Raw genomic sequence first — 57,671 nt, 5'->3', positions numbered from 1 at the left:
CATAGCGGGCTGTGTGGGAACAGGGTATAATTGCATTACATATATGAAAGAGGGTGGTTATGTACCAGCAAACCCAAGCTTATTTAAATCAGCTCACAGCTCTTTTAAAAAAGCATCAACTTTGGCAAGCTCAGCCAGTAGCCCCTGAGGCATTAAATTCCAGTGTTCCATTTTGTCACGACACGATGGCGTTTGAACAATGGTTACAATTTGTATTTATAGAAAAAGTTCAGCATTTAGTGACTCATCAGCAACCATTGCCTCGTAATTTTGCAATTGCGCCTATGGCACAAATGACCCTTGTGAGTAAAAATGGTAGTAACGAGATTATTGAATTACTAATTCAGCTTGATGCCTTTTTAGGAGAGCCCAATGAGTGAGCGCCCAGAGCCTATTGAATATGGCGAATTGGCTATTTTGTATCAAGATGAGAACTACGTAGCCATAAATAAACCCTCGGGTTTACTAGTGCACCGCTCTTTTTTAGATAAGCACGAAACTCAGTTTGCCATGCAAATGTTACGTGATCAGTTAGGGCAACATGTGTTTCCAGTACATAGGTTAGATAGACCTACGTCGGGTGTGCTGCTATTTGCTTTAAGCTCTGAAGCCGCGCGCGATATGAATCAGTTATTCATTGAAGGTACTATCGCTAAGCGATATTTAGCGCTAGTGCGCGGGTTTGCCCCTGAATCAGTTTTTTTAGACAAACCGCTAAAAGAAGAGCTGGATAAAATAGCTGACAAGTTTGCAGATCAAGATAAAGCGCCACAAGAGGCGCAAACTCAGTTTAATTGTTTGCACCAAGCTGCATTGCCTATTCCTATTGGTAAATACCCAACAGTGCGCTACTCGTTAGTTGAGTGTTTTCCTAAAACGGGGCGTAAGCATCAAATTCGCAGACACTTAAAGCATTTATCGTTACCGATTATAGGTGATGTAAATCACGGCGATAACCAGCACAATCAATTTTTTAGAGAGCATTTTGAGCTAAGACGACTAATGTTATTTGCAACAGAGCTTAGTTTTGTGCACCCTTACACGCATAAACCCATCACAATAAAAGCGCCACTAGGTGAAGACATGCTTAAAATATGTCAGCAACTAGGTTGGCCTGATCAAGAAAAGGATTATTAATGTCACATATTAGTATTTTTGTAGGCAGTGTTAATGGCGGCGCAGAGCGTTTGAGCGATGAAGTGGCCAATACTATTGAGCAAGCAGGCCATACTGCAAGCGTTATTAATGAGGCATCTCTTGATGATATTAAAAATGCATCACATATTTTAATTGTTACTTCAACCACAGGCCAAGGCGATATACCAAGCAATTTAGCGGGGCTGTACTTTGCTATGAATAGCACGTTTCCTATGCTTACCGATAAACCTTTTGGGGTCATTGCTATGGGTGATAGATGCTATGGTGACACCTTTTGTGGTGCTGGTCGCAGCTTTGATGAGCTATTACGCGACTTACAAGCAAAGCCAGTTGGTAATCGCCTAGAAATAGATGCCTGTGAAGATTTTGAGCCATGGCCCGTTACAGAGCCTTGGTTAAAAGCATGGCTAGAAAAACTACCAGCTTAATTTAACCAGAACTCTGGATAATAGACCTATCCCTAGCAGCTATTGACGAGAGAATTAGCCTTGTTTTCACTGAAAATCTCTGGCTAAAGAAAGATAAGTTTAAATATCACATATGATTCAATATGTTAGTAAATGTCTTAACAAGGGCGTGTTGATCTTTGTGGATTGAAATTTGTTCAATCTAGGGGCGATTAAATCGCGGCGCGAGGTTTGTAACCTAGTGGGCTAAGTAAAAACCGAGCAAAGCTTCCGCGTCCTGCTCACGCCCCTTACCTACATCCATGTAGGCAACAAAGAGTTGACCGTCCCTAGAAAGAACCCAGAGGGCAGTGCATGTTTGGCATTTATGCTGCGTTATCGCCTATTTATGGGGAACAACCACACTACATAGGCTCTGCCTTGCCTAAAAACCAAACATACTGCTGCAAATTCGCCCACCAAAGATCAACACGCCCTAGAGTTCAGATTAATTTATTAAATTAAAGTATTAAAAAAGGAGCGCATACGCTCCTTTTTGCTTTTATAGCTCTATAAATTAGCTACTTCTTACGTCTACTTTAAGCTTTAACTTTTGGCCCGGTTGTAAATACTTTTGGCCGGCTAAGTTATTCCACTTAATAATCTCATTAACCGTTAAATTAAACTTAGAAGCAATACGCGCAAGCGAGTCACCACGGCGTACTTTGTAGGTAATGGTACGATTAGTACTTGCGGTTGCTTGTGGTTTACTTGCTGATTTATAGACAGTTAGCTTTTGATTTAATCGCAGTACTGAGTTTTTCTTCAGTTTATTCCACGACGCAAGTTCGTCCATTGTTACATCATACTCGCGGCTTATATCCCAAAGTGTATCGCCACTTTTAACCGTGTGCGATAACTTAGTGCGAGTTGCTTTATTTGCTGCTAAACGCATTTGTTTAGGTAAATGTTCGCTATTAATTGCACCATCGGTAAGCGGTACTAACAGTTCCTGGCCTACGCGAATAGTGTTTGATTTTAATTTGTTAAGCGAGCGAATTGCACTGCTACTGGTGGTAAACTTTTTAGCAATAACAGAAAGGCTATCGCCACGAGCGACAGTGTACTGTTGCCAGCGTAAGCGATCTTTTACATCAGTAAGTGCAAGTTTTTGGCTAAACTGCTCTGCTTTATCGGTAGGTAATAATAAAAAGTGCGGCCCATTAGGATCCGTTGCCCAGCGGTTAAAGCCAGGGTTTAACCTGTAAAGCTCAGTAAGCGTCATATCAGCCATATCAGCAGCAAGCGCTAAATCAATCTGTGAGCCTACATCAACCACTTCGACTACTTGTGCATTGATCACCGGTTGCCACTTAACGTTAAAGTCGTCAGCACGCTTTAATAAATCGGCAAGTGCTAATAGCTTAGGTACGTATGCTGTGGTTTCACTTGGTAAATCTAGTGACCAAAAATCGGTTGGTAAATGTTTTTTACGATTCTTTTTAATCGCGCGCATCAAACGCCCTTCGCCCGAGTTATACGCCGCAATAGCGTTTAACCAATCGCCTTCAAGGGTTTTATGCAAATATGATAAGTAATCAAGTGCAGCACGTGTCGATTGAACAATGTCGCGACGACCGTCATACCACCAGTTTTGCTTTAAATCAAAACGCTCACCTGTTGCTGGCATAAACTGCCAAATACCTGAAGCGCTTCTATTAGAGTAACCAAATGGGTCAAAAGCACTTTCTACAATAGGGAGTAATGCAATTTCTATTGGCATTTCGCGTTTTTCTACTTCTTCAACAATAAAGTGAAGGTAAGGCTCTGCACGTTTAGAAATACGATCTAAATAAGCTTGATGGCGAGCGTAGTAATTTCGCTCGGTAACAACAGGGCGGTTTTGTGGTACGTCAATAGAAAGCTGGTAACGAATACGTTCCCACACGTCATCAAAAACGGGAGCTTCTTCGTCTTCACTATTAACTTGTTGATATTGTGCGTTTACCATCAATGCATTGTTGATATCGTTAGGGCTTGCGCCTTCAAGCTTTTGGTTTGTTTGAGTAGCGACTTGAGAGTCAGAGTCTAAGGTTGTAACCGTTTGACAACCACTTAGCGCAAGCGCCAAGGTAATTAAAAGAGGAGATTTATTCATAAATACCAATACATCGGGTAAAAAACTCGGCGAATACTACCCGTTATGAGTCAACATTGCCACTTAGTGACCACTTTAAACGCGAAGAGAAAATCATGCCCCAATGATAAAGGCATGATTTTAATATAAAATATAGCTAGCTATTAGATTATGCGTTAAAAATTGTCTTTGAACTTTCTCAGACTAGCAAAGTTTTCCCAAGGTTCATTGTTTTTTGTAACCAAAAGGAATTCTTTTGGTAATAATTCAGTAATAGTAGGTAAGTCACTGCGCATAAACGGGTTTATTTTAAGCTCTTGGTCAATATTACTTGGTAACGTTATTTCATCTTTACTACGAAGTTCATCTACTTTTTTGCTATATTCGAGTAGCTCAGGGTTACGAGGCTCTACTGCTTTTGCAAACGCTAAGTTAGCCTGAGTATATTCATGAGTGCAATACACCTTACAGCTTTTTGGTAATTCACGCAGTTTATTGAACGAGTTCCACATTTGCTCGCTTGTCCCTTCAAATAATCTACCACAGCCACCGCTAAATAAAGTATCGCCAGTAAAAGCGAGTTCGTCGTGGGTATAACAAATATGATCAAGCGTATGCCCAGGCGTGGCTACAATATTAAATGGCACATTAAGTACTTCGATATTATCGCCATCAATTAGAGTATGAGTAATACCATCAAAAGGACTATTGGCGGGGCCGTAAACAGGGATATTTGCAAATTGCTTAACTAGATCAGCTACGCCTCCGGTGTGGTCGCTATGATGATGGGTTATTAAAATGCCAGCTAATGATAAGTTATGTTCAGCTAAATGCGTAATTACAGGCCTTGCGTCACCTGGGTCTACTACCCATGCTTGGTTACTATTATGAGTGGTTAAACACCAAATATAATTATCAGAAAAGGCTTTAATTGCTTTGACTTGCACCATGTTACAATGCTCTATAAAGTGACAGTTAACACATAGTATAACGAGCTCATAAAATGAAACCAGCCCTTAGTTTTCAAGAAGGACCTAAACCGCTGTCATGGCAGCAGTTCCCTCATGGTGACTATTTACGATCTGACATTGAACGCAAAATGGATCAATGGTTACCGCGTATGTTTGGTTATCACATGCTAAAACTAGGTAATTTAAGTGGTGAAATTAATACAAGTGTTAGCACCATTAAGCATCAAGTGTGCGTTGCAGAGCCCGGCCCCTATACAGGTGTTGTGGCCGATATCGACGAATTACCTTTTTACGAGCACAGTGTTGATGCGTGTATTTTAAGCCATTGCTTAGAGTACCATTCAGATCCGCACCATATTTTACGCGAGGCACACCGCACGCTAATACCTGGTGGTTATATTGTTATTACCGGTTTTAACCCATTTAGCTTATGTGGGCTTGCGCAAATGCTGCCGTTTAGTGGTCAAAAACTTCCATGGACAGGGCGGTTTTTTACACCTGCCCGTGTTAAAGATTGGCTTAACTTATTAGGATTTGAAATAGTGAGTGATGAGCGATTTATTTACTCATCGCTAGCAAGAGGTAACAGGTTGTCGCGTTTTGAATTTTGGCGCAGTTTTGCCAAACAATATTTAAAACCTATGGGGAGTGTGTATATGCTGGTGGCACGTAAGCGAGTGGCCCCGCTTACACCTATAAAGCCTAAGTGGCATGCAAGGCCGCAGTTTGCGCCAGTAAAAGGGGCAGGGCTTAGGCAAACCTCAAAGCAGCACTTTAAGCGCTGCGATGAAAAAAATAACAATTAAGGCTGATAACCTACATCTTCAAGTAAATCTTTACTGCCTGCGGCATCGCGAGCTAAATCGTCAACTATTTCGTTGTACTTATGGCCACTATGCCCTTTAACCCACTTCCATGTAACATTATGTTCGCTACAGGCTTTATCTAGACGTTTCCATAAATCTACGTTTTTAACCGGTTTTTTCGCAGAGGTTAACCAACCGCGCTTTTTCCAATTAGCTATCCACGATTCAATGCCTTGCTTAACATATTGGCTATCGGTTGTGAGATTTACCTCGCATTCACGCGTAAGTGATTCTAAGGCTACAATCGCTGCGAGCATTTCCATGCGGTTATTAGTTGTTAATTTATAACCTTGGCTTAATTTTTTTTCGTGACCGTTATAAATCATAAAAATACCATAACCACCAGGGCCCGGATTACCTAAACATGAGCCATCGGTATAAATCTCTACGGTTTTTTGCACTGTTTTACCTTGATATTATGTACAATAAAGTGATTATAGAAAGATACCAGAGTCAGGCTAAATTCGATATGGCACGTAGACAAATAGTTTTAGATACAGAAACCACCGGCATCGACCCTAAACAGGGTCACCGCATTATAGAAATTGGTTGTGTAGAGTTAGTAAACAGGCGCTTAACCGGCAACAATTTTCACGTTTATATAAATCCACAACGTAGTATTGAAGAAGAAGCGATAGATGTTCATGGTATTACCAACGAATTTTTACGTGATAAACCCCTTTACCGTGACATAGCGCAAGAGTTTTTTGACTATATAAAAGGGGCAGAGCTGGTTATTCATAACGCACCGTTCGATGTGGGCCATATGGATAATGAATTTGCGCTGCTTAATCAGGGTTACCCTAATACCCACGATTACTGCCAAGTTCTCGACACCCTTAAAATGGCGCGTGACTTGCATCCTGGTCAAAAGAATAATCTTGATGCTTTGTGTCGTCGCTACGATATAGATAACGCAAAACGAACATTGCACGGCGCTTTACTGGATTCTGAAATTTTAGCCGATGTTTACCTTGCCATGACAGGTGGGCAAACAAAGCTAAACTTAAATCAAAATAAAGACGATGGCAGCGAGCAACAAAAAGGCGGCATAAGACGTTTAAACCCAAATAGGGCGCCTTTAGTTGTTTTACGTGCAAACGACGCTGAGCAAAGCGCACACGAAGCACGACTCGATCTTGTCAATAAAGAAGGCGGCCAATGTTTATGGCGCGCTGAATAAGGCTAACCAATGAAAACGATGTATTTTGTTAGTGCGTTATGCGCCGCCAGTTTATTTGCTGGAAGTGCTTATGGCGTTAAGCAAGTAGAAGTGCTCAAACGTGACGGGCATCAAAATGAAATCCCCTTATTAGAAAATCGTTTTCGTATAGATAGTAAAATTGAAGAAATAACCCTGCTGTTTTTTAGAAAGCCAGGCGCACCGGCTGTTATTTTAGTTAGGCCAGATGGCAGTAAATACTTTGCAACTGAAGCCGTAAGAAACCCCGACCTCGATTGGTTTGACGAGTTAACCTACGATTTGGTTACAATAAAAAATCCTATGGCCGGTCCATGGCAGGTTATTGGCAGTATTTTACCAAACAGCCGAATTGTAGTGCTTGGTGAAGTATCTTTAGAGGCGCAGCCACTCCCTCCTATGTTATTTAGAGGGGAGACAATTAAAATTACCGGTAAAATTCTTAATGACGGTGAGCCAATAGATGCTGAGCTATTTAGGGATGTAGTAAGCCTTAATGTAGATTTTGTAAGTACCAATAACGAAAACTTTGCTAATTTTGGTTCAGGGGTACAAGAAGTCGCCGAATTTAAAGATGACGGGCGCGGATTTGACGAACGCGCTAAAGACGGCATTTTTACCGGAGAGTTTACGTTAGACTTTCCTGCTGGTGAATGGACGCCAGAGCTTTACGTTGCAACGCCTCTATTACAGCGCCGTATTGTACAAGACACGATAGAAGTGCACGAACCTCCCTTTTCAACAAACGTTACCCTAGCAGAGCAAGACACTGACGAGCATAAACTGACAATAACGATAGACCCAAGCGTCGTTAAGCCAGAAACCGTCATTATTCAGGGTAAAATTTATTACCCTAATAACGAAGAGCAAATGTTTACCATAGATGCTGCTCCTAATGACTCGCGCCAACTTAACGTTAAAAATTATGATTGGGGTCGATACAGTGTTGAGTTATCTGTTTTTGGCACAAATATAAACGAGCGTGAGTTTATGGCGACGCTACCAACCTATAAATTTGAAATAGAACGTCCTATAGTTGCGGTGCCTGAAATTGATCCGGCAACGATAATTGCGCCTGAGCAAATGAAAGCAAGTGAGCCTGTAGATGAAAAAATAGCCACTTCAACAATTGTTAGCTTAATAATAGGGTGTAATATTCTTATTTTATTACTTGGCTGGTTAGCAATTCGTGTATTTGTTCAGAAAAAACCAATCAAATTTAAAGTTAAGCTGCCTTTTTTAAATAAAAAGAAAGCAGCTGATGGTGAAGTTACCAACACAGAAAAAAATCAAGTTGGCAAAAATGGTTCAAAAAATGACAAATCAGGTGAAATTTTAAACCTTTCGATGTCAGATGACTAAAAAACCTATAAAAAAACAAAAAAGCCCTTGACGAAATAGGGGCTGGTTCGTATTATTCACGCCGCTGTCAGGGGAGACTCAGACAGCAACGAAAATGCGGAGTGGTAGTTCAGTTGGTTAGAATACCGGCCTGTCACGCCGGGGGTCGCGGGTTCGAGTCCCGTCCACTCCGCCAACTCTTACACAACATATGGTTGTAAAACATATTCTTATTATGGAGTGGTAGTTCAGTTGGTTAGAATACCGGCCTGTCACGCCGGGGGTCGCGGGTTCGAGTCCCGTCCACTCCGCCAATAAGAAAAATAACAGTTTAAATATGCGCTGGAGTGGTAGTTCAGTTGGTTAGAATACCGGCCTGTCACGCCGGGGGTCGCGGGTTCGAGTCCCGTCCACTCCGCCACTATTTAAACACTGTTATGTTACAAAAATTTGTATGCTGGAGTGGTAGTTCAGTTGGTTAGAATACCGGCCTGTCACGCCGGGGGTCGCGGGTTCGAGTCCCGTCCACTCCGCCAACAAATTTAGTAATGACAAGTAATATGATATCTCTGCGGAGTGGTAGTTCAGTTGGTTAGAATACCGGCCTGTCACGCCGGGGGTCGCGGGTTCGAGTCCCGTCCACTCCGCCATTTGATATCGTAACAAAATTAGTAAGTGCATTACCCCATGCACATACCACTGCGGAGTGGTAGTTCAGTTGGTTAGAATACCGGCCTGTCACGCCGGGGGTCGCGGGTTCGAGTCCCGTCCACTCCGCCACTTGTTATTTCCTCAATAACAAGATTATGAAATTATTTCATATTTCTTTTAATAAAACATACTTTGGCTATCAGCTATCAGCTATCAGCTATCAGCTATCAGCTATCAGATCGACTCTTTTATACTAACCTGCTAATATTTCTTGTTATTCTTCATTATTCAGCTTCATATATCTGCATGAATTACCAAGAATCTAACCTCACTTTTAAAAAGGAAGCATTAAGATGAGCACATTAGGTCAACAATTAAAGCAGCTACGAAATAATAAAAAACTGAGCCAGCCAGAGTTCGCTCAGCAAGTGGGGATAGAGCAGAGCTATTTATCAAAACTTGAAAACGATAAATCAATTCCCTCGAATGAAATATTTAGATTTTTATTGATTGCATTAGATCTTTCAATTGATGAGTTTATGAAGCCGCTTGTATCGAGCCATGATAAAGCTAGGCTGATGCAAATACCCGATGTAGAAGTGTGGTTTAAAAGTAAAGCTGTAAAGAGTTCTGCTGCACAGCGAAAAATTATATACCTCGCTATGTTTTTGATTGCTTTTGGCTGTGCATTATTTTATGCAGGACATAAAAACTATCTGTTCAATGAACGCTTTTACGAATACAAATCACTGGGTGTGATCAAAAAAGATGAACCTCTGAATATTTATACTCATTGGAGCAATTATATTATTGAATCAAACCGCGAGAAAAGAGAAGAAAAAGGGCGGGAAATACTAGCCAGAAGAGTACAAAGTTTTAAGTTAATGGATAAGTATGTTGGTGAGTCATTTGTCGAAGCCGTTGAGGGAGGTAAACGTGTTTATAGTGCAGATGAAATCTCGCGAACAATGCCACATGCAGGCAATAGCTGGCTCGAATTTATCGGCATATTTGCCGCTGTATTTGGTTTGGTGTTTGCTTTACTGGAACCTAGATTAACCAAACAGTAAAAAGCCTGCGTACAAGAAAACGCAGCAGGCTTTAATATAAATTGGTCTACAATTACCCTTGTGGGCCAAATGACTCTTTTAAGTAAGTATCTAAAAAGTTTAAATAAGCGTTAGAAGCGCTGATACGGTTTTCTTTTTTAGTAAAACCATGGCCTTCATCTTCAAACAATACATATTCTACTGGTACGCCATTGGCTTTGACTGCGGCAACGAGTTCATCGCTTTCAACTTGTAAAACGCGCGGATCGTTAGCGCCTTGTATTACCATTAAAGGTTTTGTAATGTTTTTAGCATGAAATAATGGCGATATAGCACGATGACGCTCACCGTCTGTCGCAGGATCGCCCATTTCATCGTATAAGGCTTTTTTAAAACTCTCCCACCATGGTGGAATTGAGTTAAGTGTTCTTACCCAGTTAGTCACCCCAAAAATATTAATACCTACTTTGAATTCTTCTGGTTCAAAGGCAAGTGCAGCTGCGGTCATAAACCCGCCGTAACTACCTCCCATGATGCCAATTTTTTCGCTATCGACCCAATCTAAACTTTGAAGATGCTTTTTACCGTACACAATATCTTGTAAGTCATCTGTGCCGTGCTTTTTATCATCCAAATGAAAAAATGTTTTACCGTATCCTGAACTACCACGGTTGTTAACGGCAAAAATAGCATAGCCATGATTAATTAAGTGCTGCTGTGTCGCGCTGTAACCAGTACGGCTTTGTCCACCAGGGCCACCATGCACCCAAATTAGTGCTGGCACTTTATTAGTGCTACTTGCTTGTTTGGGCTTGTACAAAACACCAGGTACCTCTAGCCCATCAAAACTTTTAAAGCGTACAATTGTGCTTTGTACTAAATTACTTTGATTTATTTCTTTGCTAAGTGAATTAGTTAGTTGTTTGGCGCTAATACCACCGACTTGCCATACAAATAAATTACTTGGGGATGTGTCAGAGTTCAAATAAAACGCCATGGTTTTCTCGTCACTTGAGAAATTTACACTGCGTAAATTACCATTGGGTAGGGTGGGCATAGCGACTTGTTTACCTGTACGAGTATCTAAAATAGTTACTTTAGTACTGGCATCGGCATTTACTCCACTTACTTGGTAGCGTCCAGATTTAGAAAAATAAATAAAGTTTACGTCCCATTCGTCTTCTAAAGCCGGGCTATGTTTCTCTGTCGCTAACTCATAGCGCCACACTTGTGAAAATTCACCTTTTGCGTCTGTAGAGTAGTATAAATATTTACCGTCAGTAGAGAAGGTTTCAGGTGTATATTGTGCGGGATCATCATGCTTAGATATAAGTTGTGGTTTAAGGGATTTTTTATAAGTGTCGAGAATGTATGTATCACTGTCTTTATTGGTATTATTTTTAGATAAAGCAATAAAGCGTCCATCAGGGCTAATGGCGCCAACATCTAATCCGAGTTCATTTTGATAAACAGGAGACATTTCATAGGTTTCACTATCTACGCGATATAAATCCATAAATTTGGCATCGCGCTGATTACTGGTGATAAAAAATTGGTTAGCATCTTTGGTAAAGCCTGCAAAGCTCGCGCGGGTTTCTTCCCCTGGGGTTAAATCCTTTATTGACCCATCAACTTCACGCACGTAGACATGATATCGCTCGTTACCGCCTGAGTCTTTGGTAAATAATACGCGCTCATCATTAGGGAAGTAGCGTACAGGGTAGGTACTGTCTTCAAAATTGGTTAAGCGTTCTTTACTGCCTGTTTTAACATCGACCTCATATAAACTATAAATACCGCTTTCATCGCTACTAACGAGAATTTTTTCACCAGAAGGTGAAAAACTACTACCTATAAAGGATGTAGTATCAAAAAAAGTGTTTGCACTGTATGTCTGTATCGCTTGTGCTGCTGAGGTTTGTTCAGCAATAACATGTGTTGTATCGCTCGATTGGCTACAGCCAGCGAGTGCAATTGCACATGCTAGTGCGCCAAACTTAAGTGTTTTGTTCATTAATACAGTCCTTGAATTATTATTAGCGTATTTGAGTGTTGCTCGTACATTTTTTAAACGCAAGCTTTGGAGCTTATTCAAGGCTTAATAAAGTGTTACAAAGCGTGTATTAGATGAGTGATTAGTAAGCTTTATAATGTATTGGTAGGTTTTATATTTTTTGATACTGATCGAGCTTAAAGTTATTGCTTTAAGCTAATTAAAATTGAGTACAAAAAAGCCAGCGCTAGAGCGCTGGCTTTTGCTATTCAGATGCTTAGCTTGGTTGATTAAGCTGCATCTGCCTTTTTGTCTTCGCTTTTACGTGCGGCTTTGCCTGCCAATAAATCAGCTGGCTCAAAGTCGTCAACGTTAATTACGTCTAGACGGGCTTTTTCTACAGCAGCTAATTTGTCAGCTTCTGCTTGACTTAATATGCCAGCTTCAAGACCCATTTGCGCTACTTTATCAAGTTGGAAGAATGGCAGTTTAAGGCCTTTCTCTTTACATACTCGCTCAAATAACGGCTCTACAGCCAGTACGTCTTTAAGTGTTTGCTCTTGACGGCCTACTAAATTAAGAGGTTCGTCAGTTAAGTAAACATAGCTTGCTAAACGGTTACGCGTTTCGCTAGGTACTTGTAGTAGTTGTGCTAATTTATGCTCAAGTTTGTCTGTAGGTTTACGAACCGGGCGACCAAATGGGAATAACAATACTTTTAGTACGCCACGTAGTGGGGCAGATGGCATGTTATTGATTAAATCAGCAAGGGCACGTTGGCAGTGGTAAAGATGATCCTGACAACTCCATTGTACAAGTGCAAAATCTTCTTTTTTACGGCCTTCATCGTTGTAACGTTTAAGCGTTGCAGACACTAAGTAAAGGTAGCTTAGTAAGTCACCTAAACGTGCAGAAATACGTTCTTTACGTTTAAGAGAGCCACCAAATACTGCCATGCTGATGTCAGACATAAGTGCTAAAGAGGCACTAAAGCGAGACGCGATTCGGTAAAACTCAGCCGTTTCATCTTTATAAGGTACGCTTGTAAAACGTGCACCTGTAAGTGCAAGCCACTTAGTACGTACAAGGTTCGACATAGTAAAGCCAATGTGGCCCATTAGCGCTTTATCAAATACGTTAAGCGCTTCTTCGCGGTCTTCAATTTCACATGCACCAAGCTCTGTTAGTACAAATGGGTGACAGCGAATTGCACCTTGACCATAAATAATCATATTACGGGTCAAGATGTTTGCACCTTCAACGGTAATGGCAATAGGTGCGCCTTGATAGCCACGACCTAAATAGTTATTTGGCCCAAGCATGATGCCCTTACCGCCAAGTACATCCATTGCATGAATGGTTGAGTCGCGCATTTGCTCAGTAAGGTGGTATTTAATAATAGCTGAAACAACCGATGGCTTTTCACCTAAATCAACTGCGCCGGTAGACATGCTAACCGCTGCATCAGAGCTGTAAGCGTAACCTGCAAGTTTAGCCAAAGACTCTTCAACACCTTCCATTTTACCAATAGGTAAACGGAACTGACGACGAATACGGCTATAAGCACCTGTAGCTAAAGCGATAGTTTTAATGCCACCGGTTGAATTTGACGGCAATGTGATTGCACGGCCAACCGATAAACACTCAACCAGCATACGCCAGCCTTGGCCTGCCATTTCTGGTCCGCCAATAATGTAATCAAGTGGTACAAATATGTCTTTACCGCGAGTTGGGCCATTTTGAAATGGTACGTTAAGCGGAAAGTGACGACGTCCAATTTCTACTCCAGGAGTATCTGTTGGAATAAGTGCACAGGTAATACCCGGCTCTTTAACATCGCTTAATAAACCGTCTGGATCTTGTAGTTTAAATGCAAGACCAAGCACTGTAGCTACTGGTGCAAGTGTAATGTAACGCTTATTCCACGTAAGGCTTACACCTACAACTTCTTCGCCGTTCCATTGTCCTTTACACACAACACCGTAATCAGGAATTGAGCTTGCATCAGAGCCAGCCTCTGGCGAGGTTAGTGCGAAACAAGGGATTTCTTTACCGCTCGCTAAGCGCGGTAAGTAATGATCTTTTTGCTCTTTTGTACCATAGTGCTGTAATAATTCACCCGGGCCTAAAGAGTTTGGTACACCAACAATTGACGAAAGCAGTGTTGATTTACTCGTTAACTTTTGAAGCACACAAGATTGTGCAAACGCAGAGAACTCTAAACCGCCGTATTCCTTTTTGATGATCATGGCAAAAAATTGATTATCTTTTAGGTATTGCCATACATCTTGAGGAAGGTCAGTAAGCTCGTGCGTTGCTTCCCAATCATCTAGCATGCTACAAACTACTTCTACAGGGCCATCAATAAAGGCTTGTTCTTCAATAGTAAGTTTAGGGATTGGGTATTGGTGTAGCTTTTTCCAATCTGGGTTACCACAAAATAAATCAGCTTCCCACCACGTAGTACCGGCATCGATTGCTGACTTTTCTGTGTCAGACATGCTTGGCGTTACTTTTTTAAAGGTAGAAAAAATAGGCTTGATTATATATTGCTGACGAATGCCAGTAACAGAAAGAGGAACCGCGATGATCAAAAAGATCAACCAGCTAATTAAACCAAAAGCACCCGCAAAGGTACCAATTAATAAAGTTGCGGCAGAAACACCAAGTGCTGTGTTCCAACTCGCTCTGTGGTAAATCGCGATGCTGAGCAATACGATTAAACCGAGTGTAAATATGAGTGTCATTGCTTATTCCTTAATAGAGGTCAGACCACCTCAGTTAGAGTAGCGCTAGTGAGCCTAAGTTTCAAGTACATTACAGTGATAAATTATAGTCGAAATAGCCATAATTAATTCACAGCTTCCCTTAAAGAGGAACGAGCATGCATTGCCACTGCATTTAATTCACCGATTAGTTATATTAATGAGCTAAAAATCAGTAAATCAGCTAGCCAAAAAAGGTTTTTTAAGTAAATATGTCTGCTGTAGCGCAATGTAAAGCACAGCGTTATTTATACGTATTTTTTAAGGGTTAGTTTATTAATGTGTGAATTACTTGGCATGTCAGCCAACGTACCTACCGATATTTGTTTTAGTTTTTCAGGGCTTTTAGAGCGCGGTGGCAATACCGGCCCGCATAAAGATGGTTGGGGGATTACCTTTTACGAAGGTAAAGGTTGTAGAACGTTTAAAGATCCTGAGCCAAGCTATCAATCAGAAATTGCAAAGCTCGTTAAAGCGTACCCAATTAAAAGCGTGTCGGTTATTAGCCATATTCGCCAAGGTAATCGTGGGCGAGTGTGCCTTGAGAACACCCATCCGTTTACACGCGAGCTTTGGGGCCGCGAAATCACCTATGCACACAATGGGCAGCTTTCTAATTATCACGACTTAAAACCACAGTATTATCGCCCTGTAGGAAATACCGATAGCGAACTGGCATTTTGTTGGTTGCTTGATAAAATTCGTGAAAAATACCCAAAACGCCCATCTAATATGGCGTCTGTTTTTAGGTATGCTGCTAAGCTTTCGCACACGTTGCGTGAAAAGGGCGTATTTAATATGTTGCTTACAGATGGCGTGTTTGTATTAGCGTATTGTACTAATAACTTACATTACATAACGCGCCGAGCGCCATTTGGTAAAGCAACCTTGATTGATGCTGATATGGTGGTTGATTTTAACGAAGAAACCACACCAAACGATGTAGTAACCGTAATAACCACACGCCCACTCACTAATGATGAGCGTTGGCAAAAAATGCAGCCGGGTGAGTTTGCTTTATTTAAAATGGGCGAGTTAATTTAGCGCTAAATTAAAAACATAAAAAAACGCGATGTAAAATCGCGTTTTTTTATTCAATATACACTTTTACCAGTTTGCATAATTAATTATTGCAAATATGTGTTATAGCGCCTCTACGCTAGCATCGCTTTTGTCTGCTACAGCTGCAGGAGCCGCGACAGGTTGAGTAACGGTAAACGAGTTCATTTGTACTTCAAACTGCTCCATCCCTTTTTCACCTTTCCACATACGTACTAGCATGTAATCCATTTCAGGAGCAAACCATGCAAGCGCTTGGCGTTTGTCATTATCGTATAAGCGTTTAACTTTAATGGCTTCTACATTGCCAATAGGCAACGAAATCATTTCAGTGCCTGTTACTTCAAAGTTGTAGTCGCGGCGATTACCTTTTTTATCAATAAGCGGAAACGAGAAATTAGTTTCGCCTTTTTTTAGGCCTTCACGTACTTGTACTTGGTACGAAATAGCGTCCTGAAATTCGTCAGTCCACTCGCATTTTAGCGGGTATTCGCTAGTGCTACTTGTGACCACTTTATTTTGCGTATCAAAGTCTATTTTGTAATCTTTATCTGGGCCTGTGCCTGTACGCACCATGTTGTAATGATGTGGGGTAACTTTGCCATCTTTGTATGTAAACTTTGAGGTTTCTTCGCGCGAGTCAGAAAAAATCATCCACTCTATATTGCTGTGATAAGTAAGCTCGTAGTTATTATCGCTTAATTTTTTAAGCTCACGTACGGCTTCACCATGATTTTTACCTTTGCGTAAAATATCATAGCTTGCTTGATACTGTGTTAGTTCGCCTGCAATAAGGCTAGTAGGAAGTAAAGCGCCCGCACATAATAGCAAGGCACTTATTTTTTTATTGTGGGTAGTGCGCGCCGTGTGCAGGAAGTTGTTTTTCGTCAAGAACTGCATAATCTGCTTCCATAGTAAGTCTTTGTTCACTGAACCATTTGACCACCAAAGGATAAATTATATGCTCTTGCTCGTGCACGCGCTTTGCTAATGTCTCTGCTGTATCATCCTTGAGTACAGGTATTTGCGCCTGAAGAATAACCGGACCGCCGTCTAATTCTTCAGTAACAAAGTGAACACTTACGCCATGAACATCGTCTTTTGCATCAATTGCTCTTTGGTGGGTATTCAGCCCCTGATACTTAGGCAACAAAGATGGATGAATGTTCAACATTTTTCCAACATATTTTTGCACTAAGCTAGGAGTAAGAATACGCATAAACCCAGCTAATACAACTAGATTCGGCATAAAAGAGTCGATAACGTTCATTAATTGCGCATCATAGGCTTCGCGCGAGTCAAAATCTTTATGACTCAGCACTTTTGTAGCAATACCTGCTTGTTTAGCACGCTCTAGGCCATAAGCGTCTGCTTTATTGCTAATAACAGCCGCTATATGCCCATTTATCTCGCCACGTTCGCAGGCATCAATGATGGCTTGTAAATTAGAGCCACTACCTGAGATCAAAACTACCAGACGAGTGGGTGCCATTACTTAGCACCACCTACAATTTCTACTTGCTCTTCGCCTGGCGCTGCATCATGAATTTCACCAAGGTGCCATGCATTTTCGCCTAAGTCTTTTAAAATAGTTAAGCTTTGTTCAAGTTTGTCTGCAGGGACTACTAATACCATGCCAACGCCACAGTTAAATGTACGGTACATTTCGTGAGTAGCAATGTTACCGTTTTCTTGTAGCCAGTTAAAAATACTTGGCCACTGCCAGCTATCGCCTTTAACCACTGCCTTTGCAGAGCCTGGTAACACGCGAGGAATATTTTCCCAAAAGCCACCGCCAGTAATGTGCGAAAGGGCATGCACGTCAACTTGCTTAAATAACTCAAGTAAAGGTTTTACGTAAATACGTGTAGGCTCTAATAAATGCTCGCCTAATGTTTTACCGTCAATTACTTGGTTTGTATCAGCGTTTGATACTTCAAGTACTTTACGAATTAAAGAAAAACCGTTTGAGTGAGGACCGCTAGATGCAAGCGCAATAAGCTGATCGCCTGCTGCTACTTTAGTGCCATCAATAATTTTAGATTTTTCTACTACACCGGTACAAAAGCCTGCCATGTCGTAGTCTTCACCATCATACATACCTGGCATTTCTGCTGTTTCGCCACCAATTAGGGCACAACCAGAAATCTCACAACCTTTACCAATACCGGTTACTACATCGGCTGCTGTGTCTATATCTAGTTTACCCGTTGCGTAGTAATCTAGAAAAAACAGGGGTTCAGCGCCTTGTACTATTAAATCGTTTACACACATCGCAACTAAATCAATACCAACAGTGTCGTGCTTTTTTAAATCGATAGCTAAACGAAGTTTAGTACCAACACCATCAGTACCAGCAACTAATACAGGTTGCTTATAACCTTCAGGAATTTCGCAAAGTGCGCCAAAACCACCAATTCCGCCCATAACTTCAGGACGACGAGTTTTTTTCACTACGCCTTTAATACGCTCAACAAGTGCATTACCAGCGTCGATATCTACGCCCGCGTCTTTATAGCTTAGAGACTGTTTTTGTTCGCTCACAGGTTTTCCTCAAAATAGTTGTTTTGGGTTGCTTAGAAACGCGCGTATTTTACAACAATTGCAACTGCGCGGCTAGCGCAAATGTAATTTTGAAATAATAAACAAGGACACTTGTCCGCTGCTTGTTGTTTAAATAAACAAAAAAACGCCCGCAGGCGTTTTTTTAGTAAATAAAGACGTTAAATTAACCGTTATGCTTTTGCGGTTAATATAGCTCTAAGTGGAGCGGGATAACCTTCAATGGTTTTACTTGTATCGTTTGGATCTAAAAAGTCTATTAACGACTCGTTTTCCATCCAATCGGTTTTACGTTGTTCTTCAAGCGTAGTAATTGCACAATCTTTTATTTGCACATCTTTAAAGCCAACACGCTCCATCCACAGTTTTAATGCAGCAGTACTTGGAATAAACCACACATTGCGCATTTTTGCATAGCGGTCGGTAGGCACGAGTACTGTGTTTTCATCGCCTTCAATAACTAAGGTTTCTAGCACTAACTCGCCACCCGGGCGAAGCTGCGCTTTTAACTGCGCTAAAAAATCAATTGGCGAGCGACGATGATAAAGTACCCCCATCGAAAAAACCGTATCAAAGGCTTTAAGTTCCGGTAGGGCTTCTACACCTAGTGGCAATAAATGAACGTTTTCGTCTGGGTTGTAGTGTTTAATAGCCTGAAACTGACATAAAAATAAATCAGACGGGTCAATACCCACTACAAACTCGGCGCCTTCGCCGCGCATACGCCATAAATGATAGCCAGAGCCACAACCAATATCTAACACTGTGCGGCCTTTTAATGGCTCAATATGAGGCAGGAGGCGATCCCACTTCCAATCACTGCGCCATTCGGTGTTTATTTCAATACCGTGCACACTAAAAGGGCCTTTGCGCCAAGGCATCATTCGTTTTAATAAATGCGTTGCTTGTTTTTGCTCGCCTTCGCTCATTTCTCCTAGCGCGCCAATTTCTACTTTAGTGGCGATATCAACATGAGTTGTTTTTACTTCAGGCAAATTTTTAAGTACTTTTTGCCATTTAGGTAAATCACCATGGCTTGCCTCTAACTGCCAATGTTTTAATTGAGCGGGTAGGGTTTCTAGCCAGTGGCTAAGTGGGCTTTGTGCAATTGCAGCGTAAAATTGGTTAAACCATTGAGACATAAATTACTCTTTTTATTTAATTGCTACCATTGAGCAAAAATTAAAACATTGATACCACACCTGTGTTTGGCTAAAGCCAATATCGCTTAAACGATTAAAGTGAGTGCTGAGTGTATCGGGGCGCATTACGTTTTCAATAGCAGTGCGTTTTTGGCTTATTTCAAGCTCAGAGTAGCCATTGTGACGTTTAAAGTCGTGGTGCAAATCAATTAATAAGTTATCGCATTGCTCGTTTTCGGCTTTAATTTTTTCGCTAAGTAGCAGCACGCCACCGGGCTTTAAGTTAGCGTATATTTTTTCAAGCACGGCTTGGCGCTGTGCATGGGGTATAAATTGCAGCGTAAAGTTCATTGCCACAACCGATGCGTTTTGAATTTCAAGCTCGTTAATATCGCCAAGGGTAACAGTAACCGGTACGTCCGATTTAAAACCTTGTAAATGCATTTTACAACGCTCAACCATGGCCTGTGAGTTATCAACAGCAATAATGTGGCAGTTATCAGTGCGAATATTACGGCGCATACTTAGTGTTACTGCACCTAGCGAGCAGCCTAAGTCGTACAGGTTTGAATTACTTTGTGCGTATTCGCCTGCTAATTTACCCATAGTGCTTACAATGGTGGCATAACCAGGCACAGAGCGCTGGATCATATCAGGAAATACTTCAACCACATTTTGGTCGAAGCTAAAATCTTTTACTTGTTGCTCAGAGGCGTAAATACTGTCTTTTGTGGTCACGAAGGCAGTCTCTTTAAAAATAATGGCACTATTTTAACATTTTATGCTGGATAGTCAGTGATAAATTCAGTAGCTTGGCTAGAATTATGAATAATAAGTATAAAAGAGAACGTTAAATGAGCAAAAGTAAGATCATCAGCACCGACGATATTTTAGCAACCCTATGTCATTCGGTAACAGGTGTACTCACATCAGCCAGCGGTAACAGCATTAGTTACTCTGCAATGGTACAAAAAATAACCCGCACTTGCATGCGCCCAGACATAGGCTGCTTTGTATTATTTGATGGCGGCTTTACAGGTTTAGTCGTTACCAACTTTACCTCACAAGCAGCGATGGAAATATACGGCGACTACATGCGTAACATGGGTATGCCGGAGGAAGAAATTGCCCACAGCCATTTATCAGACGACGTATCTAATGTATTAGGTGAGCTGATGAACCAAATTGTTGGTGACTTTACTTCTAAAGTGCGCGAGCAACTACATACCTCTATTACGCAAAACCAGCCAAAAATGATGGCGATTAATAAACAAGTGCAAATATCGGTAGATACCACTATGGATCGGCCACAAGCACGCCGCGTAACCTTTACAACCAGCAAACAAAATATTTTCTACCTTGAGCTGGCAATGGATAAAACAGAGTTTATTAAACTTCACGACTTTGACATTGTAGATGCAATAGACCCAGACGATATTATTGAAAACGAAGCTAAGCAAAAAGCCGAAAAAGCAAAAGCAAAGTCAAAAGAAGCAGAACAAGATGATGCCGATGATGACTTTATGGCAGGCTTAGGGCTTTAATGTTATGTAGGTTGGGTAGAGCGAAGCGAAACCCAATACGCTTTTGAGCTGTCAGTTTAAAGCTTTCAGTGATCAGTAGAAAAGTTACCAAAGAGAACGCGATGTTAAATCGCGTTTTTTATTATTGAGAACTTTGATTACGAGTTAGGTTGTATTTATATTTTCGCTGACCGCTGACCGCTGACCGCTGACCGCTGACCGCTGACCGCTGACCGCTGACCGCTGACCGCTGACCGCTGACCGCTGTTCAATACGGATTCTCTCCCATCGCTACCACTACACAAAAAATTCGTAAATCCAATTCTAATTGGTGGTAACTCGGCTCCATGTGGCAGCAAAGTTGGTAAAAGCCTTTGTTATGATCTTTTTCTTTAAAATGCGCTAATTCATGAACCACTAACGCTTTTAATAGTGGCTCGGGAGCGCGCAATAAATCGCTGTTAATCGCTAAATCGTGCTTACGGGTTTTACCTTGCATGCGGTAGGTGTGTGTACCCAATGCGTTGGTGACCATATCGCCTTGTTTTTTAAATGCAGCGCGGCCAAACGGTGGGGCGTTTTTTAAATATTGTTTTTTAAGTTCGGTGGCGTAGCTATAAAGTAGTTTATCAGTGGTTATGGTATGCGCCTGCGGGTATTTTTTAAGTAAGTAGTTACTTACTTTTTTGTTTTTAATTAGGCTTAATACCTGATCAACAATGTTTGCCGGGTAGCCGGTAAAGTAACGTGCGTATTCACTCATTTTTATTCTCTATTTAAAAAAGCGTAGGCTGGTGGGCTTCTTTTTCGCCGCTGAATGGGTTTAATACTGGGTGATTATACCCTAGGTCTTCACAAAATTGCCTGGCAAGTAATGGGGATTCACGGTTATCGGCGGTATGAAAAAACACATACGGCGTTTTACCCTCATCAATCCATTGTTTTACTTTACCAAGCCACGGTTTATAAAAGGATTTATAGTCGTTTTGTAAATCGGCTATGACAAAACGCGCCATCGGCTGTGAGCCAGTAGCTATTGCATGTACAGGTAAGTGCGGCTTTTTTTGTTGTGCATCTATTAAAGCCTCGGTGGTTGGCTTAACTGCAAAAAGCGCCCGCGTATCCATAGAAATACGATTTATGTTATTTGCTATTAATAGTTGGTTAAGTGCTACCTCGGCTTCGCCTTTTTTAAAAAACTCAGTATGGCGTACTTCTACCCCGTAATTTAGCTCCTTGGGGAGTAAGCTAATAAACTGGGCGAGTTTAGGTAAGTCGTTTGGGCCAAATGCTTTGGGTAATTGCAGCATTATTTGCCCTGTTTTTTCAAGTATTGGAGCAAATAACGTAAGCCAATCGGTAAGCTCTGTTTGAATGTTACTAAGCTGCAGTTCGTGGCTAAAGCGACGATGAAATTTAAACGTAAATTTAAAATCGTCGGGTACGCTATTTGCCCAGCGCAATACGGTGCTTGGCGATGGGTCGGCGTAAAAGCTAGTATTGCCTTCAACTGAATTAAAATGCTGGGCGTATTGGCTAAGCATATCGGCGTTTTTACAGTGGCTTGAAAATAAATTGCCTTTCCACGCGTTACTCGACCACTGAGGGCATCCAATATATAACATAAAAATAGCGGGTAAATGACTTTGTGGCGCCAGTGTAGCAAATACATACCATGCTTGCTTTAAATTAACATTGCAAAGGTAAACACGCCCTAGCATCTTAATGCTAGTTGAGTATAATGCAGGGCTTAATTTGATTATTTTTAGATTGCTAACGGCTTTATTTGTATTGTGGTGACCTGTATTTTAAATCACACGCCTTAAAACAAATAACTTTAACCGTTTAAGCCTTTTATCTGACAGGAAAACTATGCGCTCTATATATTGCGGACAGCTAAATAAAACTCACGTAGATCAAGAAGTTGAGCTATGTGGCTGGATCAACAAACGACGTGACCTTGGTGGACTTATCTTTGTCGATTTACGCGATAGAGAAGGTTTAGTACAAGTTGTATTCGATTCTGACATTGAAGAATTAATGAGCTCTGCTAATACACTTCGTCAAGAATTTTGTGTTCAGTTAAAAGGTATTGTTCGCGCACGTCCAGACAGCCAAGTAAATAAAGACATGGCGACTGGCGAAATCGAAATTTTAGGTAAAGAGCTTACTATTATTAACCGCTCTGAACCGCTGCCACTTGATTTTAACCAAGTAAACTCAGAAGAGCGCCGTTTAAAGTATCGTTACTTAGATTTACGTCGCCTTGAAATGAGCGACCGTATTAAATTACGTGCTAAAGCAAGCAGCTTTGTTCGTCGCTTTTTAGATGAAAACGGCTTTTTAGATATCGAAACACCAGTACTAACTAAAGCAACGCCAGAAGGCGCACGCGATTATTTAGTACCGAGCCGAGTTCATAAAGGTAGCTTTTACGCTTTACCACAGTCTCCACAGTTGTTTAAGCAATTGTTGATGATGTCGGGTTTTGACCGTTACTACCAAATTGTAAAATGTTTCCGTGATGAAGATTTACGTGCCGATCGCCAACCTGAATTTACTCAAATAGATTTAGAAACCTCGTTCATGAGCTCTGATCAAGTACGTGGCATGACTGAAAAAATGATTCGTGAGATGTGGCAATCATTATTAAACGTTGATTTAGGCGACTTCCCAATTATGCCTTACAGCGAGGCAATGAGCCTTTACGGTTCTGATAAGCCAGATTTACGTAACCCGATGAAATTAGTTGATGTTGCAGATTTAGTGAAAGATGTAGAGTTTAATGTTTTCTCGGGTCCGGCTAATGATGAAAAAGGCCGTGTTGCTGTATTAACAGTACCAGGTGGCGCTAAGCTTTCGCGTAAACAACTTGACGATTACACTAAGTTTATTGGTATTTACGGCGCTAAAGGCATGGCGTGGATGAAAGTAAACGACCGTGATGCAGGCGCTGAAGGCGTTCAATCTCCAGTGGCTAAGTTTTTAAACGAAGAGGTAATTACCCAGTTACTTGAGCGTACTAACGCACAAACTGGCGATATTATTTTATTTGGTGCCGATAAACGTAACGTTGTAAACGAAGCAATGGGCGCGCTTCGCTTGAAGATTGGTGTTGATTTAGAAATCACTAACCTTGATAGCTGGGCTCCGCTTTGGGTTGTTGATTTCCCAATGTTTGAAGAAGATGACGAAGGCACGTTACATGCTGTGCATCATCCATTCACCGCACCAAAAGATATTAGTGCAAGTGAGCTTGAAGCAAGCCCTGCAGCGGCTATTTCAGATGCCTACGACATGGTATTAAACGGCTACGAAGTAGGTGGTGGTTCGGTACGTATTCACAATGCAGATATGCAAGAAGCCGCATTTAGAATTTTAGGTATTGATGCACAAGAGCAGCAAGATAAGTTTGGCTTTTTACTTGATGCACTTAAATATGGTACACCGCCGCACGCAGGTTTAGCATTTGGCCTTGACCGCCTAGTAATGCTTTTATGTGGTACAGATAACATTCGTGACGTTATTGCTTTCCCTAAAACAACTCAAGCGTCATGTTTATTAACTAACGCGCCTAGCAAAGCTAATAGCGATTCGCTTACTGAGCTTGCTATTAACGTAGTAGAAAAAGCAATTCCTAGCGAAGAGTAATTTGCTTAGCTTATTTGCTTTTAGCTAAATTTAAAAACCCATAAGTTATTGCTTAGGGGTTTTTTTATAGCTAAATTATAGTTAGTTTACTATTTGTACTAATCCACCATGACATTTAATTAAGCGAATTGGTATTTAGCACTTTGAAAAGGAATTCTTATGTCGTTCAATCTAACTTTATTTGGTGAGTTTTTAGCTTTTTTTATTGTGTTGTGCGTGCCTATTTTTGCTGTAGCGAGTTACAAAATAGGTAAACGAAAAAGTACCATGCCCGCTGTGTTAGCCTTTGTTGGTGGGTGCTTAGCGCTATTTCCGTTATTTGCTTTAATTTTTATAGCGTTGTTAGCACTTAAAAAAGACTTACCTAAAAATAACCCCTATGCCCATTAAATACACCTAATTACGGACAAGTACAAACAGTGTTAATTTCTAACAATAAGCATTATTACGATCAGCAATTTAGTACCTTGCAGTTAGCAGAGCAAGCAATTGAAAATACTGAATTTGAAGAGTGTACGTTTATAGAATGTGATTTATCGCAGGCGCACTTTAAAACGTGCCGATTTATACAGTGCAACTTTAAAAATTGTAATCTGTCGTCAGTCAAGTGGGGGTATAGCTCGCTTGAAGATGTAAGTTTTAGCCATTGTAAGTTAAACAGCGTGCAATGGGGCGATGCAGATTGGGGAGCGCTAAGTATAAATGCGCCAGTGAGCTTTAATAGTTGTGAGCTCAGTAACAGCTCTTTTTTTGAATTAACTTTAAAATCTCTAAAATTAATTCACTGCTATGCAAAAAACGTTGATTTTAGACATGCCGATTTAAAGCAAAGTAAATTTACTGGGACAGATTTTCGCGATAGTGAGTTTCTTCAAACCAATTTAACTAAGTGTGACTTTGTTGGCGCAACTGAGTTTAATATTGATTTAAACAATAATATATTAGCGGGCGCTAAGTTTGAGCGCTTTGAAGCACTTAATTTGCTTACAAGCCTTGATATAGAACTGTGTGACTAATTTACGTTATTTAGAAGCTGCAAAGTGCGAGCTTCTAAATAATGAATAACCTAGCATAGAGGTTAAACAGTCGCTTTAGCTAGGTATTAACAGCTAGGGCCATTTTTGTTACGTGCACTTGCAAGTGCACGCGCAATTTCAAGCAGTGCAGGGGTAATATCATCAGCGCCGTCTTTAACAAGCTTAGTTACATCACCCGATGAATATAAGCTATCGCGCGGCGACTTAATACCTAACTCACGAACAAAGTCTTTTGTTTTGCCTGTGCTGCCTGTTTCAATAAATTTAAAAATAATACGCTCGTTATTACTTTTAGGCTCGGCCTGTAACACGGCGATTTCTTCTTTGTAGGTTTCTATTCGACTTTGCAAAATGTCGATACGTTGTTCAATGGTGCTGTATGATTTCATGGGGTACTTTTCTAAATTAACTAAGAATAATACGCGTATTATCGCATACATTAGCAATGGCGCGCGCTAACCTTTATAGTAAAAGTTATTTTTATTTAAAAACAATAGTTTATATAAGTTTAAACATGCATAAAATAATAAAAAAGTTAATAACATTAAGCGCACTTAGCCTAAGCGCGAGTTTAATTTCACCTTTTAGCTTTGCACAAGACGATGTACTAGTAGATCAAAGTCGCAATCGAACCATTCCTGTCAATATCACACTTCCAAATAACAGTAATACATGCAGCGCGCAGATAAAGTGCCCTGTAGCTTTTATTAATGCGGGCTACGGCATTAGCCACAATGAATACACGTTTGCCAGTAAGCTGTTTAATGCAAAAGGTTATTTAAGCATTGCAGTAGCGCATGAATTTAAAACCGACCCTGCGCTTAATCGTATGCAGCCATATTTAACCACCCGCATGGAAAACTGGCACCGCGGTGTAGTAACACTTAAGTTTTTAGTTAATCAGCTAAGTGAGCAATACCCTGAGTATGATTTTACTAAACTTACTTTGTTTGGGCACTCTAACGGCGGTGATATATCAGCTTTATACGCTTCAATTTATCCAGGAGAAGTAAACCAAGTAATTACACTGGATCACCGTCGCATGTTGATCCCACGTAATAAAAATACACGCGTACTGACATTGCGCGGTAGTGATTACCCCGCTGATGCAAACGTGTTATTAAACGGTACAGAGCTTAAAGAGTTTCCTGTTAGCCAAATAACGATAGAAAAATCGCGCCATAATGATATGTACGATGGCGGGCCAAAATGGCTGGTGGATAGAATGAGTAAAGAAGTAGGGGCGTTTTTAAATTAATAAAACTTGTAGAGCTTTACTTTATTAGATAGCGCAGCCATGGCTGCGCTATTTTTATTTTAGTTACTCAACTAACTCACTGACAACAAGTGGGCTGTTATGCAGGGTTTTATGCACGGGGCATTTGTCGGCTATTTCTAGCAGACGTTGGCGCTGTGCTTCGGTTAAATCGCCACGTAGGGTAATTTTACGGGTGATGGCTTCAAGGTTTTGCGTGCATTCACCGTTGTCGCAATCTTTGTAATAGTCACGCGTGTGTTCAAGCTCTACTTTTACATGATCAAGCGGCAGCTTTTTTAATGTTGCGTACATACGCAGTGTCATCGAGGTACATGCGCCTAAACCCGCGAGTATATGATCGTATGGATCAGGGCCTAAATTATTGCCGCCTACCTTTAATGGTTCGTCGGCTAGCCAGGTATGGTCTTTTGTACTTACGTGCTGGGTAAAAATATGGTCTTTTTCTTCTACTAAGACTTTTCCACCTTCTAATTTTGCACTGTAGCCGGCTTTATCATATTTAACATATCGGTTTGCCCAATTAGCAATAATAGTCGCTGCGTAATCGGCGTCATTTTTATTGCTTAATAAGTGATCGGCGCTATCTAGGCTTATAAAACTTTTAGGATGTTTAGCTGATGCGTAAATTTTTTCGGCTTCAGAAATATTCACTGTTGCATCAACAGGGGAGTGCATAACCAATAGCGCGCGTTTTAATTTGCTTATATGGCTACGATCGTATTTTGCTATGTCGTCTACAAATTGCTTTTTAATGGTAAACTCACGACCAGCTAAGCTTACTTTAGCTTCACCCGCGGCGTTAATTTCATCTAAATGCGCTTCAAAATTATGCGCTACATGCTGCGCATCTGATGGTGCTCCAATAGTTGTAATCGCTGATATTTCTGGAATGTGTTCAGCGGCAGCAAGTACGGCTGCGCCGCCTAAGCTGTGGCCAATTAATAACTGTGGGGCTTCGAAGTTTTTACGTAAGTGATCGGCTGCGGCAACTAAGTCTTGAATGTTTGAAGAAAAATTACTGTTGGCAAAGTCGCCATCGCTATTACCAAGGCCGGTAAAATCAAAACGCAGTACGGCTATGCCTTGTAGCGTTAATGCTCGGCTAATACGCGTTGCGGCAGCAATATCTTTACCGCAAGTAAAGCAGTGGGCAAAGAGTGCATAAAATTTTATGTCGCCTGATGGGCGTTCGAGTTGGCCGGCAAGTTCTAAATCACCGCTTTTAAAAGATACTTTTTGTCGCATGGATGAGCCTTAGTGTCACAATTAAATACGTTACAATGATAGACCAGATATAAGCACTAATGTGTGCAAAATCAATGTTTATTATACTTTGATCTCGATCAAGCAAACTGCTTACTAAATGGCCTTGCGGACATTTGTCCTTATGTTTTTGGGGCGGTTTGTCTATCCTCGCACAGCGCTATAATGAAGGCTTTGCTATTTTATCTTGGCATTTTAGCTATTATATTTTAAAGCAGTTCACTTCTAACAACCTATTCACTGGAACGTACAATGCAATTACCTACTGTTGATTATAAAGCTCCCGATGCGGCTGCTCACTTTGTTGAATCGTTAAGAAATACTGGCTTTGGTGTATTAAAAAATCACCCAATCCCACAATCTTTAGTTGAGTCTATTTATAAAAATTGGCAAGACTTTTTTAACTCAGAGCAAAAGCACGACTTTTTATTCTCTAAAGAGACTCAAGACGGTTATTTTCCGCCTTCAGTATCTGAAGTAGCGAAAGGCTTTACAATAAAAGACATTAAAGAGTACTTTCATGTTTACCCTAAAGGCCGTGTTCCAGAGCAGCTCGAAGCTGACGTACGTGAGTACTACCGCTTAGCTAACGAATTTGCTGCAACGCTTTTAAGTTGGGTTCAAGCAGAAGCTCCTGCAGATGTACGTGCTAAGTTTTCTATTGATTTAAAAGACATGATTGCTGATTCTGAGCAAACATTATTACGTATCCTTCATTACCCACCAATGACGGGTGACGAAGAGCCTGGTGCTATTCGCGCCGCTGCACATGGTGATATTAACTTATTAACTGTATTACCGGCGTCTAACGAGCCTGGTTTACAAGTTCAAAAAACAGATGGCGGTTGGTTAGATGTACCATGTGATTTTGGCAGCTTAATTATTAATATTGGTGACATGCTTCAAGAAGCGTCGGGTGGTTATTTCCCATCGACTATTCACCGTGTAATTAACCCAACGGGTAAAGCGTCTAGTAAGTCGCGTATTTCGTTGCCACTATTTTTACACCCACGTCCTGATGTTGTGCTTTCTGAGCGCTACACTGCAGATAGTTACTTGCAAGAGCGTTTGCGCGAGCTAGGTGTTAAGTAATATTATATTTATTGAGTTAAATATAAACAAAAGCGGCTTTTAGCCGCTTTTGTTGTTTTAAGCAAGGTTATATCAATTCGCAATAATACTTAATCATTTTGCGGGGCTAAACGTGTTGCTACATGCGTTAAAAAATGCTCATTTATGACTGCATGAATGCAGAGCAATTGCCGAGAACAACTAAATAGAAAATTTTGCCAAGCTTTCAACACGTTTTTCCAGCCTCAAAATTGATCACTTAATTAAGCAGATTGGTATTAATTTTTTGGGTATGTTTGCCTCATTATTAAAACCGACTCAGCAATTATTTGCTCAAGTATAGCTAAATCGATATTTTCTAATTTCGTCACGTACAAACAGCTTTTACCTAGGCTATGTTTACCAAGCTTATCTAATAATGCCGCTATTTTAGGGTGATCAAACCCGGGCATAATATAAATAGAAAGCTTAGTTTTACGTGGTGAAAAGCCGGTGATTGGCCATTCGCCTGTACGGCCTGAGTCGTATTTATAGTTGTAGTGATCAAAGCCTATAATATCTTTACCCCATATAACGGGCTTTGACTGCGTTACTTTTTCAAACAGTGCTAGTAAGGTTTGTGTGTCTTCAATACGTTTTGAATCTATACTTTCTAGGCATTGCTTAAGTGTTATTTGATTAGCTTTAGTTTTTAATGTCATAGCGTTGATTTGTATTGTTATTAGCTACTTTTAAGGTTAGCACTTAATTTGCTAAGTGAATATTTCCATGCATTTCTAAGTTAGTTGCGTATAATGCGCCCTTGGCCGGTTTGGCCTCTATTTTATTGAGAGATTTTATGAGTTTTGATGGTTTAGGTTTATCACAGTCTTTAGTTAATGCGGTTTTAGAAAAGGGCTATGAAACGCCAACGCCTATTCAGGCTCAAGCAATTCCTGCAATTATTGAACGTCGCGATGTTATGGCGGCTGCGCAAACAGGTACTGGTAAAACCGCAGGTTTTACGTTACCGCTAATTGAGCGTTTATCGTCGGGCCCTAAAGCTAAAAGCAATCACGTACGTGCACTTATATTAGCGCCAACTCGTGAGCTTGCATTGCAAGTTAGCGAAAACGTAGAAGAGTATGCTAAGCACTCTGACGTAAGTTCGTTTGTAGTGTATGGCGGTGTTAAAATTAACCCGCAAATGCAGCGCCTTCGTAAAGGGGTTGATATTTTAGTAGCCACGCCGGGTCGATTAATTGATTTACATAATCAAAATGCAGTTAAGTTTGATAGTGTTGAAGTACTCGTGCTTGATGAAGCTGACCGCATGCTTGATATGGGCTTTATTCACGATATTAAACGCCTTATTGCTAAAATGCCTGCTAAACGCCAAAATCTTATGTTCTCAGCAACATTTTCAGATGATATCCGTGCATTAGCAAAAGGCCTAATAAACGATCCTGTTGAAATTTCAGTTGCAGCAAAAAACACCACGGCTAAAAGTGTAACGCAAAGTGTTTATGCAGTAGACAAACCACGTAAAACAGCATTATTAAGCCACTTAATTCGTAGCAACGATTGGCAGCAAGTTTTAGTATTTAGCCGCACTAAACACGGCGCTAACCGCTTGGTTAAACAACTTGAGCGCGACGATATAGTAGGCGCAGCTATTCATGGTAATAAATCACAAGGCGCACGTGTAAAAGCACTTGATGGTTTTAAAAGCGGAGAAGTACGTGTACTTGTAGCGACTGATATTGTGGCACGCGGCCTTGATATTGTTGAGCTTCCGCATGTTGTTAACTATGACTTACCAAATGTATATGAAGATTACGTACACCGTATTGGTCGTACAGGTCGTGCTGGTGCGTCTGGTCATGCGATTTCGTTTGTAACAACTGAAGATGCAGTAGATTTATACGGCATTGAGCGCTTTATTGGAGAGCTTATTCCTCGTGCTGAAGAAGAAGGTTTTGAACCAGTAAACCCAGTAGCTGAGCGTGCATTAGATGCTCGCCCGTTACCAGCTAAAAAGCCTAAGAAAAAACAGCCTTTCAATAAACCTAAATCTGATAGCAGCAAGCCTAACAGTAAAAAGCCAAACAATGGCGGTAATGGTACAGGCCCTCGTCGTGGTGGTTCTAAAAAGCCAGCAGCCAAAACAGATGATAATGCACAAAACCCATGGGCAAAACGCCAATCGGTTGGTGGTAATGGGCAGCGCCGTCGTCGCACAAATAACGATTAATCATTATTAATGATTGTATTGGCCTTTAACTAAACGCTAATACAAAAAACGCGCTACCTTTTTAATAAAAGTAGCGCGTTTTTTATTATCTGTAATTTATACTTATACCAATCTGCTTATATACGGGGTCTATTTAACGTTAAGAAAATTACGTTAGAACTAGGCAAAAATTTTTGTATCTAGTTGTTCTCGGCAATTGCTCCCTGCATTGCTCTACCTCCTGCATCCATGCAGTCGTAAATAAAAAATTTTTAACGACGTTATAGTGCAATTTAATTCGTTAAATTGATCAAAGATTTATGCAGGTTGGTATTACTGTACTGCCTACCTAATCAAATAGATAACGCCTAATCCTATAAACAGGGTAACACTTACACTTAATAAGGTGCCTAGCATTACATATTCGGTGAGCTTTTTATCTTTACTGGCACTTAAATCGCCAAACCTAAATACCGACTTTGCAGCGAGCAAAAAGCCAAGCCCCGCAAATTGATCAAGTAATATAAAGCTCAGCATTAATACACGCTCTATCATGCCAATGCTTTGCCCAGCCAATGCCAAGCTGCCTTCACTTGAAAAGTTAGCGGTGAGCCTCTCTAGCATCATTCTTATAAATACGGCACTTGGGCTTAATATAATTAAATATCCGCATACAACCCAGAGTACTTTAGGGTTTGTGGCAAGTGCGCTTACGTAAGCGATTAAACTTTGGTTATCGGTTATATAAATACACAGCGCTATTATTACGGCTATATGCGCTATTTGGTCGAGTAAAAACGGCACAACCCCTTTATTTGAATACGACTTAGCAATATCAATAAAGTAATGGCTAAGCATAATTACAGCTGTGGCAAGTAACACAGTACTTAGTTGCTGCCAGCCAAATGTATATTCCCAAAGAGTAAGAATTATAGCGCTCGTAATGCCATGAACTAGCACATGAAAGTAGAGCTTTTTAGCCTTAAAGTGGCGGGTATTTCTATCGTTTACCCAGCTCATAGGTTGCCAGTAAAAGTCAGCGAGAAGGTGGCCAATAATAAGCGCCACGAGCAATAACGAAAATGCCATTATATAACTCCTTTTACTATCGTTTTTATAACTTGCTCACTGTGAACTATAAAGCGCTCTATAAGTTGGTAATTGGCTAAATTAAGCAGCTTAGTAACGTTTTCGCGGCTAGTATTTAGCTCTTTAGCAAGTGCTGCATGGCTGTTATCTGTGTGCGTTAAATACACGTATAAAGCGTTGGCCTGCTTTTGCGTTATTTTGCTCAGCAAGGTATCAGCAAAGGCGAGATTAAGGTCAAAGCTTTCACCTACTGTTTGCTGTGCAATAGTAAAAACAAAGCGCTGGTTAGTTATTTTATCTAGGCCTTGCCCTGAAAGTACAAACGCAGACCCCGTTGCGGTTTTAATGTCACTGCGTGGGTTATCAATGCTGCCAAGTGCCATGCTTTGCCTAAGCTCATATCCGGCCAACTTTAAATGCAGGTAAATTAAAATCGCGGTTTTAATTATTTCTTCACTTTGGTTTATTTGCAGTTGAAATGCATCACCCCGGTAAATGTTCCAAAGCGTTGTTTTATTACAAACTGTACGCAAACTTTGCTCTAGTTGATAAAGCATGGCATCGTACTGCTGCTTAGGTATTTTTTGCGATTTAATGATATCGCCGCTGATCACACCAATCATAAAAATCCAATAAGTAACCAATTTAGGTTACATAGGCCTAAGTAACCAAATTTGGTTACATTTAATTAAGTAACCAATTTAGGTTACTTAAAGCATAATTGCAAGGAACACTCATTTATGGCGCCAACGTTAATTGGGCCATTTGCCTTTATCCACTTAGGAAAATAAATGACTTCACATAACGAGCCGCAAAACAATAAACCCCGTGTTGGTATTTTTGTTGATGTACAAAATATTTATTACACGTGCCGTGAGAGCTACCGCAAAAATTTTGATTACAATGCCTTTTGGGCGCAAATGAAACAGCAATACACAATTGATTGTGCTTTTGCGTATGCAATTCATCGTGGTGATGAAAAACAAAATCAGTTTCAAAACATTTTGCGGGCCATTGGCTTTGAGGTAAAACTTAAGCCTTTTATTCAGCGTCGTGATGGCAGCGCGAAGGGCGATTGGGACGTAGGCATAACGATAGACATGCTAGAGCAAGGTAAAAACCTCGATAAAGTTATTTTACTCTCTGGCGATGGTGACTTTGCTTTATTATTGGGGCATTTAAAACACCAATATAATGTACCATGCGATGTGTACGGCGCCGATAAGTTAACCGCCGAAGTGCTTAAACAAAGTGCTGAGCAGTTTCATGTAATTGACAATTCCTTACTCCTTTAACAGTAAAAAATAGTTAAAAAAGAGCAAGCTAAGTGCCTGCAACATGAGAGATTTTAATACAAAGCCGTTATAGATTAATAAAGCCTTATATAGGCTTTTTTTATTGCTGTAATCAATTGGGTTTGCTAAATGATTATGGTAATTTTAAAGCATAACGAGTTACCAAGGACTTACATGCTTCATTACAGCAACATGCCACTAGATAGAGGTTCTAATTTTCGTAAAGACGCTGCGTGGTTAAGCGCAAAAATGTCGGCGCAAAGTAAGTGGCTTTTGGTTAATAATAACCATACATTGTTTTATAAAAATTCCCCACAGGTGTGCTATTTAACACACCAACAAATTGCCCATTTAGATTTATCAGATGCGCTGTTTTTAGGTTCAAATGACGAGCAACACGGTGTATTTGCACTTGATGTGTCGGCCATACACGATGACGAGCTAGCCCCAATTATTGGCGATGCGCAATTTTTTGATATTCGCCAATATGGTCCACAAGTGGCTATGCAAGATGGCTCAATTGCGGCACTAGCGCGTGGTTTATGCTACTGGCACGCAACACATAGCTTTTGCGGTCGTTGTGGCAGTAAAAATAAGTTAGTTGAAGCAGGGCATTCACGTTTATGTGAAAACGAGCACTGTAAACACCCTACATTTCCACGCACTGATCCGGCGGTAATTATGGTGGTTACAAAAGTATTTGCCGATGGCGTAGAGCGCTGTTTACTTGGCCGCCAAGCAATATGGCAGCAAGGTATGTATTCATCGCTTGCTGGGTTTGTTGACCCAGGTGAAACACTTGAACAAGCGGTTGCCCGTGAAGTAAAAGAAGAGGCGGGCGTTGATGTTGAAAATGTACGTTATATTGCCTCTCAGCCTTGGCCGTTTCCTTCATCTATTATGCTTGGCTTTATTGCACAGGCTAAAACAGAGCAAATTAACGTAGATAAAAACGAATTAGACGATGCTAAATGGTTTACCCGCGAAGAGGTCGCCGAGTTTGGCAATATGGGCGACGAGGGCGAGCATTATAAGCTTCCACGAGTTGACTCTATTTCACGCTTTTTAATTGAGCAATGGCTTTCAAATAAGGTTTAAGGATTGATAATGTCGAGCAAAAATAAAAACACTCAATTAGTGTCATCAGGGCGCAAAAAAGCCTATACCCATGGCGTAGTAAACCCGGTAGTGCAACGTGCTTCTACCATTGTATTTGATAGCGTGGCCGATTTAAAAGAAGCCGCTAAAACGCGTGGTGATAAAACTTTATTTTATGGTCGCCGTGGCACAAGTACGCATTTTGCCCTGCAAGAAGCCATTACTGAGCTTGAGGGCGGCGAAGGCTGCGCGTTATACCCATGCGGTGCAGCGGCGATTAGCCAAGCGTTGCTGTCGTTTGTTAAAGCGGGCGATCATATCTTAATGGTTGATAACGTGTATGAGCCAACGCGCGATTTTTGCGATAAAATTTTAGCAGGCCTTGGGGTAACAACCACTTACTACCCACCAACTATTGGTGCGGGTATTAAAGAGTATATACAGTCAAATACTAAGGTATTGTTTTTAGAATCTCCGGGCTCTATAACCATGGAAATACAAGATGTACCAGCCATGGTAAAGGTAGCAAACGAGCATAATATTATGACCATGCTTGATAACACCTACGGTAATGGATTGCACTACCGCCCATTAGAGCATGGGGTAGATATTAGTATACAAGCGGCAACAAAATATATTGTAGGCCACTCAGATGTAATGATGGGTGTGGCGGTTGCCAATAAAAAATACTGGCCGACCCTTCGAGAACACTCTTATTTACTAGGCCAGTGTACCAGCGCCGATGATGCATATTTAGCCCTTAGAGGCTTGCGTACAATGGGCGTGCGTTTAAATCAACATGAAAAAGCAGCCATAGAGGTTGCCAAATGGCTTGAGCAACATGAGCTTGTTGATCACATTCGCCACCCTGCATTTGAAACCTGCCCAGGGCATGAGTTTTTTAAACGCGACTTTGATGGCAGCAACGGCTTGTTTTCATTTGTAATGAAAACCGGCAATCAAAAAGCAATTGATGCATTTTTAGATAGCCTTGAGCACATTAAAATGGGCTTTTCGTGGGGCGGTTTTGAAAGTTTAGTAACGGCTAATTTAACCATGAAAGGACTTCGCTCAAAAACCGGCTGGGATTTAGGCCCTGTTATACGCTTGCACATTGGCCTTGAAGACGTTGATGATTTAATTAGCGACTTAAGCCAAGCGCTTGAGGTATACAAAAAGCATTTATAAAATTTAACCAAAATAAACGATGTTTGGCCTGTTACATTTAAATGGTTTGTTACAAAGCTCGCCTTAGGTGGGCTTTTTTTTGCTGGTAATTCAAGGTGTTTACACTTAGTGTTGAACAATACTTTGAAAATAAAACGTCATTAAGGATAGCCAATGGCAACATCATCAATAATAAACATAGGACGATTAACGCAAATTGCGGGCTTTGAGCTTGTTCGTATGTTTTTAACTAAGCGCGGCTTAATTGCTATGGCCGCTTTTGCGCTGGTTTGGTTATTAATATTGCGCTACCCAATAGGACAAGCAGTTAGCATTATTAGTGCGCCTAATTTTGAACAAATGGTGCGTGATATTTCAGGTACAATTGGCTTAAGTAAGCTACTTGATTGGCCTGAATCTGAATTTGCCATGTACTGGCTCGTGGCGCTGTATAGTTTTCCGCTATTTGCTATTTTTATTTCCAGTGATCAAACTGTTGGCGACAGAGAGCGAGGAACGCTGAGGTTTATATCGCTGCGCGCTACGCGCTTTGAAATTTTGTTTGGCCGCTTTTTAGGACAACTTGCTGTACTGGCGTGTTTATTAGCCATAACTCTTGTTGCCACAATGGGTGTACTTGGCTTCAGAGATCCCAGCTTGTTAATGGGCGGCTTTACGCGCGCACTTTCTATTTTTATTGTAATGGTAGTAGTGCTTAGCCCATTTGTGGCACTAATGTGTTTAATAAATACCTTTGCTCGCTCATCACGTTTAGCCATTGTATTGGCTATTTTATATTTTGCTGGTGGCGGCATTATTGTAGGAATACTGGCATGGCAGGTACCGGCTTTAAATGCACTTGATTATATATTCCCTGGTGTTAACTCTGAGCTATTAGCAGGACAAAACTTACCTTTATTAAGCGCATTAGGTGTACCACTTATACAAAGTGCGGTGTTTATTGCTATTGCACATAGAATATTCACAAGGAGTTCGCTATGAGCGTATTAATAAAAGCCAGCGGCTTAAGTAAATCGTATGGTGCAAAGCAAGCACTTAATAATGTGAACTTTGAAATTAATAAAGGTGCGCCAGTTGCGTTAGTGGGCCCCAATGGTGCCGGTAAAACCACACTATTTAGTTTGCTATGCGGGTATATAAACCCAAGCCAAGGTGAGCTTTCTATTTTAGGGTATAAGCCTGGTAGCGCTGCACTTTTTAATAAAGTCAGTGCATTACCGCAAGATGCGCAGTTAGACCCGCGTTTTAATATAGATAAGCAACTGGCTTTTTACGGTAAGTTGCAAGGTATGGGCACCAAGCAAAGCCATACCGAGGCACTGCGTGTACTTGATTTAGTGGGCTTAAAAGAAGTAGCAAAACAGCGTGCGGGCGATTTATCTCATGGTATGCGAAAGCGCGTAACTATAGCGCAAGCGCTTATTGGCTCTCCGCAAATTGTAATGCTAGATGAAGCCACTGCGGGGCTTGATCCTATTCATGCCAGAGAAGTGCGAGAGCTGGTATCTAGCTTAAGTAGCGAGGCTACATTTATTTTAAGCTCGCACGATTTAACCGAACTTGAGCGTTTATGCTCGCAAGTGCTGCATTTAGATAAAGGTATACTGAGCGAGCATCAAACTAAAGAGAATAATACCGATAAACACTTTTATACATTAATGCTTAACGAGACTTATCAAAATGTAGAGCAACAACTACAATCGTTAGCAGGTGTGAGCCGTGTTTATATGAGCCAACACAAAGAATATGTCGTTGAATATCAGCCAGCAAATGAGCCGCTGGATATTGCTTTGTTAAACTTTTGCCATCAACAAAACTGGCAATATAGGCAATTAGTAAACGGTCATACATTAGAAAATCAAATATTTAAACAGGAGAAAGCATAATGGGATTACTAAGCGGTTTAATGGGTAATGCAAGCGAAATAGATGACTCAGATCTTGAAAAAGTGCTTGCCAATACGCTTATAGATGGCGAGCAAGTAGAAAAAGCGTATAAAGTGATTCGTGACTTGTTTATTTTTACAAACAAGCGTTTAATTTTGGTTGATAAGCAAGGTATGACGGGCTCAAAAATGGAAATGGTGAGTATTGCTTACTCTAAAATTACCAAGTTTAGTAAAGAAAGTGCAGGGCACTTTGATTTAGACGCTGAGCTTAAAATTTGGATTGGTTCAGACCCTACACCCATCAGTAAAGAGTTTAAGTCGGGCGATAATATTAACGAAGTGTACCGAGTAATTAGTCAACACGCACTTTAACGTTTCGTACATTGTTTAAGTAGTTGTTGATTAGATGTTGCAACTACTTTAATATTACAGTTTCTTACACCTCCTTACAATTAACTTAATAAATACAACTAGTTAATTAAGTTTTCATTCAGTTTCCCGGCGTTAGCATGTGCACACTTTAGTCAATGAGCTAAAGCATAAAAAGCAATGTACAAAGGGAAGTCTTACAATGAAAAAATTAGCAGTTATTATTTCAAGCATTTTATTATCTAGCACTGCGGCTGCTGCAGACAGCTATAACTCAATCAGTAACTTAAGCTACAAAGATAGCGATAACAACGATACCGTTGCTGTAGACTCTATTTATTACTTATCTCCTAAAAAAACATTAGGCCCGTACGATCAGTTTGAGTACATCAATAAGCAAACTAACGTATACGGCAGCTACGCTGATGACGACTTTGCAGATGTAACTAACGTCGGCGGCGAATACTTTATTAATGAATTTTTAGTGGGTGCTTCATATGAAAACGTTGACCCAGATTCAGGCTCTAACGGTGAACTTTACAAACTAACCGGTGGTTACTTTTTCAACCCTGACTTACTTGCAAAAGTAACACTTGTTGAAAACAAAGACGGCGATGACTTTGCTTTATTTGATTTAGCATACAACTACATGTTAAATGGTACCGATTACGTAGGTGTAACACTTACATCAGATGACGATTTTGATTACCGCGCTGTTGCAGCTAAATATTTCATTGATTTACAACAAGGTAATTACTTAACGTTTGAAGGTAAATACGAAAGCATTGAAGATGCGGAAAACCAATGGGTAGCAGAAACTAACTACTACTTCTCAAAAGCAACGTCTGTATTTGCTAACTACAACAAGCAAGATACATACAGCTTTGGTGCTCAGCACTTCATTAATAAAAACATTGGTCTTAAAGTAGGTTACGAGAACAATGCAGATGACTCTGATAACGATGCATACTTTGCTAACATGCGTTTTCAGTTTTAATTAAATCCCTGATTTAGTTAAAACAAGAGTATTAAAAAGCCCGCTTAATTAGCGGGCTTTGTTGTTTTCAACTCAGATTAACCGTGATAAATGTTTTAGCAGCCGCAGTTACGGTCTTTGTTCTGCTCATCTAAGTAGCTTTCTTAAAATTAAAAAGTAAAAAATTTCTGAAAAATGAGAAAAATATAATTGTAGTAAACCACATTGGTGAGGTTTATCGAATAGTTTAGTTGTATCAATTTAACGACAGTTTGTACCTTATTTGTTACTTTTTAAGTTTATATAATGGCATATTATTATTCTGTAGATTTAAAGTTTTCTTATTGTTTACATTTATGCGTAGTAATTAACAATTCAAGTGGTTGTTTTTGCTTTTAATTTGTTCTTCAATTCAGTTTTTGTTCATTTTTTACTGTTAGGATGCGCCCCGACTTTGGCTAGACAGCTGAGGCATAAAAAGTAATATTTATAGGGAATTTAAAATGAAAAAATTAGCCGTTATCATTTCGAGCATTTTATTATCAAGCGCTGCAACCACTGCAATTGCCGCAGATACTTACCAATCAATAAGCCATGTAGGATACGTGGATGTAGATGGTGATGACACTATAAGTGTTGACTCAACTTATTATTTTTCTCCAAAAGCGACGTTAGGTCCTTATGATCAATTTGAGTACATCAATAAGCAAACAAATGTTTATGGTGCATACAGTGATAATGATTTTTTAGATGTTACTAGCATTGGCGGTGAGTATTTTGTAGAAGATTTTGTACTAGGTGCACAGTACAATAACTTCGATAGTGATTTTGGCTCAAGCACGGATGTAATTGAACTTTCAGCTGGTTACTTCTTTAATCCAAACCTTGTATTAAAAGCAACGTTTGTAGATGTTGAAGATGCTGACAATCAGTTTGTGTTTGACCTAGCATATAACCACGAATTAAACAGCACTGATTATATCGGCTTTACAGTAACAGCAGATGATGAGTTTGATTACCGTGCAGTAGCAGCTAAGTACTTTGTTGATTTACAGCAAGGTAACTACTTAACTGTTGAAGGTAAATTTGAAGATGTTGATGGCGGTTCAAGTAACTGGGAATTAGCATCTAACTACTATTTCAGCAAAGAAACATCGGTGTTTGTTTCAGTTAATAAAAATGATGACTACACTCTTGGTGCTCAACACTTCTTCAATAATAATGTTGGTTTAGAAGCAGGTTACGGCAATAACTGGGATGATTCTGATTACGATGCTTACTTCGCAAATCTAAGCTTACAGTTCTAATTTAACTAAAAATTAGAATTTGAATAAAAAGCCCGCTCATTTGAGCGGGCTTTGTTGTATCTAAACGTTTGAGTTTTTAACTGTAAATTATTACCAGCCGCAGTTGCGGCCTTTATTTTGCTCATCTAAATAGCGTTGCAGTGGTGCAAAGTAATCGAGCATGGCTGTAGCGTCCATTTGCGGTTTGCCTGTTACAGCTTCAAGTGCTTCTTGCCATGGGCGAGACGAACCCATTTCAAGCATTGTGTTTAGCTTATCCCCTGCTTCTTTTGAGTTATAAACAGAGCAACGATGAATCGCTTTATCGTTACCGGCAATTTCACATAAGCTACGATGAAATTCAAATTGTAAAATATGCGCTAAAAAGTAACGTGTATAAGGTGTATTACCCGGGACGTGGTACTTAGCACCCGGATCAAAGTCGTCTTCGCTACGAGCAATAGGCGCTTGCACACCTTGGTATTTTTCGCGAAGTTCCCACCATGCTTTATTGTAATCTTGCGGCTTTACTTGCCCTGAAAATACCTGCCAACGCCATTGATCAACCATTAAGCTAAATGGCACAAAAGCCACTTTATCAAGCGCCATTTTCATTAATAGGCCAATGTCTTTAGATTCATCAGGTACTTGCTCTAATAAGCCAATTTCTTTTAAGTAGCCTGGTGTAACCGAAAGGGCAATTGTGTCGCCAATGGCTTCATGAAAACCATCGTTTGCACTTTCTTGATAAAATAAAGGCTGTTTGTTGTAAGCGCGCTGATAAAAATTGTGGCCTAGCTCATGGTGAATAACAGAGAACTCTTCGCCCGTGCGTTGAATACACATTTTAATACGTAAGTCGTCTTTGCTATCTATATTCCAAGCAGATGCATGACACTGCACATCTCTGTCTTTTGGTTTTATAAACAACGAACGCTCGTAAAAGGTCTCTGGTAGTGGCTCAAATCCCATTGAGGTAAAAAAGGTTTCAGCCCCTTTTACCATTTTAAGTTCGTCGTAATTATTTTTAGCTAATAGCTCAGTAACATCGTAACCTGGATCAGCATTTTCTGGTGCGACTACATCGTAAATGTTACCCCACGCTTGCGCCCACATATTTCCTAGCAAGTGCGCAGGAATAGGCTCATCTTGGACTACTTTATCGGTGCCGTATTTTTCACCTAATTTAGCACGAACATGGCAGTGAAGAGAGTTGTATAGTGGTTTTACTTGCCCCCATATACGGTCAAGCTCTTTGGTAAAGTCATCGGCTGGCATATCGTACTTACTTCGCCACATTGCGCCTGTATTAGCATAACCAAGCTCTTTGGCACCCTCGTTGGTAAGTGCAACTTGTTGCTCGTAAAGCGGGCGCATTGGTTTTGATATTTGTCGCCAACCTTGCCATAAATCAAGTAGCTCGTTGTAATCTCGGCTGGTGGCCATTTTTGCCGTCATGTCGCCAAGGCTTAAGCAGCTGCCATCGTCTTTACAATATTTGCCTTTACCGTATAACCCCCCAAGCTCTGCCACAATAGTTGAAAGCTGAGCTGTTTTTTCGGCGTTTTGCGGGGCTGGTAGGGTAAGCGCTAGTTTAAGCTTATTAAGTTTGCGGCGTGCGTCATAATCAAGTTCGAGCTCATCAAACTGCGCGGCTTGATTGGCTAAGCGCACAACGGTTTCAGTCATTTTACGATTAACTTCAGCAGAAAGTGCTGAGGTATCATGAGTAATAAAGTTTGCGTAAATCCACTCTGCACGGCTCGATTCTAAATAAAGCGCACTTAACTCTTGCTCTGTTTTTGTTATAAATGCGTTTGCATCTTTTGCGGTTACTGTTTTGGTAGCTTGTGATGAATCGCTGGTGTCTAGTGTTACCTGTGCATCGCAAGCAGATAAAGCAAGTGTGCTGGCAACCACAAGCGCGCTCATGCTGAGTTTAAAGCGTGGTGTGTTCATGGTATTCCTTTAATTTATTGTTATTAAGACGTTGATAATAGCAGCGATGTTTAAAACAATGAAATGAATACGTTAAGCTAAACTGCTCGTCGTGCAATGATTGTATTTAAATTAAGATGGGTCATAATTAAGTTACTATTTTCATTCAATGTGTAAGGAATGTGCGCATGTCAGTATTTATAATATTGCTGGTTGTTGTGGTGGTTATTTTTGCAGTTAAAGATATTCGCCTAAACCTGATCAGTCGTCCTACGTTTAAAATGTTTAAAAAGGTACTTCCACCGCTTTCGCAAACAGAGAGAGAAGCAATGGAAGCGGGTGATGTTTGGTGGGACGGTGAGCTTTTTAGCGGTAACCCTGACTGGCAAAAACTACATCGTTTTCCTAAACCTGAGCTGAGTGATAAAGAAAATGCCTTTATGGATAGCCAAGTAGAAACGCTATTAGCGATGCTTGATGATTACCAAATAGTGCAAAAAGACAAAGACCTACCAAAAGAAGTATGGGATTACTTAAAAACAGAAGGCTTTTTTGCGCTGATCATTCCTGAAAAATTTGGCGGACGAGAGTTCTCAGCTATTGCAAATTCTACCATAGTGTCAAAAATTGCGACCAAAAGTTTAACTGCGGCGGTAACGGTTATGGTGCCTAATAGCTTAGGCCCAGGTGAATTATTACTGCATTATGGTACAAAAGAGCAGCAAGATCGTTGGCTACCAACGCTTGCAAGTGGTGAAGACGTACCGTGTTTTGCTCTTACCGGCCCAGAAGCGGGCTCTGATGCGGGCAGCATTCCTGACTCTGGCGTTGTATGTAAAGGGCTGCATAATGGTGAAGAAGTTATAGGCCTGCGTTTAAATTGGTCTAAGCGCTATATTACGCTTGCGCCAGTGGCAACAGTGCTTGGCCTTGCATTTAAAATGTACGACCCTGATGGACTACTTGGTGATGAGAAAGAACTCGGTATCACCTGTGCACTTATTCCTACCGATCATCAAGGCGTAGAAACAGGCGAGCGTCATTACCCGTTGAATATGGCGTTTATGAACGGGACGACTTACGGTAAAGACGTATTTATTCCACTAGATTGGATTATTGGTGGTGAGCAAGGGGCAGGGCGTGGCTGGCGTATGCTGGTTGAATGTTTAAGTGCCGGGCGTGGTATTTCGCTGCCAGCACTGAGTACAGCAACAGGACATTTAGCGTCTAAAATGACCTCAGCCTATGCAATGGTGCGCCAGCAGTTTGGTGTATCTATTAGTCAATTTGAAGGTGTGCAAGAGGCATTAGCACGTATTGGTGGTTTAACGTATGCACTTGAGTCGTGTAGGTTGATGACTGCAGGCGCGATAGACTTAAAACTAAGCCCGTCGGTTGTTACGGCTATTGCTAAATATCATATGACCGAAATGGGTCGAACTGTGATGAACGATGCTATGGATATTCATTCAGGCAAAGGTATTCAAGTGGGACCTAATAACTATTTAGCCCATGGCTATATGGGTATTCCGGTATCAATTACGGTTGAAGGCGCTAATATTTTAACGCGTAATTTAATGATATTTGGCCAAGGCGCTACGCGCTGTCATCCGTTTGTGTTAAAAGAAATGGAAGCTGCGGCAATGGAAGATGACGACGCAGCACTTGATCAATTTGATGGTTTATTAATGAACCACATACTTTTTGCTGCAAGTAACGCGGGTATGGCATTTGTACATGGTTTAACACGTAGCTGTTTTGCCAAAGCGCCTGTATGCGGTGCTACCGCTGTTTACTACAAGCAATTAAGCCGAATGAGCCGTGGTCTTGCCTTTACCACCGATGTTGCCATGTTAGTACTGGGTGGTGAGCTTAAACGAAAAGAAATGATTTCGGCGCGCTTAGGTGATGTACTAAGTCATTTATATTTAGCTTCCACAGTGTTAAAGCGCTTTGAAGATGAAGGGCGTCAACAAGCTGATTTACCGTTTGTTAAATACGCAATTGAAAACTCATTGTATGAAATTGGCCAAGCGTTTGATGGCTTTTTCAAAAACTTTTCAAATCCTGTGGTTAACTTTTTACTTAAACGCATAGTATTCCCGCTTGGTAATCACTATCACAAACCAAGTGATGAAACAGCACAAAGTATTTGCGAGCACATGACCCAGCCAGGTGTATTTAGAAACCGCTTAACACATTTATGTTATGTGGATGAAAATGCCGGTACCGGTGTAATGGAGAATGCATTTTTAGCTATGCATGATATGCAAGCGCAGTTTAAAGACTTAAAACAATGGCAACGAAAAGGTAAGGTACCTGCCACGCTTGATATAGAAGGCGCAATTAGTTATTCGTTGGAGCAGGGCTTTATAGAGCAAGCTGATGCAGATGCAATGCACCATACAAATAAGCTAAGAAAACAAGCGATTGCGGTTGATAACTTTCAACCCGGTGAACTTTAGTCAGGTTCACGTTTAGTTAAAATGCAAAAGGCCTCGTAACTGAGGCCTTTTTGTAATTGAGTATTAACAGCTGCGTTTATCGAGCGTAAGGGTCGGCCACTATTTTATCTATATACCACTTACCCTTTTTTCGGAGCATTTTAACGCTTCTAAAATCGTCAATTTTATCGCCATTAAAATAACCCGTAAAAATCAGGTTTATTTTAGCGTTATCGCCGTATTGCTCACGTACGCTCATGTTGGTCATATCAACTTCAATAACGACTTCGTCGTATTGCATATTAACTAAATTACGTGAAAACTGCTTAGCTGTTCCGTAAGACTTCATTATGCGGGTAAGGTTAGGTGTTGCCATAGTACTGGCTTTTTGTAAGTCTTGTTGATTATAAAGGGCATCAAAGTAAGCGGTAGCTGTATCGCCAGGGGTATCGCCAAGTGTTTTTGCATCATCCCCACATGCACTAATAAATAGGCACACAACTAAACTTAGTAAACTCGAGATCTTTTTCATGTTAATTATTATTAATTAGTTTTTTTAAAGTGTGTGGCTAATTAATGGAGATGTAAAGTGGTGGCGGGTAATTAATAGAAAATTACATAATAAATAATAAAAAAGGATGCTATAAGCATCCTTTTTAGTATCTCAAGGAGAGAAATTACTGTACTAATTCTTGCTCGCTAAATTCTTCAGCAAACATTGGGCTAGATAAGTAACGCTCAGTTGCACTTGGTAGAATTACCACAATGTTTTTGTCAGCGTTTTCTGGTTTTTCAGCAATACGTTTAGCCGCAATTACTGCCGCACCTGATGAAATACCTACTAATATGCCTTCTTTTTTCATTAACTCGTGGGCCATTGCAATAGCATCTTCGTTAGATACTTGCTCTGCACCATCGATAACGCTTAAATCAAGGTTGCCAGGGATGAAGCCAGCACCAATGCCCTGAATTTTATGAGGGCCTGGTTTAATTTCTTCACCAGCCAGTGTCTGGCTAATTACTGGCGAGCTGGTTGGCTCAACAGCTATCGATTTAACGTCTAGACCTTTTTCGTTTTTAAGGTAGCGACTAACCCCTGTAATTGTGCCACCAGTACCAACACCGGCTACAAAAAAGTCCACTTTACCATCAAGCGCATCAAAAATTTCTGGGCCTGTAGTTTCAAAGTGAATTTTAGGGTTAGCTGGATTTTCGAACTGTTGTAATAAAATAAACTTTTCAGGATCTGTTGCTTGGATTTCTTTCGCTTTTTCAATTGCGCCGTTCATCCCCTTAGCACCATCGGTAAGTACTAAGTTTGCACCTAATGCTTTTAATAGCTTACGGCGTTCTAAACTCATCGTGTTTGGCATAGTTAGCGTCAGTTTGTAGCCACGTGCAGCAGCAACAAATGCAAGTGCAATGCCTGTATTTCCCGACGTTGGTTCAATAAGCTCTTTGCCTTCAACAAGCTGACCTGATTTTTCAGCTTCCCAAATCATTGATGCACCAATACGACATTTAATACTAAAGCTAGGGTTACGAGATTCAACTTTAGCGTATACATTCCCACCCGTAACACGGTTAAGTTTTACCAGTGGCGTATTACCAATACTTAGTGAGTTATCTTCAAAAATAGTAGACATAATGTTCCTTTGGATACAATCTGATCAACGTGTTAATAGCCTTTGCTACTAACTATATAAATACACTTTACTGTGAGTTTAAAAAAACTAAAGTAAAGTTTGGCTATAACATATATCTATTGGGCTTATAACCAGCCGAAATAAAAATCAATCATTAGCGTTGCTTTAGTTATTAAAGGTGCGGGCTTAATTTAAAATTTAAAGGGCAGAAGTTTTCTTTAGTTAAAAAATACGCAAAATAATCTGTAATTAATATAGATTTGTTTGTTATTTGCGCACATGAATATAACTTGAATAGTTTTATCACACAATGAGTCTAAAACATGTTAAAAACACCGTATCTAAATTCAACTAAGCAATCATAATGAACTTAATATTAAAATTAATTGCCGGTATTGTGGCCGGTATTTTAATCGGACTGTATGTACCTTTAACAGGTGTTGAGCTTTTATTTACCGTTAAAGAATTAATTGGCCAACTTATATCTTTTACTATTCCTTTAATTATTTTGTTTTTTATTGCGTCTGGTATTGCGGGCTTACCAAAAGGCTCAGGCCATTTATTAGGTAAAACAGTGGGCTTTGCTTATAGCTCTACCATTATTGCCGGCACGCTTGCATTTTTACTGGTTAGCGCAGTTATTCCACTTTTAAGTGGCGGTATTACATTTGAGGCTGAAGTAGCCACTGAAATAGGCAGTTTTATTGATTTAGAAATTCCACCTCTAATGGGCGTAATGACTGCATTAGTCACTGCGTTCGTATTTGGTATAGGTATGAGCCAACTGCAATTAGAAACGCTTAAAAAAGTTTCTGATCAGGGGCGTGATGTAATTGATGGCCTATTATCAAAAGTTATTATTCCGGCTTTACCATTTTACATTGCAGGTGTGTTTGCAGAAATGACAGTGGCAGGCACCGTGGTCGACACGCTACAAACATTTGGTGTTGTGCTTATTGCAGCGCTAGTGATGCATTGGCTATGGCTAACAGTATTATATGTTTCTACGGGCTTATTACTTAAACGTAATCCGCTAGAGCTAGTTAAAAATATGCTACCCGCTTATTTTACAGCGCTCGGTACAATGTCAAGTGCAGCGACTATTCCTGTGTCATTACAATCAAGTAAAGCAAACAATGTAAAAGAAGATGTAGCGAACTTTACTGTACCACTGTGTGCAACCATTCACTTATCTGGCTCAACTATTACGATTGTAACGTGTGCAATGGCTGTTATGTTTTTATCGCCAAATATGGAAGTACCTTCGTTGATGGGAATGCTGCCATTTATTATGATGTTAGGTGTAGTAATGATTGCAGCGCCAGGTGCACCAGGTGGAGCCGTAATGTCGGCACTCGGTTTATTAACAAGCATGCTAGGCTTTAATGAAGGGGCTGTAGCATTAATGATTGCGCTTTATTTAGCACAAGATAGCTTTGGTACTGCGTGTAATGTTACCGGTGATGGCATTATTGCGCTATGGGTTGACCGTTTTAGCGAAAAAGCATCATCTTAAATTATTAAGGCGGGGCAATAATACTAGTTATTGTTTCGCTTTATATATGGTACTGTAACGAATTAATTTTATTAAATCGCATGTTGTTAGGTAAGTGAGGATGTTCCATTGATTAATGTACTTTTAGTTGATGACCATGAGCTGGTACGCACTGGTATAAAACGTATATTAGATGACGTACGTGGTTTTAAAGTGGTTGGCGAGGCTAAAGATGGCGAAGCCGCCGTACAGTTTTGTCGTCAGCACGCGCCAAACATAGTATTAATGGATATGAATATGCCTGGTATGGGTGGACTTGAAGCGACTAAGAAAATTTGTCGTTACTGCCCAGACGTAAAAATTATTGTGTTAACGGTTAATTGTGAAGACCCATTTCCGAGCAAAGTTATGCAAATTGGTGCACATGGTTTTTTAACCAAAGGCGCAGGATCTGATGAAATGGTACGTGCTATTCGATCAGTTCATGCCGGCCAGCGTTATATTGCCCCTGAAATTGCACAGCAAATAGCGCTAGCTCAAGTAACAGGGCGCACCGATGAAAACCCTTTTCAGAGTTTATCTGAACGTGAACTGCAAATTATGCTAATGATCACCAAAGGTGAAAAAGCACAAGATATAGCAGAGCGTTTAAATTTAAGCTCTAAAACGGTTAACAGCTATCGTTACCGTATGTTTGAAAAACTAAATGTAGGCGGTGATGTTGAGCTGACGCATTTAGCGATTCGCCATAAAATGATTGATATAGACGTATCTCACTAGTTATATATGTCTGAATTTGATCATGTACATTTTTTAAAATCGCTATCGAGCGAGCCCGGTGTTTATCGTATGCTTGATAGCGACCAGCAAGTTATTTATGTTGGTAAAGCTAAAAATTTAAAAAAACGTGTAACGAGTTACTTTCGTAGCAACATAACCGATAGTAAAACTCGGGTTTTAGTAAGCAATATCTGTGATATTGAAGTCACGCTTACAAATACCGAAACCGAAGCACTTTTGCTTGAAAACAACCTCATTAAAAAATATCAGCCGCGCTATAACATCTTATTGCGTGACGATAAGTCATACCCTTATATTTTACTTACGAGCCATAAACACCCACGTTTAGCTTTTCATCGTGGAAGTCGTAAAGTAAAAGGCGAATACTTTGGGCCTTTCCCAAGTGCCGGGGCAGTATCTGAAAGTTTGCGCTTAATGCAAAAAATATTTCCGGTTCGTCAATGTGAAGACGCTTATTATCGAGCAAGAAGTCGTCCGTGTTTGCAGTACCAGTTAAAGCGCTGCTCTGCACCATGTGTTAATAAAGTCTCTGAGGATGAGTATTCTGAGCAAGTAGATTATGTGCGTAAGTTTTTAACGGGTAAGTCGCATGAAGTTATTGCCGATTTAATAAAAAAAATGGAAACCGCTAGCGCGCAACTTAACTTTGAACTTGCGGCGAAGGTTCGCGATCAAATTATGTTATTGCGTAAAATGCAGGAACAGCAGTCTATATCGGGCAATTTTGCTGAAATGGATGTGGTTGGTTTTGCTCATTTAAATGGTTTAAACGGGATTCATTTATTAATGATCCGCGACCATAAAGTGCTCGGCAGTAAAACCTATTTCCCTAAAGTACCAAAAGACTCTGGCCAAGAAGAAATTCTCACTTCGTTTTTAGGGCAATACTACTTAGCACCCGGAGCAACAGGGCGTATAGCAAAAGAAATTATTTTACCGTTCCAAATTGAAGAAAGTGAAGTGCTAGGTGAAGCCCTAACTCAAATTAGTGAGCGCAAAGTAACACTTAAAGTAGTGACTCGCGGAGAGCGGGCGCAGTACTTACAACTTGCGAATAAAAATGCATTAAATAGCATTACTGTTAAGCAAAGCACTCAAGACTCTATAAATAAACGTTATGCTCAGTTAAAGGCGACTTTACGTCTAGACGATATCACTAGAATGGAATGTTTTGATATAAGCCATACTATGGGTGAAAACACGGTTGCAAGTTGTGTGGTTTTTGACTCCCAAGGGCCAAATACCAAAGAGTACAGACGCTACAACGTAACTGGTATTACCGGGGGCGATGATTATGCGGCGATGGAATTTGCACTTAACAAGCGTTATAACAAAGTGGTAGACGAAGAAAAAATACCTGATGTTATTTTTATTGACGGTGGTAAAGGGCAATTAGGTCGAGCAGAACAATATTTTGCAAATTGGCCTCATGCTAAAATGCCATTGTTAGTAGGTGTTGCTAAAGGTACCAGCCGTAAGCCTGGCCTTGAAACCTTATTAATTGACGGCGGGCGTAAAACAATCCCTATGGATTCGGATGCGCCAGCGCTTCATTTAATTCAACATATTCGCGATGAATCACACCGTTTTGCAATTGCTGGGCATCGTAATAAGCGCCAAAAACAGCGTACTCAATCATTATTAGAAGAAATAAATGGAGTAGGTTCTAAACGCCGCCAAACATTATTAAAATATTTAGGGGGCATGCAGGGAGTAAAAGCTGCTAATATAGAACAGTTAAAGAAAGTTCCTGGGATCAGCCCTGACATGGCTGAGAAGATATTTAACCATTTGCATGACAAGGGCTAGCCCTTCGTGCGAATATAGAAAAAAAGACATATCCAAGTAGTTATGTGGAATATTCCAAACACACTCACAACCTTTAGACTTTTTCTTATCCCCATTTTTTTGGTGATATTTTACTTGCCTTATAGCTGGGCTTTTTTTGCTGCCGCTTTTATATTTTGGCTTGCATCGATTACCGATATTCTTGATGGCTATTTAGCACGTAAGCTTGAGCAATCAACGCCTTTTGGTGCCTTTTTAGACCCTGTAGCAGATAAAGTAATGGTATGTGCAGCACTTGTTGCACTATCTGATCATTATCAGTCTATGTATATGACAATACCTGCATTAATTATTATATGTCGTGAAATTGTTATTTCAGCTCTGCGTGAGTGGATGGCTGAACAGGGCAAGCGCGGCAATGTGGCTGTATCAAATATGGGTAAAATTAAAACCGCTGCGCAAATGTTAGCCATTATAGGTTTGATTTGGCAATATGCACCATGGATGAACTATTTAAGTTTTGCATTACTTTATGTAGCAACCTTTTTAACCTTAAGTTCAATGATGCAATATTTACGTGCAGCATGGGGTGAATTGACTAAAAATTAGCTCTAAATGTCTAATAACGCACCGTTTTAGATAAAAAGTAATCAAACAGTTCAAAACTAGCATTTTTTGTATTGACGCGTTTAATAATCTCTGTAGAATGCGTCCGTGTTGAGAGGGCATAGCCCCCTAGATAAACGAAACGGTAATTAATTAGTTGCCTGAATGTTGACTCAAAACATCGTGTTGAAATTCAAAAACTAATAAATTAAATGCGGTACTAGCTCAGTTGGTAGAGCGCGACCTTGCCAAGGTCGAGGTCACGAGTTCGAGCCTCGTGTACCGCTCCAAGTTTATCTTAAGGTTAATACCCCGTACTGGGGCGGAATGGCAGAGTGGCCATGCACCGGATTGCAAATCCGTCTACCTCGGTTCGACTCCGGGTTCCGCCTCCATTTCAACACTCCACACGCTTTAATTAGCAAACTCGATGCCCGAGTGGTGGAATTGGTAGACACAAGGGATTTAAAATCCCTCGACTAACAAGTCGTGCCGGTTCAAGTCCGGCCTCGGGCACCACTTTGTGGTTTAATTGCATTACCAAGTGCAATTTATAAAACAGTTAATATTAGAATTAATATGATGCGGTACTAGCTCAGTTGGTAGAGCGCGACCTTGCCAAGGTCGAGGTCACGAGTTCGAGCCTCGTGTACCGCTCCATATTAGTTTTATCCACTTGCTTTAAATAGCAAACTCGATGCCCGAGTGGTGGAATTGGTAGACACAAGGGATTTAAAATCCCTCGACTAACAAGTCGTGCCGGTTCAAGTCCGGCCTCGGGCACCACTTTAAATTATTTTACCAAGATAATTTAAAGTTGATAAAACAGAATTTTGCGGTACTAGCTCAGTTGGTAGAGCGCGACCTTGCCAAGGTCGAGGTCACGAGTTCGAGCCTCGTGTACCGCTCCAAATTATTTGGATACATTTAGGCGGAATGGCAGAGTGGCCATGCACCGGATTGCAAATCCGTTTACCTCGGTTCGACTCCGGGTTCCGCCTCCATATAATTTACTCCACACGCTTTAATTAGCAAACTCGATGCCCGAGTGGTGGAATTGGTAGACACAAGGGATTTAAAATCCCTCGACTAACAAGTCGTGCCGGTTCAAGTCCGGCCTCGGGCACCATCTTTACCAAAATCCTCAAATTAATGATTTCCTAAATTTAAAACACCTTATTCAAGTTCTCTAATTTTATTTTTATACCTACTTACCTTTAATATTTAAAGTTTCATCATTGTACATTTATACTAATTCGCTTAATTAATTGATCTATTTTGAGGGTGGAAAAACGTCTTGATAGCTAGGCAAAAAATTCGTTATTTAATTGTTCTCGGCAATTACTCCTGCATTGCTCTACCTTCTGCATCCATGCAATCGTAAATGAGGAGTGTTTTAACGCAGATAGCGATACGTTTAGCCCTGCAAAATGATTAAGCATTATAGCGGGTTGGTAACAATGAACATGATGATGTACACGGGCTGTCAAAAATGAATTTTAAAGTGGGTGTATAAGCGACCCACGAGGGCCGCTTATACAAGATGAACTGTTATTGAAATTTACTTTGAGCTTTGTAAGTAGGGTATTCACTTAGTAAGCCTTGAATAAGCGCAACACACATTAAAATAAGTATTATTGAAAATGGTAGGGCAGTAGTCACCACTCCTGATTGAAGCGCTTGTAATGCTTGCGAGCCTCCAACCCAAAGTAATACAGCTGCAATCACACCTTCAACAGTAGCCCAAAATATACGTTGTGGCACTGGTGCATCTATTTTACCGCCAGCAGTTATACCGTCTATTACAAGCGAACCTGAATCAGATGAAGTAATAAAGAAGACTAAAACTAAGGCAATAGAAATAATTGAGATAAAGCTAGAGAACGGAAGCTGTTCGTATACTTGAAATAAAGTAACTGAGATATCAGTTAAGCCGTTTTGTCCAAGTGGCCCAACTTGCTCTATAACTTGTGTTATTGCCATATTACCAAATACACCCATCCACACCAAGCTAAGTAGAGTTGGTAGGCCTATAACAACAAGTAAGAATTCTCGTACAGTGCGCCCTTTAGAAACTCGAGCTATAAACATACCTACAAACGGTGACCAAGAGATCCACCACGCCCAATAAAATACAGTCCAAGAATGCATCCAATCTTCATCGGGTCTATTAAAAGGATTACTCAATGGTACAAAGTGTTCTACGTAAGCTCCAAGGGTAAACCACACAGCAGGAATTGAATCAGAAAATGTAAGGGCGATAACAGCTAACAGTAAAATAAACGCACAAATTAAATTAACATTGCTTAGTACTTTTACGCCGCCCTCAATACCTCTTATAACAGAAAAAATAGCAATACACGTCACTAATCCAATAACAGTTATTTGAAAAGCAGTGCCGTAATCAGTGCCTAATAGGTAATTTATTCCACTGGTCGCTTGTTGTGCGCCAAGTCCTAGTGATGTAGCTAACCCAAATAAGGTAGACAGTACCGCAAGTATATCTATGATATGTCCAAGCCAACCCCATGCGCGATCACCAAATAAGGGATAGAAAACAGAGCGTATAGATAAAGGCAAGCCTTTATTAAATGCAAAAAAAGCCAAGCTTAATCCAACCACTGCGTAAATCGCCCAGCCATGTAAACCCCAGTGGTACATAGTTGCACCTAAAGCTAATGAATGTGCTTGTGCTGAATTTGGCTCTACCCCCATAGGCATATGATACCAACCTGTATAATAGGCTGTTGGCTCTGCAACTCCCCAAAATAGTAAGCCAATGCCCATTCCTGCTGCAAAAAGCATAGCAAGCCACGACATATAGCCATGTTCTGGACGAGCTTTAGCACCCCCTAAACGAATTTTACCTAAAGGAGAGAATGCTAAAATAACGCAAAAAATCACAAAGGCATTGGCTAATAGCATAAAATAACTATCGAATTGATTAATAATGGCGTCTTTAGTGGAGGTTAGAGCATCACGGGTAACGGTAGGGTCGAAAACTAAGGTAAGTATTACAAATAAAACGACTAGAAATGCGCTTATTCCAAATACAGGGTTATGGATATCAAACCCCCATTTTTGTACATTATCTTGCCCAACTTGATAATCAGTGGTATCGATACTGTACTTTTTTGTCATGTCATCCATCGGATCTCCTTTTTTATAGATAACTTTTACATGTTCCTATACGTTATTAAATATAAAATAGTTTCAAAAATTAATATAAGCTTTTCTTATTAAAGGTAGTAATTAATCTTTTTAAAATATGTAGATAAACTATAGAGCTAAAAAAGCGAGCCGTAGCTCGCTATTTGATTTTTATTTCCAGGCCTCGGGGTCGACCTCTTTATCGAGTTTTGGGTGTTTACTTTTATCAAAGGTAGGTATTAGACCTTTCTTGCGTTGCTCGTTATAATCTTTCGATAACCATACAACAACACCTGAAAGCATAAACAGCGCTATTACGTTTACAATGGCCATTAACCCCATTGATATGTCAGCTAATGTCCAAATTAAGCCAAGTTCACCGATAGCACCAAACATCACCATTGCTAATACAAGCAATCTAAAAATAAACATGCCTTTATTAGAGTTATGTTCTAAAAACATTAAATTAGTCTCAGCGTATGAATAATTAGCAACAATAGAAGTAAAAGCAAAGAACAAGATAGCGATAGCAACAAAGTAAGAACCCCAGCTACCAACATGCTCTTGTAAAGCTGCTTGCGTAAGTTCAATACCCATCACCCCAGACTCAGGTACTAATTGTTGAGATAGTAAAATTAACGACGCGGTCGCGGTACAAATAACAATAGTATCAATAAATACACCAAGCATTTGTACATAGCCTTGTGATGCCGGATGAGGTGGATAAGGTGTTGCAGTTGCGGCAGCATTTGCAGCGCTACCCATACCAGCTTCGTTCGAGAATAATCCACGCTTGATCCCTTGGATCATCGCCTGTGTTACACCATAACCAATAGCACCTGCACCTGCTTGTTCAAGTCCAAAAGCACTTTTTATAATAAGTACCAACACATCTGGTAAAGCAGTAAAATTTATTGCACATACATATATTGCAACTAATAAATAGGCTAATGCCATAAAAGGCACAACCATTTCTGCAAATCGAGAGATTGTTTTTAAGCCACCAAAGATAATAATACCAGAACCAACAACAAGTACTATTCCTACAATATATTTTGGTACATCAAACGCTACTTCAAATGCTGCAGCAATAGAGTTTGACTGTACGGCATTAAATACTAGGCCAAAAGCTAAAATTAAACATAACGAGAATAAAACGCCCATCCAACGCTTACCTAAACCTACTTCCATATAATAAGCAGGGCCACCTCTAAAATTGCCTTCAGCATCTTTTGTTTTATAAGCTTGTGCCAGTGTACTTTCGGCGAAGCTAGTTGCCATTCCTATTAAGGCAATAAGCCACATCCAAAAAATTGCACCTGGGCCACCTAAATATAAAGCAACAGCTACACCTGCCATATTACCTGTACCAACACGGGCGGCTAAAGATGTACAAAAAGCTTGGAATGACGATATCTCATTATCGCCGCACTTACGCGAACCAAACATTACTTTAAACATATGTGGAAATTGGACAATTTGAATGAAGCCTAACCGAACGGTAAAAAACAGGCCTGCTGCTATTAATAAGTAGACGAGAACTTGACCCCACAAAAGGGCACTTATACTATTTATTATGTCTGTCATGGATACTACCTAAATACATGAGTTAAAAAAGTGCTGGCAACTTACCACAACAAACAAAAAGAGTTTAGTTTTAAAGTGCAAAAAGCACAGTTATCAACAGGCTTTTGTGAGTAACTTGTGATCTAGTTGTGAGCTTCATCTGTGTATAAAATAAATCTAATTTTACTTAATAAAACGCTTGCGTAAGAATCGAATCTCCCTATAATGCGACCCCACTGAGACGGGAAACGCCGACGCATAGCAAGGCAGCAGCGGCTCAGAGAGTTAAATAAAACTTTGTTTTAATCTTCTGAAAAGAAAGTTTAAAACAAAGTGTTGACTCGAAAAATAAAGGGTGTATTATTCCCATCCCTTGAGACGCTAAAGCGACTCAAAACGTTCTTTAACAATATAAAGCAATCATCTGTGTGGGCACTCGTGCAGATTGAGTTCTAACAGCCAACCTACTTCGGTAGCGAGGCAAACAAATTAGAGTCTCAATTGAAACTGAGTGACCAACAGAATAATTACTTCGGTAGTTATTCAGCACAGTCAATTCAATATCGAAAGATATTAAATAAATTCAGAATTCATTGAGCTGTCGAAAGACATAAAACTTTTTAATTGAAGAGTTTGATCATGGCTCAGATTGAACGCTGGCGGCAGGCCTAACACATGCAAGTCGAGCGGTAACAGAAAGTAGCTTGCTACTTTGCTGACGAGCGGCGGACGGGTGAGTAATGCTTGGGAACATGCCTTGAGGTGGGGGACAACAGTTGGAAACGACTGCTAATACCGCATAATGTCTACGGACCAAAGGGGGCTTCGGCTCTCGCCTTTAGATTGGCCCAAGTGGGATTAGCTAGTTGGTGAGGTAATGGCTCACCAAGGCAGCGATCCCTAGCTGGTTTGAGAGGATGATCAGCCACACTGGAACTGAGACACGGTCCAGACTCCTACGGGAGGCAGCAGTGGGGAATATTGCACAATGGGCGCAAGCCTGATGCAGCCATGCCGCGTGTGTGAAGAAGGCCTTCGGGTTGTAAAGCACTTTCAGTCAGGAGGAAAGATTAGTAGTTAATACCTGCTAGTTGTGACGTTACTGACAGAAGAAGCACCGGCTAACTCCGTGCCAGCAGCCGCGGTAATACGGAGGGTGCGAGCGTTAATCGGAATTACTGGGCGTAAAGCGTACGCAGGCGGTTTGTTAAGCGAGATGTGAAAGCCCCGGGCTCAACCTGGGAACTGCATTTCGAACTGGCAAACTAGAGTGTGATAGAGGGTGGTAGAATTTCAGGTGTAGCGGTGAAATGCGTAGAGATCTGAAGGAATACCGATGGCGAAGGCAGCCACCTGGGTCAACACTGACGCTCATGTACGAAAGCGTGGGGAGCAAACAGGATTAGATACCCTGGTAGTCCACGCCGTAAACGATGTCTACTAGAAGCTCGGAACCTCGGTTCTGTTTTTCAAAGCTAACGCATTAAGTAGACCGCCTGGGGAGTACGGCCGCAAGGTTAAAACTCAAATGAATTGACGGGGGCCCGCACAAGCGGTGGAGCATGTGGTTTAATTCGATGCAACGCGAAGAACCTTACCTACACTTGACATACAGAGAACTTACCAGAGATGGTTTGGTGCCTTCGGGAACTCTGATACAGGTGCTGCATGGCTGTCGTCAGCTCGTGTTGTGAGATGTTGGGTTAAGTCCCGCAACGAGCGCAACCCCTA

Annotated in this window: 50 protein-coding genes, 14 tRNA genes and 1 rRNA gene; 43 read left to right on the top strand and 22 right to left on the bottom strand. The window is 40.6% G+C overall.

What is annotated here, in order from left to right; all coding sequences use genetic code 11:
• Positions 1–59: 59 nt before the first annotated feature.
• The 3 genes from ATS74_RS07595 to ATS74_RS07585 are packed head-to-tail and all read left to right on the top strand — an operon-like array spanning position 60 to position 1,586.
• Complete coding sequence (locus tag ATS74_RS07595; protein ID WP_058548311.1) at positions 60–380, top strand: YqcC family protein; 321 nt, start codon at positions 60–62, stop codon at positions 378–380.
• Positions 373–1,137, top strand: a complete 765-nt coding sequence (truC, locus tag ATS74_RS07590; protein ID WP_058548310.1) for a tRNA pseudouridine(65) synthase TruC — start codon at positions 373–375, stop codon at positions 1,135–1,137. The genes ATS74_RS07595 and truC overlap by 8 nt, the downstream gene beginning before the upstream one ends.
• Positions 1,137–1,586 carry a flavodoxin gene (locus ATS74_RS07585; RefSeq protein WP_058548309.1) on the top strand — a complete coding sequence of 150 codons (450 nt, stop codon included), beginning with the start codon at positions 1,137–1,139 and terminating at the stop codon, positions 1,584–1,586. Before truC ends, ATS74_RS07585 begins: the two co-directional genes overlap by 1 nt.
• A gap of 535 nt (positions 1,587–2,121) precedes the next feature.
• On the opposite strand, the gene ATS74_RS07580 is transcribed toward ATS74_RS07585, so the two are convergent.
• A complete protein-coding gene (locus tag ATS74_RS07580; RefSeq protein WP_058548308.1) occupies positions 2,122–3,702 on the bottom strand; it encodes a LysM peptidoglycan-binding domain-containing protein in 1,581 nt (526 codons plus the stop codon).
• A 155-nt stretch (positions 3,703–3,857) separates the two neighbouring features.
• On the bottom strand, positions 3,858–4,631 hold the full coding sequence (gloB, locus tag ATS74_RS07575; RefSeq protein ID WP_058548307.1) for a hydroxyacylglutathione hydrolase: 774 nt from the start codon (positions 4,629–4,631) through the stop codon (positions 3,858–3,860).
• A 53-nt stretch (positions 4,632–4,684) separates the two neighbouring features.
• Between gloB and ATS74_RS07570 the strand changes: the two genes are divergently transcribed.
• Positions 4,685–5,458: a class I SAM-dependent methyltransferase gene (locus ATS74_RS07570; protein ID WP_058548306.1), complete on the top strand. Its 774-nt coding sequence runs from the start codon at positions 4,685–4,687 to the stop codon at positions 5,456–5,458.
• Here ATS74_RS07570 and rnhA read toward each other — a convergent pair.
• Positions 5,455–5,919 carry a ribonuclease HI gene (gene rnhA, locus ATS74_RS07565; RefSeq protein ID WP_058548305.1) on the bottom strand — a complete coding sequence of 155 codons (465 nt, stop codon included), beginning with the start codon at positions 5,917–5,919 and terminating at the stop codon, positions 5,455–5,457. The genes ATS74_RS07570 and rnhA overlap by 4 nt on opposite strands.
• Before the next feature lie 68 nt (positions 5,920–5,987).
• On the opposite strand from rnhA, the gene dnaQ reads away from it, so the two are divergent.
• From dnaQ to ATS74_RS07520, 9 genes are all read left to right on the top strand, one after another.
• A complete protein-coding gene (gene dnaQ, locus ATS74_RS07560; RefSeq protein ID WP_058548304.1) occupies positions 5,988–6,701 on the top strand; it encodes a DNA polymerase III subunit epsilon in 714 nt (237 codons plus the stop codon).
• Between the two features lie 9 nt (positions 6,702–6,710).
• Positions 6,711–8,081, top strand: a complete 1,371-nt coding sequence (locus ATS74_RS07555; RefSeq protein WP_058548303.1) for a TIGR03503 family protein — start codon at positions 6,711–6,713, stop codon at positions 8,079–8,081.
• A 98-nt stretch (positions 8,082–8,179) separates the two neighbouring features.
• Positions 8,180–8,256: transfer RNA gene (locus tag ATS74_RS07550), tRNA-Asp, on the top strand.
• Positions 8,257–8,297: 41 nt separating this feature from the next.
• Positions 8,298–8,374, top strand: a tRNA-Asp gene (locus tag ATS74_RS07545).
• A gap of 30 nt (positions 8,375–8,404) precedes the next feature.
• Positions 8,405–8,481: transfer RNA gene (locus ATS74_RS07540), tRNA-Asp, on the top strand.
• 38 nt (positions 8,482–8,519) lie between these two features.
• Positions 8,520–8,596 (top strand) — tRNA-Asp (locus ATS74_RS07535).
• Between the two features lie 37 nt (positions 8,597–8,633).
• Positions 8,634–8,710, top strand: a tRNA-Asp gene (locus ATS74_RS07530).
• Between the two features lie 53 nt (positions 8,711–8,763).
• Positions 8,764–8,840, top strand: a tRNA-Asp gene (locus ATS74_RS07525).
• Positions 8,841–9,064: 224 nt separating this feature from the next.
• Entirely contained in the window at positions 9,065–9,781 is a 717-nt protein-coding gene (locus ATS74_RS07520) for a helix-turn-helix domain-containing protein (protein ID WP_058548302.1), read from the top strand.
• A 52-nt stretch (positions 9,782–9,833) separates the two neighbouring features.
• Here the strand turns inward: ATS74_RS07520 and ATS74_RS07515 are convergent, their stop codons facing one another.
• Complete coding sequence (locus tag ATS74_RS07515) at positions 9,834–11,774, bottom strand: S9 family peptidase (protein ID WP_058548301.1); 1,941 nt, start codon at positions 11,772–11,774, stop codon at positions 9,834–9,836.
• 269 nt (positions 11,775–12,043) lie between these two features.
• Positions 12,044–14,500, bottom strand: a complete 2,457-nt coding sequence (gene fadE, locus ATS74_RS07510; RefSeq protein ID WP_058548300.1) for an acyl-CoA dehydrogenase FadE — start codon at positions 14,498–14,500, stop codon at positions 12,044–12,046.
• 297 nt (positions 14,501–14,797) lie between these two features.
• Here fadE and ATS74_RS07505 point away from each other — a divergent pair, with 297 nt between their 5' ends.
• The gene (locus ATS74_RS07505) at positions 14,798–15,562 is read left to right on the top strand and encodes a class II glutamine amidotransferase (protein ID WP_058548299.1); all 765 of its coding nucleotides are present in this window, start codon (positions 14,798–14,800) and stop codon (positions 15,560–15,562) included.
• Positions 15,563–15,661: 99 nt separating this feature from the next.
• On the opposite strand, the gene ATS74_RS07500 is transcribed toward ATS74_RS07505, so the two are convergent.
• The 5 genes from ATS74_RS07500 to cmoA form a co-directional block, all read right to left on the bottom strand.
• Positions 15,662–16,468, bottom strand: coding sequence for a DUF3108 domain-containing protein (locus ATS74_RS07500; RefSeq protein ID WP_373864953.1), 807 nt, complete (start codon positions 16,466–16,468; stop codon positions 15,662–15,664).
• Complete coding sequence (purN, locus tag ATS74_RS07495; protein ID WP_058548297.1) at positions 16,422–17,069, bottom strand: phosphoribosylglycinamide formyltransferase; 648 nt, start codon at positions 17,067–17,069, stop codon at positions 16,422–16,424. The genes ATS74_RS07500 and purN overlap by 47 nt, the downstream gene beginning before the upstream one ends.
• Positions 17,069–18,121 carry a phosphoribosylformylglycinamidine cyclo-ligase gene (gene purM, locus ATS74_RS07490; protein ID WP_058548296.1) on the bottom strand — a complete coding sequence of 351 codons (1,053 nt, stop codon included), beginning with the start codon at positions 18,119–18,121 and terminating at the stop codon, positions 17,069–17,071. Before purM ends, purN begins: the two co-directional genes overlap by 1 nt.
• A gap of 191 nt (positions 18,122–18,312) precedes the next feature.
• The gene (gene cmoB / locus ATS74_RS07485) at positions 18,313–19,281 is read right to left on the bottom strand and encodes a tRNA 5-methoxyuridine(34)/uridine 5-oxyacetic acid(34) synthase CmoB (protein ID WP_058548295.1); all 969 of its coding nucleotides are present in this window, start codon (positions 19,279–19,281) and stop codon (positions 18,313–18,315) included.
• Positions 19,282–19,293: 12 nt separating this feature from the next.
• Positions 19,294–20,019 carry a carboxy-S-adenosyl-L-methionine synthase CmoA gene (cmoA, locus tag ATS74_RS07480; protein WP_058548294.1) on the bottom strand — a complete coding sequence of 242 codons (726 nt, stop codon included), beginning with the start codon at positions 20,017–20,019 and terminating at the stop codon, positions 19,294–19,296.
• A 116-nt stretch (positions 20,020–20,135) separates the two neighbouring features.
• Here cmoA and ATS74_RS07475 point away from each other — a divergent pair, with 116 nt between their 5' ends.
• Positions 20,136–20,825, top strand: coding sequence for a DUF3334 family protein (locus ATS74_RS07475; protein WP_058548293.1), 690 nt, complete (start codon positions 20,136–20,138; stop codon positions 20,823–20,825).
• 247 nt (positions 20,826–21,072) lie between these two features.
• On the opposite strand, the gene ATS74_RS07470 is transcribed toward ATS74_RS07475, so the two are convergent.
• Positions 21,073–21,567 (bottom strand): M48 metallopeptidase family protein, encoded by a 495-nt coding sequence (locus tag ATS74_RS07470; protein ID WP_058548292.1) that lies wholly within the window; start codon positions 21,565–21,567, stop codon positions 21,073–21,075.
• Positions 21,568–21,580: 13 nt separating this feature from the next.
• Positions 21,581–22,429 (bottom strand): DUF72 domain-containing protein, encoded by an 849-nt coding sequence (locus ATS74_RS07465; protein WP_058548718.1) that lies wholly within the window; start codon positions 22,427–22,429, stop codon positions 21,581–21,583.
• Between the two features lie 247 nt (positions 22,430–22,676).
• On the opposite strand from ATS74_RS07465, the gene aspS reads away from it, so the two are divergent.
• The 3 genes from aspS (at position 22,677) to ATS74_RS07450 (ending at position 25,471) form a co-directional block, all read left to right on the top strand.
• Positions 22,677–24,455 (top strand): aspartate--tRNA ligase, encoded by a 1,779-nt coding sequence (gene aspS, locus ATS74_RS07460; RefSeq protein WP_058548291.1) that lies wholly within the window; start codon positions 22,677–22,679, stop codon positions 24,453–24,455.
• Between the two features lie 159 nt (positions 24,456–24,614).
• A complete protein-coding gene (locus ATS74_RS07455; protein WP_058548290.1) occupies positions 24,615–24,845 on the top strand; it encodes a hypothetical protein in 231 nt (76 codons plus the stop codon).
• A 29-nt stretch (positions 24,846–24,874) separates the two neighbouring features.
• Positions 24,875–25,471, top strand: coding sequence for a pentapeptide repeat-containing protein (locus ATS74_RS07450; RefSeq protein ID WP_058548289.1), 597 nt, complete (start codon positions 24,875–24,877; stop codon positions 25,469–25,471).
• 86 nt (positions 25,472–25,557) lie between these two features.
• Here the strand turns inward: ATS74_RS07450 and ATS74_RS07445 are convergent, their stop codons facing one another.
• Positions 25,558–25,881: a hypothetical protein gene (locus tag ATS74_RS07445; protein WP_058548717.1), complete on the bottom strand. Its 324-nt coding sequence runs from the start codon at positions 25,879–25,881 to the stop codon at positions 25,558–25,560.
• 125 nt (positions 25,882–26,006) lie between these two features.
• On the opposite strand from ATS74_RS07445, the gene ATS74_RS07440 reads away from it, so the two are divergent.
• Entirely contained in the window at positions 26,007–26,750 is a 744-nt protein-coding gene (locus ATS74_RS07440) for an alpha/beta hydrolase (protein ID WP_058548716.1), read from the top strand.
• Between the two features lie 63 nt (positions 26,751–26,813).
• On the opposite strand, the gene ATS74_RS07435 is transcribed toward ATS74_RS07440, so the two are convergent.
• The gene (locus tag ATS74_RS07435) at positions 26,814–28,016 is read right to left on the bottom strand and encodes a bifunctional alpha/beta hydrolase/OsmC family protein (RefSeq protein ID WP_058548288.1); all 1,203 of its coding nucleotides are present in this window, start codon (positions 28,014–28,016) and stop codon (positions 26,814–26,816) included.
• A 270-nt stretch (positions 28,017–28,286) separates the two neighbouring features.
• On the opposite strand from ATS74_RS07435, the gene ATS74_RS07430 reads away from it, so the two are divergent.
• Complete coding sequence (locus ATS74_RS07430) at positions 28,287–29,126, top strand: isopenicillin N synthase family dioxygenase (RefSeq protein ID WP_058548287.1); 840 nt, start codon at positions 28,287–28,289, stop codon at positions 29,124–29,126.
• A 257-nt stretch (positions 29,127–29,383) separates the two neighbouring features.
• On the opposite strand, the gene ATS74_RS07425 is transcribed toward ATS74_RS07430, so the two are convergent.
• Complete coding sequence (locus ATS74_RS07425) at positions 29,384–29,806, bottom strand: DUF1801 domain-containing protein (RefSeq protein WP_058548286.1); 423 nt, start codon at positions 29,804–29,806, stop codon at positions 29,384–29,386.
• Positions 29,807–29,943: 137 nt separating this feature from the next.
• Here ATS74_RS07425 and ATS74_RS07420 point away from each other — a divergent pair, with 137 nt between their 5' ends.
• The gene (locus ATS74_RS07420; protein ID WP_058548285.1) at positions 29,944–31,338 is read left to right on the top strand and encodes a DEAD/DEAH box helicase; all 1,395 of its coding nucleotides are present in this window, start codon (positions 29,944–29,946) and stop codon (positions 31,336–31,338) included.
• A gap of 324 nt (positions 31,339–31,662) precedes the next feature.
• On the opposite strand, the gene ATS74_RS07415 is transcribed toward ATS74_RS07420, so the two are convergent.
• Together ATS74_RS07415 and ATS74_RS07410 are read right to left on the bottom strand one after the other, a co-directional pair.
• Positions 31,663–32,406 (bottom strand): DUF3307 domain-containing protein, encoded by a 744-nt coding sequence (locus ATS74_RS07415; protein WP_058548284.1) that lies wholly within the window; start codon positions 32,404–32,406, stop codon positions 31,663–31,665.
• Positions 32,406–33,029, bottom strand: a complete 624-nt coding sequence (locus ATS74_RS07410; protein WP_058548283.1) for a hypothetical protein — start codon at positions 33,027–33,029, stop codon at positions 32,406–32,408. Before ATS74_RS07410 ends, ATS74_RS07415 begins: the two co-directional genes overlap by 1 nt.
• 168 nt (positions 33,030–33,197) lie before the next feature.
• On the opposite strand from ATS74_RS07410, the gene ATS74_RS07405 reads away from it, so the two are divergent.
• The 8 genes from ATS74_RS07405 (at position 33,198) to ATS74_RS07370 (ending at position 40,527) form a co-directional block, all read left to right on the top strand.
• The gene (locus ATS74_RS07405; protein WP_058548282.1) at positions 33,198–33,701 is read left to right on the top strand and encodes a LabA-like NYN domain-containing protein; all 504 of its coding nucleotides are present in this window, start codon (positions 33,198–33,200) and stop codon (positions 33,699–33,701) included.
• A 174-nt stretch (positions 33,702–33,875) separates the two neighbouring features.
• On the top strand, positions 33,876–34,799 hold the full coding sequence (gene nudC, locus ATS74_RS07400) for an NAD(+) diphosphatase (protein ID WP_058548715.1): 924 nt from the start codon (positions 33,876–33,878) through the stop codon (positions 34,797–34,799).
• A 9-nt stretch (positions 34,800–34,808) separates the two neighbouring features.
• The gene (locus ATS74_RS07395) at positions 34,809–35,987 is read left to right on the top strand and encodes a cystathionine beta-lyase (protein ID WP_058548281.1); all 1,179 of its coding nucleotides are present in this window, start codon (positions 34,809–34,811) and stop codon (positions 35,985–35,987) included.
• 153 nt (positions 35,988–36,140) lie between these two features.
• Positions 36,141–36,968, top strand: a complete 828-nt coding sequence (locus ATS74_RS07390; protein WP_058548280.1) for an ABC transporter permease — start codon at positions 36,141–36,143, stop codon at positions 36,966–36,968.
• Positions 36,965–37,873: an ABC transporter ATP-binding protein gene (locus ATS74_RS07385; RefSeq protein ID WP_058548279.1), complete on the top strand. Its 909-nt coding sequence runs from the start codon at positions 36,965–36,967 to the stop codon at positions 37,871–37,873. Before ATS74_RS07390 ends, ATS74_RS07385 begins: the two co-directional genes overlap by 4 nt.
• A complete protein-coding gene (locus ATS74_RS07380) occupies positions 37,873–38,247 on the top strand; it encodes a PH domain-containing protein (protein ID WP_058548278.1) in 375 nt (124 codons plus the stop codon). The genes ATS74_RS07385 and ATS74_RS07380 overlap by 1 nt, the downstream gene beginning before the upstream one ends.
• A gap of 199 nt (positions 38,248–38,446) precedes the next feature.
• Positions 38,447–39,241 carry a putative porin gene (locus ATS74_RS07375; protein ID WP_058548277.1) on the top strand — a complete coding sequence of 265 codons (795 nt, stop codon included), beginning with the start codon at positions 38,447–38,449 and terminating at the stop codon, positions 39,239–39,241.
• A 482-nt stretch (positions 39,242–39,723) separates the two neighbouring features.
• Positions 39,724–40,527 (top strand): putative porin, encoded by an 804-nt coding sequence (locus ATS74_RS07370; RefSeq protein WP_058548276.1) that lies wholly within the window; start codon positions 39,724–39,726, stop codon positions 40,525–40,527.
• Positions 40,528–40,617: 90 nt separating this feature from the next.
• Here the strand turns inward: ATS74_RS07370 and ATS74_RS07365 are convergent, their stop codons facing one another.
• Positions 40,618–42,465 carry a M2 family metallopeptidase gene (locus ATS74_RS07365; protein ID WP_058548275.1) on the bottom strand — a complete coding sequence of 616 codons (1,848 nt, stop codon included), beginning with the start codon at positions 42,463–42,465 and terminating at the stop codon, positions 40,618–40,620.
• Between the two features lie 167 nt (positions 42,466–42,632).
• On the opposite strand from ATS74_RS07365, the gene ATS74_RS07360 reads away from it, so the two are divergent.
• Entirely contained in the window at positions 42,633–44,909 is a 2,277-nt protein-coding gene (locus ATS74_RS07360; RefSeq protein ID WP_058548274.1) for an acyl-CoA dehydrogenase, read from the top strand.
• Between the two features lie 76 nt (positions 44,910–44,985).
• Here ATS74_RS07360 and ATS74_RS07355 read toward each other — a convergent pair whose 3' ends face one another.
• Positions 44,986–45,420, bottom strand: coding sequence for a hypothetical protein (locus ATS74_RS07355; protein WP_058548273.1), 435 nt, complete (start codon positions 45,418–45,420; stop codon positions 44,986–44,988).
• 145 nt (positions 45,421–45,565) lie between these two features.
• The gene (gene cysK, locus ATS74_RS07350; RefSeq protein WP_058548272.1) at positions 45,566–46,534 is read right to left on the bottom strand and encodes a cysteine synthase A; all 969 of its coding nucleotides are present in this window, start codon (positions 46,532–46,534) and stop codon (positions 45,566–45,568) included.
• 364 nt (positions 46,535–46,898) lie between these two features.
• Here cysK and ATS74_RS07345 point away from each other — a divergent pair, with 364 nt between their 5' ends.
• The 12 genes from ATS74_RS07345 to ATS74_RS07290 all read left to right on the top strand — a co-directional run bounded on the left by ATS74_RS07345 (position 46,899) and on the right by ATS74_RS07290 (position 52,353).
• Entirely contained in the window at positions 46,899–48,050 is a 1,152-nt protein-coding gene (locus ATS74_RS07345) for a dicarboxylate/amino acid:cation symporter (protein WP_058548271.1), read from the top strand.
• A 108-nt stretch (positions 48,051–48,158) separates the two neighbouring features.
• Positions 48,159–48,809 (top strand): UvrY/SirA/GacA family response regulator transcription factor, encoded by a 651-nt coding sequence (gene uvrY / locus ATS74_RS07340; RefSeq protein WP_004589511.1) that lies wholly within the window; start codon positions 48,159–48,161, stop codon positions 48,807–48,809.
• Between the two features lie 6 nt (positions 48,810–48,815).
• Positions 48,816–50,639 carry an excinuclease ABC subunit UvrC gene (uvrC, locus tag ATS74_RS07335; protein WP_058548270.1) on the top strand — a complete coding sequence of 608 codons (1,824 nt, stop codon included), beginning with the start codon at positions 48,816–48,818 and terminating at the stop codon, positions 50,637–50,639.
• Between the two features lie 42 nt (positions 50,640–50,681).
• Positions 50,682–51,227: a CDP-diacylglycerol--glycerol-3-phosphate 3-phosphatidyltransferase gene (gene pgsA, locus ATS74_RS07330; protein ID WP_058548269.1), complete on the top strand. Its 546-nt coding sequence runs from the start codon at positions 50,682–50,684 to the stop codon at positions 51,225–51,227.
• A gap of 211 nt (positions 51,228–51,438) precedes the next feature.
• Positions 51,439–51,514, top strand: a tRNA-Gly gene (locus tag ATS74_RS07325).
• Between the two features lie 31 nt (positions 51,515–51,545).
• A tRNA-Cys gene (locus ATS74_RS07320) sits at positions 51,546–51,619 on the top strand.
• Between the two features lie 37 nt (positions 51,620–51,656).
• Positions 51,657–51,743, top strand: a tRNA-Leu gene (locus ATS74_RS07315).
• Positions 51,744–51,808: 65 nt separating this feature from the next.
• Positions 51,809–51,884 (top strand) — tRNA-Gly (locus ATS74_RS07310).
• Positions 51,885–51,923: 39 nt separating this feature from the next.
• Positions 51,924–52,010: transfer RNA gene (locus ATS74_RS07305), tRNA-Leu, on the top strand.
• A 49-nt stretch (positions 52,011–52,059) separates the two neighbouring features.
• A tRNA-Gly gene (locus ATS74_RS07300) sits at positions 52,060–52,135 on the top strand.
• A gap of 19 nt (positions 52,136–52,154) precedes the next feature.
• A tRNA-Cys gene (locus tag ATS74_RS07295) sits at positions 52,155–52,228 on the top strand.
• A gap of 38 nt (positions 52,229–52,266) precedes the next feature.
• Positions 52,267–52,353: transfer RNA gene (locus ATS74_RS07290), tRNA-Leu, on the top strand.
• A gap of 422 nt (positions 52,354–52,775) precedes the next feature.
• On the opposite strand, the gene ATS74_RS07285 is transcribed toward ATS74_RS07290, so the two are convergent.
• Positions 52,776–54,374: a BCCT family transporter gene (locus tag ATS74_RS07285; protein WP_058548268.1), complete on the bottom strand. Its 1,599-nt coding sequence runs from the start codon at positions 54,372–54,374 to the stop codon at positions 52,776–52,778.
• 171 nt (positions 54,375–54,545) lie between these two features.
• Entirely contained in the window at positions 54,546–55,961 is a 1,416-nt protein-coding gene (locus ATS74_RS07280) for an alanine/glycine:cation symporter family protein (protein WP_058548267.1), read from the bottom strand.
• Between the two features lie 600 nt (positions 55,962–56,561).
• On the opposite strand from ATS74_RS07280, the gene ATS74_RS07275 reads away from it, so the two are divergent.
• Positions 56,562–57,671: ribosomal RNA gene (locus ATS74_RS07275) — 16S ribosomal RNA — on the top strand; the annotation flags it as partial.

It is taken from the genome of Pseudoalteromonas sp. H103 (genome assembly GCF_001469205.1).
Lineage (GTDB): Bacteria > Pseudomonadota > Gammaproteobacteria > Enterobacterales > Alteromonadaceae > Pseudoalteromonas > Pseudoalteromonas carrageenovora.
Note: the sequence above shows the minus strand (reverse complement) of the source record. Positions and strands in the feature narration are given on the sequence as shown.

Bases quoted from the DNA above. Each gene is read 5' to 3' on its own strand.
- ATS74_RS07595 (WP_058548311.1), top strand. From the start codon at position 60: ATGTACCAGCAAACCCAAGCTTATTTAAATCAGCTCACAGCTCTTTTA.
- truC (WP_058548310.1), top strand. From the start codon at position 373: ATGAGTGAGCGCCCAGAGCCTATTGAATATGGCGAATTGGCTATTTTG.
- ATS74_RS07585 (WP_058548309.1), top strand. From the start codon at position 1,137: ATGTCACATATTAGTATTTTTGTAGGCAGTGTTAATGGCGGCGCAGAG.
- ATS74_RS07580 (WP_058548308.1), bottom strand. From the start codon at position 3,702: ATGAATAAATCTCCTCTTTTAATTACCTTGGCGCTTGCGCTAAGTGGT.
- gloB (WP_058548307.1), bottom strand. From the start codon at position 4,631: ATGGTGCAAGTCAAAGCAATTAAAGCCTTTTCTGATAATTATATTTGG.
- ATS74_RS07570 (WP_058548306.1), top strand. From the start codon at position 4,685: ATGAAACCAGCCCTTAGTTTTCAAGAAGGACCTAAACCGCTGTCATGG.
- dnaQ (WP_058548304.1), top strand. From the start codon at position 5,988: ATGGCACGTAGACAAATAGTTTTAGATACAGAAACCACCGGCATCGAC.
- ATS74_RS07555 (WP_058548303.1), top strand. From the start codon at position 6,711: ATGAAAACGATGTATTTTGTTAGTGCGTTATGCGCCGCCAGTTTATTT.
- ATS74_RS07520 (WP_058548302.1), top strand. From the start codon at position 9,065: ATGAGCACATTAGGTCAACAATTAAAGCAGCTACGAAATAATAAAAAA.
- ATS74_RS07515 (WP_058548301.1), bottom strand. From the start codon at position 11,774: ATGAACAAAACACTTAAGTTTGGCGCACTAGCATGTGCAATTGCACTC.
- fadE (WP_058548300.1), bottom strand. From the start codon at position 14,500: ATGACACTCATATTTACACTCGGTTTAATCGTATTGCTCAGCATCGCG.
- ATS74_RS07505 (WP_058548299.1), top strand. From the start codon at position 14,798: ATGTGTGAATTACTTGGCATGTCAGCCAACGTACCTACCGATATTTGT.
- purN (WP_058548297.1), bottom strand. From the start codon at position 17,069: ATGGCACCCACTCGTCTGGTAGTTTTGATCTCAGGTAGTGGCTCTAAT.
- cmoB (WP_058548295.1), bottom strand. From the start codon at position 19,281: ATGTCTCAATGGTTTAACCAATTTTACGCTGCAATTGCACAAAGCCCA.
- ATS74_RS07475 (WP_058548293.1), top strand. From the start codon at position 20,136: ATGAGCAAAAGTAAGATCATCAGCACCGACGATATTTTAGCAACCCTA.
- ATS74_RS07470 (WP_058548292.1), bottom strand. From the start codon at position 21,567: ATGAGTGAATACGCACGTTACTTTACCGGCTACCCGGCAAACATTGTT.
- ATS74_RS07465 (WP_058548718.1), bottom strand. From the start codon at position 22,429: ATGTTATATATTGGATGCCCTCAGTGGTCGAGTAACGCGTGGAAAGGC.
- aspS (WP_058548291.1), top strand. From the start codon at position 22,677: ATGCGCTCTATATATTGCGGACAGCTAAATAAAACTCACGTAGATCAA.
- ATS74_RS07455 (WP_058548290.1), top strand. From the start codon at position 24,615: ATGTCGTTCAATCTAACTTTATTTGGTGAGTTTTTAGCTTTTTTTATT.
- ATS74_RS07445 (WP_058548717.1), bottom strand. From the start codon at position 25,881: ATGAAATCATACAGCACCATTGAACAACGTATCGACATTTTGCAAAGT.
- ATS74_RS07440 (WP_058548716.1), top strand. From the start codon at position 26,007: ATGCATAAAATAATAAAAAAGTTAATAACATTAAGCGCACTTAGCCTA.
- ATS74_RS07435 (WP_058548288.1), bottom strand. From the start codon at position 28,016: ATGCGACAAAAAGTATCTTTTAAAAGCGGTGATTTAGAACTTGCCGGC.
- ATS74_RS07430 (WP_058548287.1), top strand. From the start codon at position 28,287: ATGCAATTACCTACTGTTGATTATAAAGCTCCCGATGCGGCTGCTCAC.
- ATS74_RS07425 (WP_058548286.1), bottom strand. From the start codon at position 29,806: ATGACATTAAAAACTAAAGCTAATCAAATAACACTTAAGCAATGCCTA.
- ATS74_RS07420 (WP_058548285.1), top strand. From the start codon at position 29,944: ATGAGTTTTGATGGTTTAGGTTTATCACAGTCTTTAGTTAATGCGGTT.
- ATS74_RS07415 (WP_058548284.1), bottom strand. From the start codon at position 32,406: ATGGCATTTTCGTTATTGCTCGTGGCGCTTATTATTGGCCACCTTCTC.
- ATS74_RS07410 (WP_058548283.1), bottom strand. From the start codon at position 33,029: ATGATTGGTGTGATCAGCGGCGATATCATTAAATCGCAAAAAATACCT.
- ATS74_RS07405 (WP_058548282.1), top strand. From the start codon at position 33,198: ATGACTTCACATAACGAGCCGCAAAACAATAAACCCCGTGTTGGTATT.
- nudC (WP_058548715.1), top strand. From the start codon at position 33,876: ATGCTTCATTACAGCAACATGCCACTAGATAGAGGTTCTAATTTTCGT.
- ATS74_RS07395 (WP_058548281.1), top strand. From the start codon at position 34,809: ATGTCGAGCAAAAATAAAAACACTCAATTAGTGTCATCAGGGCGCAAA.
- ATS74_RS07390 (WP_058548280.1), top strand. From the start codon at position 36,141: ATGGCAACATCATCAATAATAAACATAGGACGATTAACGCAAATTGCG.
- ATS74_RS07385 (WP_058548279.1), top strand. From the start codon at position 36,965: ATGAGCGTATTAATAAAAGCCAGCGGCTTAAGTAAATCGTATGGTGCA.
- ATS74_RS07380 (WP_058548278.1), top strand. From the start codon at position 37,873: ATGGGATTACTAAGCGGTTTAATGGGTAATGCAAGCGAAATAGATGAC.
- ATS74_RS07375 (WP_058548277.1), top strand. From the start codon at position 38,447: ATGAAAAAATTAGCAGTTATTATTTCAAGCATTTTATTATCTAGCACT.
- ATS74_RS07370 (WP_058548276.1), top strand. From the start codon at position 39,724: ATGAAAAAATTAGCCGTTATCATTTCGAGCATTTTATTATCAAGCGCT.
- ATS74_RS07365 (WP_058548275.1), bottom strand. From the start codon at position 42,465: ATGAACACACCACGCTTTAAACTCAGCATGAGCGCGCTTGTGGTTGCC.
- ATS74_RS07360 (WP_058548274.1), top strand. From the start codon at position 42,633: ATGTCAGTATTTATAATATTGCTGGTTGTTGTGGTGGTTATTTTTGCA.
- ATS74_RS07355 (WP_058548273.1), bottom strand. From the start codon at position 45,420: ATGAAAAAGATCTCGAGTTTACTAAGTTTAGTTGTGTGCCTATTTATT.
- cysK (WP_058548272.1), bottom strand. From the start codon at position 46,534: ATGTCTACTATTTTTGAAGATAACTCACTAAGTATTGGTAATACGCCA.
- ATS74_RS07345 (WP_058548271.1), top strand. From the start codon at position 46,899: ATGAACTTAATATTAAAATTAATTGCCGGTATTGTGGCCGGTATTTTA.
- uvrC (WP_058548270.1), top strand. From the start codon at position 48,816: ATGTCTGAATTTGATCATGTACATTTTTTAAAATCGCTATCGAGCGAG.
- pgsA (WP_058548269.1), top strand. From the start codon at position 50,682: ATGTGGAATATTCCAAACACACTCACAACCTTTAGACTTTTTCTTATC.
- ATS74_RS07285 (WP_058548268.1), bottom strand. From the start codon at position 54,374: ATGGATGACATGACAAAAAAGTACAGTATCGATACCACTGATTATCAA.
- ATS74_RS07280 (WP_058548267.1), bottom strand. From the start codon at position 55,961: ATGACAGACATAATAAATAGTATAAGTGCCCTTTTGTGGGGTCAAGTT.